This is a genomic window from Hypericibacter sp. (assembly GCF_050729195.1).
Classification (GTDB): Bacteria; Pseudomonadota; Alphaproteobacteria; order Dongiales; family Dongiaceae; genus Hypericibacter.
Map to the genome: position 1 here is coordinate 1 of NZ_JBOHKS010000053.1, position 56,461 is coordinate 56,461.

Consider the following 56,461-nt stretch of genomic DNA (forward strand, 5'->3'; position numbering starts at 1 on the left):
ACCATGGCCTCCGCCGAGTTCAACGAGGATTCTGAGGAGAAGCGCCCGACCGTGCAGGTCGGCGATCCCTTCACCGAGAAGCTGCTGCTCGAAGCCTGCCTCGAATTGATGGCGACCGACGCGATCGTCTCGATCCAGGATATGGGCGCCGCCGGCCTCACCTCCTCCTCGGTCGAGATGAGCTCCAAGGGCGGGCTCGGCATCGAGTTCGATCTCGACAAGGTGCCGGTGCGCGAAACCGGGATGACGGCCTATGAGATCATGCTCTCCGAAAGCCAGGAGCGCATGCTGATGGTGCTGAAGCCCGAAGCCATGGATCAGGCGCGCGCCATCTTCGAGAAATGGGAACTGGATTTCGCGGTCATCGGCCGGCTGACCGATACGGGCCGCCTGGTGCTCAAGAAGGACGGCAAGGTGCAGGCCGACATGCCGGTCGAGCCGCTGGTCTCCGAGGCGCCGGTCTATGACCGCCCGACGGCGGCAACGCCGGCCCAGGCGCCGGTCGCGGCGTCCTCATTGCCGGCGATCGAGCCGCTCGCCGCCTTGAGGAAGCTGTTGGCCTGTCCCGACCTCGCCTCGAAGCGCTGGATCTGGGAGCAGTACGACCATCTCGTCATGGGCCGCACCCTGCAGCGGCCGGGTGGCGATGCCGCCGTGGTGCGCCTGCCCGACAGCAAGAAGGGCCTCGCCCTCTCGACCGACTGCACGCCGCGCTATTGCTTCGCCGATCCGAAGATGGGCGGCGCCCAGGCCGTGGCGGAGAGCTGGCGCAACCTGACGGCGGTCGGCGCCACGCCGCTCGCCCTCACCGACAATATGAATTTCGGCAATCCGCAGCGGCCCGAGATCATGGGCCAGTTCGCGGGCTGCGTCGAAGGCATGCGCGAGGCCTGCCTCGCCCTCGACTACCCGGTCGTGTCGGGCAATGTCTCGCTCTACAACGAGACCAACGGCAAGGGCATCCTGCCGACGCCGGCCATCGGCGGCGTCGGGCTGCTGCAGAATGCCGACCATTCGGTCTCGATCGGATTCAAGGCCGAAGGCGACGCGATCATCCTCTTGGGCAACACCCAGGGGCATATCGGCCAGAGCCTCGCCTTGCGCGAGTTGGCAGGACGCGAAGACGGGCCGCCGCCGCCGGTCGATCTGGCGGCCGAGCGCCGGCATGGGGATTTCGTCCGCGGTCTCATCACCAGCGGCAAGCTCACGGCCTGCCATGACCTGTCGGATGGCGGCCTGCTGGTCGCGGTCGCCGAGATGGCGATGGCCGGGCGCCTCGGCGCCAGCCTGAAGCTGCCGGTCGAGGCCAAAGCCACGCCGCTCGCATGGTTGTTCGGCGAGGATCAGGGCCGCTATCTGGTGACCTGCGCCGCCGCCGAGGCCGAGGCGCTGCTGGACCGGGCCCGGAAGGCCGGCGTTCCCGCCACCAGCCTGGGCCGCGTGGGGGGAGCCGCGTTGACAGTCGCAGGTCACGGGTCCATATCCGTGACGGAGCTGACCCAGATCAACGAGGGCTGGCTCCCCGGCTATATGGGCGCGGCGAGCTGACCGGCCCGACGGCAGAAGGACAGATATTTCATGGCGATGGACGCTGCCGAGCTGGAACGCCTGATCAAGGAAGCGCTGCCCGATGCGGTGATCGCGATCGAGGATCTGCGCGGCGACGGCGACCATTACGCGGCCCTGGTGAAGTCCCGGGCCTTCGCGGGCAAGACCCGCATCCAGCAGCATCAGATGGTCTATCAGGCGCTGCGCGGCCGGATGGGCGACGAGCTCCATGCCCTGGCCCTGCAGACCGGCCTGCCGGACGGCGCTTGAGGCATAGTCACGTGACTCGCATCATGCGGCCGGCGCGTTGGAGAGGCACGCCGGACGCTCCCGAGAGAGGATGAAGGATCCCATGTCGACGACCAATCCCGTTTTCGAACGCATCAAGCAGGACATCACCGACAATGAAATCGTGCTCTTCATGAAGGGCACGCCGGTGTTCCCGCAATGCGGATTCTCCGCCGCCGTGGTCCAGGTGCTCACCCATCTGGGCGTCAAGTTCAAGGGCGTGGACATCCTGACCGACCCGAGCCTGCGCCAGGGCGTCAAGGAATTCAGCAACTGGCCGACCATTCCCCAGCTCTATGTGAAGGGCGAGTTCGTCGGCGGCTGCGACATCGTGCGCGAGATGTACCAGTCGGGCGAGCTGCAGCAGCTCCTCTCCGAACGCGGCATCGCGCATAAGGCGGCGTAACTGCCTTCCGGCTCCACGCGCTCGCTTCTCTTTCCTCTCCACCCGCGTAGCGGGGGAGAGGGTAGGGTGAGGGGGTGAAGAGGCACCCTCACCCAGCTCCGAGTAAGTCTCCGCTTCGCGTGCCGGCTTCGCCGGCGATCAGACAAGTAGCGGGCCTTCGCCCGCGGGCTAACTCTTCGCAACCCTCTCTCTCACTTCGTGAGGGCGAGGAAAAGTCCGTCGGGCGCTTCGCCTGTCCCCGTTCTACCTGTCCGGCCCCAGCCGCACGATCATCTTGCCGAGATTGGCGCCGCTGAAGAGGCCGAGGAAGGCGTCGGGCGCCTTCTCGATCCCCTCGAACACCGTCTCGTGCCATTTGACGCGGCCTTCCGCGATCCAGCGCGGCATGTCGAGCTCGAAGTCCGGGCCCATATCCTGCAGGTCCAGGAACAGGATGCCCTGCACCGTCAGGCGCCGGCGCACGATGCGCATGAGATTGGGCGGGCCCGGCGTGCGCGCGTTATAGGCCCCGATCATGCCGCACATGATGATGCGGCCATGCACCTTCATATTGTCGAGCGCCGCCTCCAGATGGGCGCCGCCGACATTCTCGAAATAGATGTCGATGCCGTCGGGTGTCAGGCGCTTCAGCTCGGCGCCGAGATCGCTCACGGCCTTGTAGTCGATGACGTGATCGAGGCCCCCCACCTCCTTCAGCCATTTCGTCTTCTCGAGGCCGCCGGCGCTGCCGATCACATGACAGCCTTTGATCTTCGCGATCTGGCAGACGACGCTGCCGACGGCACCCGCGGCTCCCGACACGAACACGGTCTGGCCGCGCTTGGGCTGGCCATGGCGCAGGAGCCCGCCATAGGCGGTGTGGCCCGGCATGCCGAGCACACCCAGATAGGCCGTCAACGGCGCCGCCTTGCCATCGACCGGCGAGAGCTGATCGCCCGCCGCCACGAAGGCCTCGCGCCAGCCCAGCATCGAGGTGACATAGGCGCCGACCGGATAGGTGCCGTCGCGCGAGGCCATGACCTGGCCGACCGCCTCGCCCAGCAAAGGCTGGCCCAGCTCGAAGGGCGGGACGTAGCTGTCGCGGGCGCCCGTCATGCGGCCGCGCATATAGGGGTCGACCGACATGGCGATGTTGCGCACCACCATCTGCCCGTCGGCCAGATCGGGCAGCGTGACTTCGACGAGGTCGAAGTCGTCGCGCGCCGGCATCCCCTGGGGATAGCGCTTCAGGCGGATCTCGCGGCTGGTCTTGGGCGGATGGCTGCCAGGTGCCATGGGCCACCTCTCTCGCAAAGAATGATCTTGCGAGCTTAATCGAACGGCGTCGAGAGGTCAGGCCGCGCGGGAACTCACTTCGCTCACGCGGCGCGTGCCTGGTCAGGACGTAGATCGCCCCAGGCATAGGAGGCCATGCTGAGGCTGCCATGGGCGAAGCTGCGATGGATCGGACGACCCGCCTCGCCTTCGCCGGCACCCAGCGCCACGAAGAAGGGCAGGAAATGCTCGTCGCGCGGATGGGCCTGCCGGCCCTCGGGCTTGAGACGCCGATATTCGATCAGGCTGGCGGCATCCTGGGCCGCGATCCGGTCGGCCAGCCAATCGTCGAAGCCGGTCGCCCAGTCCGCCGGCGTCTCGCGATCGACGCCGAACTGACGCAGATTATGGACCGCCCCGCCGCTCGCCAGGATCAGGACCCCCTCCCTGCGCAGGGGCTTGAGGGCGCGGCCCATGGCGAAGTGGTGGCCGGGGCCGGCCGGATGCTGGATCGAGAGCTGCGTCACCGGAATGTCGGCGCCGGGATAGATCAGCAGCAGCGGGTTCCAGGCGCCATGATCGAGGCCCCGGCTGGGGTCGGTGCTGGTGGAGAGCCCCGCGGCGTTCAACAGCGCCTGGGTGCGCTCGGCCAGGGCCGGCGCGCCCGGCGCCTTATAGGCCAGACGGTAGAGGGCCTCGGGGAAGCCGTGGAAATCATGGATGGTCTCGGGCTCGGGGGCCGTGCTGACGGCCGGCGCCGATGTCTCCCAATGGGCCGAGACACAGAGGATCGCCTCGGGCCGCGGCAGCCGCGCGCCCAGGCCCGCCATGAAATCGCGCGCCGGAATCTCCTCGAAGGGGAGCATCGGCGAGCCATGGGAGAGGAAGAGAACGGGGAGTGTCTTGTCGGTCATGGCGCTAGAGATAGCGTTTCCGACTCCGAACTTCCATGACCCACTCCCCGGTAACCTGCTCTCCCGACGGTGCCCGGCAGGGAGCCGTTTTGAGGCTCAGATGGTCGGCTTTTGCTGCTTGGCGCGCGCCAGGCGCTCCAGCACCGGCTTGGCATGGACGGAGTTGCCCATGAGCTGGGCCCAGGGGACGATCATCGTCATCTGCTTCAGCTCCGTCATCCACTCATTCGCATAGCCCAGATCCTTGGTCTCCGGATAGCAGGGCATGCCGGCGGTATAGTGCAGGAGCTTCGCCGGCTTCGGCGGGTCATACATCACGAGATGATTCCATTCCGGCGGCAGTGCCCCGATCTTGTCGGTCCAGGCGATGCCGTGCAGCCCTTCGGCCGTCTCGAGATATTCCGGCGTGAGCTTGCGATTGTCCGGATGACCGCAATTGAAGAGGATCACCGAGGCCCATTCGAAACGGGCGCCGTTCTTGACCACCATCACGGCCTGATTCTCGTCGGCCAGATCGAACAGCTCGGCGATGTCGCCCTGCACCAGCATGTCGAGATCGAGGAAGAGAGCCCAACCCTCGAAGTTGCAAAGCTGCGGCACGAGGAAGCGCGAATAGGTGAAGGGCGTGAGGCCCATGCGCTTGATCGGCAGCTGCTGGATCACCAGCGGCGTGACGGCGACGGGTCGCGTCGAGCGCCGCATGAGCGAGAATTGCAGCACATTGTAAGCGACCGGCTGACGCGGGTCGTAGCCAATGAAGACACGCAGCATCTTTGCCCTCGTTCCGCCTCTGCGGGATTGAATCTCTCTCAGGCCTCAGGATAAAGCCTGCCCGCCCCTCTTGGAAGCAATCCTCTCTGCCAGCCTGGCGGTTAATTCAGCGATAACAGGGTCCCAATCGCCGGGCCGAGTCTGGCGGAAAAGCTGCAGGCTGGGCCACCAGAGGCAGTCGGTGCGCTCCAGGAGCCAGCGCCATTCCGGCGGGTGCGGCAACATCACCCAGCAAGGCACGCCCAGCGCGCCCGCCATATGGGCCGTGCTGTTGTCGATGGTGACGACCAGATCGAGCGCCGCGATCTGGGCGGCCCATCCATCGAGATCGTTCCAGACATCGATCTCGGGATCCTGCCACAGCTCGATCCCCTGATCGGCAAGGCTCGCGATCGCCGCGGCATGATCGCCATATTGCAAGCTGATGAAACGCGCACCCGGATGGCGCAACAGCGGCGTCAACTTCGACAAGGGGAGTTGGCGGCGCAAGCCCGCATTGGGCGCGGTGGTGTGCCAGGCGATGCCGACGCGCAACCGATCGCCGCCATAGCGCGACCTCAGCGCGTCTCGGCGTTCCAGATCGGCCGTGAGATAAGCAGCGCCCGGCGCGAAGCTCGCCAGATCGGGCCGCAAATGCCGCATCAACGAGCCGGCCGGACATTGCGCGGCGATATCGGCGGGCCATTGCAAGACTGCCGATCCTTCGGGCGGCCGGGCGACGAACTCGATGGCCGGCAGCGAGCGGCGGAATAAGGCGAGCAGCCGGGCATCGCATTCGACCAGCAGCTTCATCTCGCGCGCGAGTTCCGGCAGCAGACCGAGGAACATCAGCTCGTCACCCACGCCCTGCTCGTTCCAGATCAGGAGACGCCCCGCCAGACCGCGCTGGCCGTTCCATCGAGCTTGCGGATAGCGCGCGGTCTTGGACTGCATCGGCGGCGTGCGCAAGCGCCATTCATAGGCCTCCCAGCCTTCCTGGAAGCGGCCGAGCAGCAGGAGCATGAAAGATTCGAAGTGATGCGCCTCCACATTCTGCGGCGCCACCGCCTGTGCCCGGCGATAGACCGCGATGGCCTCCTCGAAACGGTCCACCAGCGTCAGGCTGTTGCCGAGATTGAGCAGCAGATCGACATTCGAGGGGTTGGTCGCCAACCCTTTTCGATAAAGTGCGATCGCCTCGTCGCTCTCGCCGCGCGCCTGCAACAGGAGGCCGAGATTGTTGATCGCACCAGCCAAGTCCGGCTTGAGCGCCAGCGCCGCGCGATAATGCGTGCGGGCATCGTCGAGCTGGCCCGCATGCTGAAGGACGCGGGCCAGATTGAAATACAGGTCGGCCTGGTCGCCATGGCGGGCGAGGCCCTCGCGAAAGACGGCGATCGCGTCACCGTCGCTTCCGGAATCGGCGAGGACATTGCCGAGATTGACGCGGGCCGCCAGATAGTCGGGACGCAAGGCGAGCGCGCGCCGGTAATGGGCCGCCGCCTCGCTGCCGCGGCCCGCATGCTGCAAGGCCAGGGCCAGATTGTAATGCGCGGTCGGATCGTTGGATTTCGCCTTCGCCACCCGGCCGAGATGCTGCACCGCCTCGTCATGAACGCCGCGCTGGTCGAGCAGAAGTCCCAGCAGCATGGCGATGTCCGTATTGCCGGGCGCCGCCGCCAAAAGATGCCGATAAGCGGCCTCGGCCTCGGCGAGGCGGCCGGCCTTGTGCTGGGCGAAGGCGATGGCGAGCGGCGACTGGCTCATCGGGAACGCTGTCCGACATGAAGGGCCAGCGCCTTGGCCATCTCGGCGATCGGGCCCTTCCATTCCCGCCATGTCTTCTGCCGGAAGAGCCGCAAGGAGGGCCACCAGACGCAGCCCTCGCCTTCGAGCAGCCAGCGCCATTCGGGGGGCTGCGGCAGCAGCACCCAGGCCGGAACGCCCAGCGCGCCGGCCATATGGACGGCGCTGTTGTCGATGCCGATGACCAGATCGAGGGCGGCCGCTTGTGCCGCGAAGTCGTCGAGACTCTGGATCTGATCGATCTTCGGATCCTGCAGCAGCTCGACGCCCGCTTCGGCTTTGAGCTTCGCGACCGCCTCGCGATGATCGCCATATTGCAGGCTGATGAAGCGGACACCCGGTATCTGCAGAATCGGCAGCAGCTCGTCGAGCTTGATGCGGCGCTGCGCGGTCGGTTCGTTCTTCGTGGTATGCCAGGCGATCCCGACATTCAGCCTGTCGCTCCCGTAGCGTGCCTGGCAGCGGTCGCGCTTCTCGGGGTCAGGCTGGAGATAAGCGCCGCCGCGGCCGGCGAAGCTGGCGCGGTCCGGCCGCAGCCAGCGGCCGAGACTACCGGCGGCGATCTGGGCGCGGATGTCGGGGGCTTTCAGCCGCGCCGGCAAGGGATCGGCACGCGCCACCAGCTCGACCTTCGGCAGCGCGCGGGCAAAGAGCGGCAGCAATCGCGGATCGCATTCCAGCACGCAGTCCATCGTCGCGGCGAGCTCCGGCAGCAGGCTCGCGAACATGATCTCGTCGCCGACACCCTGCTCGCTCCAGACCAGCAGCTTGCCGTCGGGAAGAGCGCCGCCATCCCAGACAGGCTGCGGGAAGAGCCGGCCGCGATCGGCGCTCTCCTCGCGGGTGCGCCAGCGCCATTCATAACCGCGCCAGCCCGCCTCGAACCGGCCGAGCAGGAGCTGGAGCTGAGCCTCGGACCAATGCGCCCGGGCGTAATCCGGATCGATGCGGGCCGCCTCCTTGAAGGCCAGCAGGGCCGGCTCGTTACGCGCCAGGATCTTGAGATTGAGACCCATATTGACGAGTGCGTCGGGAAAATCCGGCCGCGCGGCCAGCGCCCGCTGGAACAGCTTGATTCCGTTCTCGAGATCGCCCCGCGTGCTGAAGAAGAGCCCGACGCTGTTGAGCGCGTCGGCATGGCGGGGATCGAGCCGCAGCACGCTCTTGTAGATGTCGATCGCCTCGCGCAGCCGGCCCGCACGCTGATAGGCACGGCCCAGGCTGTAATGGAGAGAGGCCGATTCCGGATGGCGGCGAACCGCCGGTTCCAACAAGCCGATCGCCTCCTCGACCGAACCCTGATCGCGCAGGCTGTCGCCGAGGCCCGACAGGGCTTCGGTCGAGCCTGGTTGCTGGAGAAGCGCCTGGCGGAAACCAGCCACGGCCTCAGGCCATCGCTCCGCCGCCTGATGGGCCTTGGCAGCCGCCAGCTCTGACAGGGCCGCCGCTCCTGGCACGGCGGCGGCAGCCGAATCGTCGGATGCGGTCATCCCTCGATCATCCTCGCGACCGCCTTCCAATGGCGGCGATTCAGAGTAATGGAAGGGGGTGCGTGGAACCATGATGATGGGTTGCTCTTTCGATCCCCTCCCCCCTCGTGGGGGAGGGATAGGGAGGGGGCTGCTCGGTGATCGCGTCATCCCCCTTCCTAACCTTCCCCCGCAAAGCGGGGGAAGGGACTAGGCCCAGCACGCCCCAACGAAAAAGGCCGGCCCCTGGGGGCCGGCCTTTCGCAAACCATCGTTCCTTCGGCGGATCAGCGCGAATAGAACTCGACCACCAGATGCGGTTCCATCTGAACCGGGTAGGGCACGTCGGCCAGCGCCGGGACGCGCACGAACTTGGCGCGCATGCCCTTATGGTCCGCTTCGATATAGTCCGGCACATCGCGCTCGTTCGAGGCCGCGGCCTCGAGCACGACGGCGAGCTGCTTGGAGCGGTCCTTCACTTCGATGATGTCGCCTTCCTTCACCTGGTAGGAAGGAATATTGACGCGTTTGCCATTGACCTTGATGTGGCCGTGATTGACGAACTGGCGCGCGGCGAAAACGGTCAGCACGAACTTGGCGCGATAGACCAGGGCGTCGAGGCGACGCTCCAACAGGCCCACCAGATTCTCGCCGGTGTCGCCACGGCGGCGCGCGGCCTCTTCATACATGCGGCGGAACTGGCGCTCGCCGATATTGCCGTAATAGCCCTTGAGCCGCTGCTTCGCCATCAGCTGGAGGCCGAAGTCGGACGGCTTCTTGCGGCGCTGGCCATGCTGGCCCGGGCCATATTCGCGCTTGTTGAGCGGGCTCTTGGGACGGCCCCAGAGATTCACATTGAGGCGTCGGTCGATCTTGTATTTGGATTCGGCGCGCTTTGTCACCGGTGGTTCCTTTGTCTGTTTGTTGTCCCGATAGTTCCATCCCAGACGTCCGTTTCCGGACGCAGGCGGACGGGATCACGGCCCAATGGCGCAAGATCCACTTTCTCGGGAATGAGGCGGCAGGTTGTAGCCGCTGCCGGCCGGCCTGTCAAAGCCGATTAAATGATGTGAATTCAATCGGTTGCAGTCGTTTTTCGGCGCCGGGGCCGGTTTTCGCGCTTGGAAGACAGCTCTTTGATGATGCCATGGAGGGTGCGGATCTCCTGGCGAGTCAGGCTGGCGCGCTGAAACAGGTTGCGGATATTGCGCACCATCCCCGGCCTTTTCTCGGCATTGCGCAGGAATCCCGAGGCGTCGAGCTCGCGCTCGAGATGGTCGAAGAAGTTGAGCAGCTCCTCCTTCTCGGCCGGCCGCGTGCCGTTCACCACCAGCTCGCGCGGCGGCGTCGCGTCGCCCGCCTGGTACCACTCATAGCCGATCAACAGCACCGCCTGCGCCAGATTGAGCGAGGTGAACTCCGGATTGAGCGGGACCCGGATCACCGCATCGGCCAGCGACAGCTCGTCATTCTCGAGACCGGCGCGCTCGGGCCCGAACATCACGCCGACGCGCTCGCCCCGTGCGGTCAGCGCGCGCATCTCAGCGGCGGCCTCGCGCGGCGTCATCACGGTCTTGATCATCTGGCGATGTCGCGCCGAGGTCGCATAGACGCGGGTGAGATCGGCCATGGCCGCGCGCGCCGACGGATAGACTTGGGCCTTGTCGATCGCTTCATGGGCGCCCGAGGAGACCTCGCGCGCTCGCTCGTTGGGCCAGGCCTCGCGCGGACGCACCAGCCGCAGATTGACGAGACCGCAATTCATCATGGCGCGCGCGGTGGCACCGATGTTTTCCGGGAGCTGCGGCTCAATCAGGAGAACCGCGGGCGCCTCGAGCGAGGCTTGCGCCCGGCGGCCGGCCGTGGCCATCAGGATTTCCTTGCAGCGCCCTTGGGCGCACCGCTGCGCACCGGCGCCCCGGCGCGATAGAGCTTCCAGCTGATGCCGTCATGGAGCGCGTTGAACGACGCATCGATGATGTTGGGCGAGACGCCGACCGTCGACCAGCGCTCGCCGGTCCCGTCCGCGCTCTCGATCATCACGCGGGTGACGGCGCCCGTGCCGGCGCTGGGCGTCAGGATTCGCACCTTGTAATCCACCAGCCGCATATCCTCGAGCTCGGGATAGAAGGCGAGCAGCGCCTTCCTGAGCGCGCTGTCGAGCGCATTGACCGGGCCGTTGCCGGTCGCAACCGTCATCAACCGCTCCTCGCCGACCTCGAGCGTGATGGTGGCCTCGGATTCCGTCACCAGCTCGCCGCGCGCGTTCCAGCGCCGGTCGTCCATCACGCGGAAGCGCGCAACGCGGAAATAGTCCGGAATGCCGCCGAGCTCGCGGCGCGCCAGCAGCTCGAAGCTGGCTTCGGCGCCGTCATAGGCATAGCCGTCATATTCGCGGACCTTCACCAGCTCGACCAGGCTCGCGACCTTGGGATCGTCGGCCTCGATCGCGAGCCCGATATCGCGGAACCGCGCCAGGATGTTGGCGCGCCCCGACTGGTCCGACACCACGATATGGCGGCGATTGCCGACCAGCGCCGGGTCGATATGCTCGTAGGTGCGCGGGTCCTTCTCCACCGCCGAGACATGGAGGCCGCCCTTATGCGCGAAGGCGGATTCGCCGACATAGGCCGCGTTGCGCGACGGCGCCCGGTTGAGCCGCTCGTCCAGCAGCCGCGACAGATGGGTCAGACCCTTCAGGGCCTCGCGGTCGATGCCGATCTTGTAGTCGGTCTTGAGCAGCAGGCTCGGGATCAGGGCCACCAGATTGGCGTTGCCGCAGCGCTCGCCCAGCCCATTGAGCGTGCCCTGGATCTGGCGCGCGCCGGCGCGCGCCGCGGCCAGGCTGTTGGCGACGGCATTCTCGGTGTCGTTGTGGCAATGGATGCCGAGCTGCGTGCCCGGGATGGTCTTCGCCACTTCGCCGACGATCCGCTCGATCTCATGCGGCAGCGTGCCGCCATTGGTGTCGCAGAGCACGATCCAGCGGGCCCCCGCCTCGTACGCCGCCTTGGCGCAGTCGAGCGCGTAGGCCGGATTGGCGCGGAAGCCGTCGAAGAAATGCTCGGCGTCGAACATGACCTCGTCCACGCGCGTCTTCGCGTGAGTGACGCTCTCGGCGATCATGTCGATGTTCTCGGTTCGCGAGATGCCGAGCGCGACGTCGACATGGAAATCCCAGCTCTTGCCGACCATGCAGACCGCCCGGGCCTTGGTGCCGGTCAGGGCGGCCAATCCCGGATCGTTGCCGGCGCTGCGGCCGGGCCTGCGGGTCATGCCGAAGGCCACGAGCTTGGCGCGCTTCATTCCCGGCGGCTGGGCGAAGAAGGCATCGTCGGTCGGGTTGGCGCCGGGCCAGCCGCCCTCGACATAGTCGATCCCGATCTTGTCCAGCGCCTGGGCAATGGCCTGCTTGTCGAGGACGTTGAAATCGACCCCCTGAGTCTGCGCCCCGTCGCGCAGCGTGCTGTCGAAAAGATAGATACGGCTGTCGTCCATCGCCGAAAAGACCCGAGAAAGCAGGGGATTGGCGGCCATCACATGGCCGCAAGCCCATCTTTCTGCCTGGGGAACCCCCCGCCGTCAACCAGCCGGAGGCTGCGCCCCCGGTCTGACAGGCCTGCGGAGAGCCCCTTTCCTTTCCGACCGTCACCTATGGCAGAACAGGGAACGCTCCGTCGGCGCCCTTAACCAAAAAATGGCCCTTCCATGCCGAGCTTCCTGCCCGATCTCGCGACCCTCCTGCCCTTCCTGGCGGCGGCCTTGGCGCTCAATCTGACGCCCGGTGCCGATATGACCATGGTCCTGGCGCAAAGCCTCGGCCGCGGCCGGTCCGCCGGTGTCTGGGCCGCCTTCGGGGTGGCGGGCGGCAGCCTGATCCATTCCCTGCTGGCGGCTTTCGGCGTCTCGGCCCTGTTGCAGCAGTCCGAGACGGCCTTCCTGATCGTCAAATATGCCGGTGCCGCCTATCTGCTCTATCTCGCCTGGCGCGCCGCCACTGATCGTTCAGGGCCGTTGCAAGCGGCTTTGCTGCCACCCCGGCGCGCGCATCGAGCCTTCCTCGACGGCGTGGTCACGAACCTGTTCAACCCGAAGGTGGCGCTCTTCATCCTCGCCTTCCTGCCTCAGTTTGTGGACCCGGCACGCGGATCTGTTGCGGGGCAGATCCTCTTTCTTGGTTTGCTATTCAACATCGGCGGAACCTCTGTGCTGCTGGCCGTGGCGCTTTCGGCCAGCGCAGCCCGTGAGCGAATCTTGAGCTCGCGCCGCGCCGTGCTGGCGTTACGCTGGATCACCGCCAGCCTGTTCGTCGGTCTGGCGGCCCGGATCGCCCTTAGCGAGCGTTAACCAAACTCTGCGCCCGTTCGTCAACTCTTGGTAAGTTGGCGCACCTATACTGCAACCCAGAAGCGTCGCCCGGCAACAGCCGGGCGCCAGGAAACCGAGGGCAGCTGAAGCTTTGGCCGATGCGCGCCCATCAGACATTCGGCAGCCGCATGGCAGATGTCGCCGCATCAAGGCTCTCGACGGTCACCGCAAAGATGGTGCGGTTGTCCTTCGCCGATGTCACCTCGCCCATGATTCGCGAGCTGGCGGCCTATTGGCATGAGCTTCGCGGTGCGAACCCGGTCGCGCTCAAGAAGAGTTTCGATCCCGCCCGCGTCACCGCCCTGCTGCCCTATCTCATCATCGCCGAGTATGTTCAGAACCCGCTTCGAATTCGCTATCGCCTTGTCGGTACCGAGCAGGTTCGGCATGCGGGCGAGGATTTCACGGGCAAGTGGCTGCACGAAACTGAGTGGGACTCACGTTATGTCGAAGTCTGGCTCGCCGCCGTGGCTGAGATGATCACGACCAGCCAGCCGGTGTTTGGGCGGGACTTGCTGCTCTGGACTGACGACAAGATCAAGGAATGCGAATGGGCCGTTTTCCCGATGAGCATCGACGGCCGCGGCATCACCCACGGGCTCGGCATCGAGGATTTCAGCAAGATCGAGCGCAGACGCGGCCTGTTCGCGCCACTTTGAATTTACAGGCAGCGCTTCAGCCGGCCCTGCGCCAGGTGGTTCCCTGCGGCCCGTCATCGAGCAGGATGCCGCGCGTGGCCAGATCCTTGCGGATGCGATCGGCCTCGGTGAAGTTGCGCGACTGGCGCGCGGCCGTGCGCGCCGCGATGGCTGCTTCGATCTCCGCGCTGTCGTCGGCGCCGCCCCGCAGCCACAGCTCCGGCGGTTGCTGCAACAGACCCAGCAGCGCGCCCGAACGGGTCAAAGCCTGCACGGCCTTCTCACGCTCGGCATCGGCCGTGGCCTTGTTCAGCCGATGCACCAGCTCATGCAGATGGCTGATGGCCAAGGGCGTGTTCAGGTCGTCTTCGAGCGCCGCCATCACGTCGAGCGGCGCCTCGTCGATCGCATCCTGTGCCGGCAGGGCGGCACCGCCGGCCCGCGCGAGTGCCGTGTAGAAGCGATCAAGCGTGGCCTTGGCCTCGACCAACCCCTCGCGGGTGATGTCGATCGGCTGGCGGTAATGGGCCGAGAGCAGCGCCAGGCGGATGGCCTCGCCGCGATGGCCCTCCTCCAGCAGCTCGCGCACGGTGAAGAAATTGCCCAGCGACTTGGACATCTTCTCGCCGCCGACCTGGACGAAGCCGTTATGCATCCAGTAGCGCGCGAAAACCGGCGCGCCATGGGCGCAGCGGCTCTGCGCGATCTCGTTCTCGTGATGGGGGAAGATGAGATCGATGCCGCCGCCATGGATGTCGAAGATCGGGCCCAGCAGCGCCTCCGACATGACCGAGCATTCGATATGCCAGCCCGGCCGGCCGCGGCCCCAGGGACTGTCCCAGCCGGGCTGGTCGGCCGTGCTGGGCTTCCACAGCACGAAGTCGGCGGGATGCTTCTTGTAGGGAGCCACCTCGACCCGCGCGCCGGCGATCATCTCGTCCAGCGTGCGACCCGACAGTTTTCCGTAATCCGGCATCGACGGCACGTTGAAGAGCACATGGCCTTCGGCAGGGTAGGCGTTGCCCCGCGCGATCAGCTTCTCGATCATCGCCACCATGCCGGTGACATGCTCGGTCGCGCGCGGCTGATGCGTCGGTGGCATGGCGCCGAGGGCCGCCATATCGTCCTGATAGGCCTGGGCGGTGCGCTCGGTCAGACTGCGGATGCTCTCGCCGCGCTCGTTCGCGGCGGCGATGATCTTGTCCTCGATGTCGGTGATGTTGCGCACATAGACGACATGCTCCGCGCCATAGACATGGCCCAGCAGCCGGAACAGCGTGTCGAACACCACGACGGGCCGGGCATTGCCGATATGGGCGAAGTCATAGACCGTGGGCCCGCAGACATACATCCGCACCTGCTTCGGATCGAGCGGAGCGAACGCCTCTTTCCGGCGTGTCAGCGTATTGTGCAGATGGATCGGCATATCTCGATGGTCGCTTGCGCCAGCCTGGTTCAGCCCTTGCCGCGCAGCAATCGGGCGGACGCCCGGGCGCGGCCGATGAGAGGTAGCAAAAGCCGCATCTCGGGTCCATGGTCGAGGCCGGTCAAGGCTTGGCGCAGGGGCTGGAACAAGGCCTTGCCCTTCTTGCCGGTGGCGGAGGTGACGGCGCCGGTCCAGTTCTTCCAGGTCTCGTCGTTCCAGGGCTCGGGCGGCAGCTCGGCCGCCGCGATCCGCGTCAGATCGACATCGTCGGCGCGGGTGAGGATCTCGCCATGGCAGATCTTGGCCCAAAGCTCGATGTCGGCCAGCTTCTCGAGATTGCCGCGCACGGCATTCCAGAGCCGCTCATCGACGCTGTCGGAGGCCACGCGCGCGGCGACCTCCTTGAAGTCGGTCTCATGCAGCAGCCGGGCATTGATCTGGGCCAGCTCGTCGCGATCGAAATGCGGCGAGGCCGACCCCAGCTTGCCGAGATTATGCTCGGGGATCAGCTCGTCCCAGCTATGGACCGGCTTCATCGGATCGCCGGTGCCGAGCCGCGCCAGATAGCTCGCCAGGGCCAGCGGCTCGATGCCGGCGGTCCGCAGCTCGCCGATCGACATGGTGCCGATGCGCTTTGAGAGCTCCTCCCCGCCCTTGCCTTTCAGCAGGGGGAGATGGCCGAAGCGCGGCACCGGCCCGCCCAGCGCCTCGAAGATCTGGATCTGCGCGCCGGTGTTGGTGACATGGTCGGCGCCGCGGATCACATGGGTGATCCCGAGGTCGATATCGTCCACCACCGAGGGCAGCGTGTAGAGATAGGTGCCGTCCTCGCGGATCAGCACCGGGTCGCTCTGGCTCGCTTCGTCGATATGCTGGGGCCCGCGCACCATGTCGATCCAGCGCACCTCGCCCAGATCGAGGCGAAAGCGCCAGTGCGGGAGGCGGCCCTCGGCATCGAGCTTGGCGCGATCGGCGGCCGACAGCGCCAGCGCCCCGCGGTCATAGACCGGCGCGCGGCCCGACTGGAGCTGCGCCTGGCGCTTCAGCGCCAGCTCTTCCGCCGTCTCGTAGCAGGGATAGAGCCGTTCGGATTTCTTGAGCCGGGCGACCGCGGCGTCATAGACGGCGAGGCGCTGCGACTGGGAGACCTCGCGATCCCACACCAGGCCGACCCAGGTCAGATCCTTGCGGATCTCGTCGGCGAACTCGGCGCTCGAGCGCAACTGGTCGGTGTCGTCGAAGCGCAGCAGGAACTCGCCGGACTCCTTGCGCGCAAAGAGCCAGTTATGCAGCGCCACGAAGATATTGCCGACATGGAGATGGCCCGTGGGGCTGGGCGCGAAACGGACGCGAACAGTCATCGGGCCACGGGTCCGGTCGGGCAAAGCCAGGCGAGGTCAAGCGGAAATCGCAGGGTCATGATGGCAAGAGAGATACAACAGCGAGCCTGGATTGACCACGGCCGCCGAAGCGGCATGATGTCGGGGTTCCCGGCGGGCCCTCGCCGGAACCAGCGCCTTCATTTTCAGCCCGTTTTCCCGAGGTTTTCCATGACCGATGCCGATGCCGCGCGCCGAATCCTCAAGGCCGTCGAGGACGGTTTCGACGACCAGATCGCCTTCACCGCGGACCTGACACGGCAGCCCTCCCTGCGGGGCCAGGAAGCCGCCGCCCAGGACATGATGGCGCGGGCGCTCCGGGACCGGGGCCTGGGGGTCGATCGCTGGCTGATCGACGTGGATTCGATCCGCAACCTGCCCGGCTTCTCGCCGGTCATGGTCTCCTATGAGAATGCCTGGAACGTGGTCGGCGCCTGGCGCCCGCAAGGGGCCCGCGGCCGCTCGCTGATCTTGAACGGCCATATCGACGTGGTGCCGACGGGCCCGGCCGATATGTGGGCAAGCCCGCCCTTCGAGCCGCGCATCGCCGACGGCTGGCTCTATGGCCGCGGCGGCGGCGACATGAAGGCGGGGCTGGTGGCGGGGATGTATGCCTTCGACGCGGTGCGCCGCGCCGGCTATGCCCCTCAGGGCGACATCTATGTCCAGTCGGTGGTCGAGGAGGAATGCACCGGCAACGGCGCCCTCGCCTGCCTGCAGCGCGGCTACAAGGCCGATGCCGCGATCATTCCCGAGCCCAGCCAATGCAAGCTGGGCGCGGCGCAAGTCGGCGTGATGTGGTTCCAGGTGCATGTGCAGGGAAGGCCCGTCCATGTGGCGCGGGCCGGCAGCGGCTCCAACGCGATCGAGGCCTGCTTCCCGATCATCCGCGCGCTGCATGAGCTCGAGGAGGATTGGAACAAGCGCGGCCATCCCGCCTTCGCCGAGCATAAGCACCCGATCAATTTCGTCGTCAGCAAGATCAAGGGCGGCGACTGGACCTCGAGCGTGCCGGCCTGGTGCGTGTTCGACATGCGCGTCGGGCTCTTCCCCGGCATGGATCTGGCACAATGCCGGCGCGAGATCGAGGAGACGGTCGCCAGGGCCGCGCGCGGCGATTCCTTCCTCGCCAACAGCCCGCCCAAGATCGTCTATCACGGCTTCCAGGCCGAGGGTTATGTGCTGGAAGGGGGTGCGGAACCCCAGGCGCTGCTCGAGCGCTGCCATGAAAGCGTCTTCGGCCAGAAGCTCGACCGCATGGCCTTCACCGGCACCACCGATGCGCGCTTCTTCGGCCTCTATGCCGACACGCCGGCGATGGTCTATGGCCCGGAGTCCGAGGACATCCACGGTTTCGACGAACGGGTGAACATCGAGTCCATCCGCCGCGTGACGCAATCGATCGCGCTCTTCATCGCCGACTGGTGCGGGGTGAAGGCGGCATAATCGTCTCAAGGGAACCGGCGCTAGAGACGCGAGACCGCCAGGCTTTCCATCACATAGGTCGCATAGTGGAAGTCGCGGATTGCCGCGATCCGTCCGTTCGTCCAATCGAGCAGCACGACATAGCGGATGCTGTCCTCCTGATCGGCCGGATCATTGACCAGGAGCGCCAGACGGCCTTCCGCCGAGCCAACGGAGACCCGCCAATTGGAGATCTCGCTATAGCGGGTGAAATAGACCGAGACGTCTTTTCGACCCGCCAGGCGCGTCCGGTTCACCAGATCGAGCCGCACGTCTTCGGCCAGCAGATTGCGCAGGGCGTCGAAGTCGCGCGCATTGAATCGATCGGCATAGTGGCGCAACCGCTCGCGTTCCGCCGCGCTCGGAGTCGGTGCCGGATCGTCAGGGGCGTTGGCAATTTCCTGCAGGCGCGTACGGGCCCGGTGCAGCGCTGCCTTTACGGCGGGAAGAGTGAGATCGAGGATTTCCGCCGTTTCGGCCAAGGAATGGCCCAAAACATCCATCAGCACCACACATGATCGCTGGGCGACGGGCAGCCGCATGAGCGTGGCCAGGCTGGCGGCGGCCGCCACCCGCACATCGGCGACGGCGCTGGCATCTGCCATATCGGCCATGTCGATATCGGATCGAACCAGAGCCTGGCGGTTACGGCGACGCAAAGCGTCGAGCGCGGTGTTGTGGGCAATGCGAAACAACCAACTTTCCGGCCGTTCGATCCGACCAGCAGCGGGATAGGCCTCGATTGCCTTCGCTAAGGCTTCCTGGACCACGTCTTCGCCATCAAAGGCCGAACCGACCATGCGCGCGCAATAGCGATGCAGGCGCGGACGTAGTTCTGCGACCAACCGACCTAAGGCCTCCCGTTCCAGACTCTCCCCCGCCATGCCCGCTCCTTTTCGATCAGCCGCCCCCAAAAAACGGACGCCTCGCTCTTAGAGACGCCGGCTGCTGGGCAAAGGATTCGGTGCACGGAAAAAAATTCTAGGGGGAATCCTTTTGGCCTAGCCGGTCGTCCTTGGATTTAACGGCGTGCGTCCCGTGCGTCGTCTGACCAAAGGACCAGACCATGCAGAGATTGACATTGGTTCGCTATACGACCAAGCCCGACCAGACCGCCGAGAACGAGAGATTGGCCCGGGCGGTATTCGCCGAGCTCCGAGCCAAGGCGCCGGACCACGTTGCCTATGCCCTCTTCAGAAACGGGGACGAATTCGTCCATCTGTTCGTCAACGCCGAGGCGGACGATTCCAGCGCGGTGACTGACCTTCCCAGCTTCAAAGCCTACGCGAAGGACATCACAGCACGGAGCGAAGCACCGCCGGAACCCATGCGGCTCAGCTTTCGGCTGCTGGAATCCTATGGGCTAACGCGGACCATGGCACCTGCCTGAGGAGCGATCGGAGTCTATCGGGCACGTAACGCAATCGATCGCCCTTTTCATCGCCGACTGGCGCGGAGTGAAAGCAGCCTGAAACGGCGCGTCAGGTGAGGGCCAGCTCGCGGCGCAATCGTAAGGCCGTTTCGGCCAGGGTCGCGTCGGGGACGCGCGGCGTCGCGCGGAAGGTGAGCTTCTCCTCGACGATATAGCGCCGCGAGGTGATGTCGGTCGGCATGTGCATCGGCACGAGATGCGCATGGGCATGCGGCACGTCGCCCCCGGTGAAGCAGAAGGCGACCCGGCGCACGCCATAGAGCCGCTTCAGCACGACAGCGAGGCGCTGGCCCAGATGCAGGATGCGCGAGGCCAGCTCGGGCGGCAGCTCGTCGAAATAGGCGTGATGAACGCGCGGCACGATTTGCGCATGCCCGTCGCGGATCGGATTGATATCGAGAAAGGCGACGATCGCCTCATCCTCATGGAGGATGTGACCGGGCACCGTGCCCGCGGCGATCTTGCAGAAGAGACAATCGGTCGTCATGCGCGCCTCGATGGATGGAATGGCTCCCCCTTCAATAGCGGCAAAGACACCCATCGAGAAAGACAACCGAAAGGCTAGATCGCCCCGAACTCGAACCGGCAGTGATCATGGCCGCCCTGGGCGGCGCATTGGGATTCGCGGCAGCGGATCTCGACGCTGTTCCGGCCGTCTTCGAGCAGGAAGCGGAAGGCGCCGGTCATGAAGCCTTCGAACATGTAGCAGACGGGCGCGTCGGCGCCGACGGGGCGTTCCAGCACGAAGACCGAGTTCCGCAGGCTGATGCTGCCGCGACGCCGGCCGATATCGAGCTCGTCGACCGAGAACTGACCCCAGCCGCGCTGCGACAGCCGCTTGAAGTAATGGCGGAAGGTGGCTTCGGGCGCCAGGCCATGGGTTCGCGCCTCGGCCTGGCACCAATGGATCGCCGACTTCGCCGTCGCGGCGCGCAGGATCTCGCGATAGGCCTCGAGCCCCAACGCCTCTTCCACCGCGCGGTGATTGTTCACCAGGAAATGGCGCGGCAGATAGACCATCGGCAGACCGTCGGTCCGCCAGATGCCCGTCTCGGCGTCGACGTCGATCGGAACTTCGGGCTGGGCCATCGCCGGCCTCGACGGCTAGGCGGCCCGTTCCTGTGCCTTCGCCTGAGCGATGTTCTTGTAGAGCGCGCCGTCCTTCATGATGACGAGGAAGCTCTCCTCCGGCACCATCATGGCGAGATCCTTCAGCGGGTCGCCATTGACCAGCAGCAGGTCGGCGATGAAGCCGTCTTTCACCAGCCCCAGCTCATGGCCCATGCCCATGACCTGGCCGCCGATGCGGGTGCCGCATTGCAGCGCTTCGCTTGGCGTATAGCCCAGGAGATCGACGAAATGCTTCAGGTCGCGGGCGTTGGTGCCCTGCGGCGACTGGGCGAAGCCGTAATCGCCGCCGATGAGGGCGCGCACCCCGCGTTTGCGCAGCTCGGTATAGACCTTGCAGCTGTCGTCGATGACGCGCTGCATGCCGATATGGATCGCCATCTCGCGGGTGAAGCCCCAGGGCTCGCCCTCATAGAGCGTGCCATAGATGATGCCGATGGCCGGACCGACGAAGATCTTGTCCTTCACCGACTCCAGCATGTCGAGCGCTTCCTCGTCGGCGGATTCGCAGTGATAGATCACGTCGATGCCGCATTTCACCGCGCGCTTGACCGAGGCCGCGGCGCGTGCATGACAGTTGATCTTCTTGCCGAAATCCCGCGCGACCTCGACGGCCGTCCGTACCTCGATCTCGCGCATCACGGTCACGCCGCCATGGGCCTTCGGGCCCAGATCGTCGCCCGAGATGTTGACCTTGATGTTGTCGACGCCCTCGCGGCAGCAGAGCCGCACGGCGCGCGCGATCTCGTCGGGGCCGTCGGCGATCATGCCAAAGCTCTCGTAATACATATGCTGCTTGCGCTCGTCGCCGAGCCCGGCGGTCACGGTGATCTCGGGGCTGCAGGCCTTGATGCGCGGACCCGGCAAGCGACCAGCCTCGATCTCGTTGCGGATGACGACATCGAGGCGGAGCTTCGAGCTCGCGGCGCTGTAGGCGCTGGTGAAACCGTGATCCAGCAGCGTCTTGGCGTTGCGCATCGTCAGCAACACATGCTCTTCCGGCGGGATGTTGCCGAGATCGGAATCGTTGACGGCACCGCCGAAGGAGATATGCGCATGGCCTTCGACCAGGCCCGGCATCAGGGTCAGGCCGCGGCAGTCGATCACCGTGGCGCCGTCCGCCGAGAGCTGGCCGACATGGCGCGCCACGGTTTTGATCCGGTTGCCCTCGACCAGCACATCGGCCGGAAAGGAAGGGGCACCCGTGCCGTCCCAGACCATGGCATTGCGGAAGAAGACGCGGTTCATGGGTGTTCTCCTGTCCTGCTCTCGAGAGACGTTGCTCTCCGTTGTCTCAGACGTTCGCCAGGGCCTTGCGGGCCGAAGCGGCGCCGATCTCGTCGGCCACGGGATTGCGCAAGATCCCGATGCCTTCGATCTCCACCTCGCAGACGTCGCCATGCTTCATGAACAGCGGCGGCTTGCGCGCCATGCCGACGCCGGACGGCGTGCCCGAGACGATGATATCACCGGGCCACAGCGTGATCGCCTCGCTCAGGATGGAAATCAGCGCGGCCACGTCGAAGATCATGTCGTCGGTCGAGGCATCCTGGACAGTCTGGCCGTTGAGCCGGGTCTGGATATGCAGCCCCTTCCCGCCCGCCGGCAACTCGTCCGCGGTCACCATGAAGGGCCCGAAGGGGCCGGTATCGTCGAAATTCTTGCCGATCGTCCATTGCGGCGACTTGGTCTGGAAATCGCGGATCGAGGCGTCGTTGAAGACCGAATAGCCGACGACATGGTCGAGCGCCTGGCTGCGGTCGATATGGCGCCCGGCCTTGCCGATGACGGCGACCATCTCGCCCTCGTAATCGAGTCGCACCGAGGCCGCCGGACGCCGGATCGGCGCGCCATGGCCGATCATGCTGGAGGAGAAGCGGACGAAGATCGTCGGGTAAGTCGGCGGCACGAAGCCGCTCTCGAGCGAATGGTCGACATAGTTGAGGCCGACGCAGATGATCTTGCCGGGCGCGGGCAAGGGCGGCAGCCATTCGATGGCGGCGGGATCGATCGCCGGGGCCTTGGCGAGCCGCTCGCCCGCCGCGCGGAGTGCCGCGGGACCTTCGGCAATCAGCCAGCTCAGAGGGCCCGGAAAGCCAGGCTCGCCATCCAGGAGACCCTGCAGCGCGCCGCTGGCCGATCCGAGGGCCAAGCCGAGCTTTTTCCCTGACCGATAGGTCGCAAACCGCACGTTTCGTCTCCCCGAATGACCTCAACCGGCCGGTGTCAGGACCTTGCCGCGAGCTTATATATCTGTCAACGGATAATATATTTTATGACAGTCGCGCCCCATGACAGAGATAATATATTGCTCTATTGTTCCTGGTCGCTCGTCACCTCTGAGGCACCGCAATGGCCCGGGATCCCGCCGTGAATCTCACCCAAGGGGCCTATGAGCAGCTGCGCGCCGATCTCCTCGCCTGCCGCATCCTCCCGGGCAGCCGCCTCAAGATCCAGGAGCTCTGCACCCGCCTCTCGGTCAGTCTAGGCGCCATTCGCGAGGCGCTCTCCCGCCTGACCTCGGAGGGGCTGGTGCTGGCCGAGCCGCAGCGCGGGTTCCGCGCCGCGCCCATCTCGCAGGAAGACCTCCAGGACCTGACCCGGGTGCGCATCGAGATCGAAGGACTCTGCCTCCGGCGCGCGATCGAAGTTGGCGATGTCGATTGGGAGGCGCGGCTGGTGGCGGCGTTCCATCGGCTCTCGCGCATGCCCGAACGGGCGGCTGCCGACCCTGCACGGACGAGCGACGAATGGGCCGAGGCTCATGCCGGCTTCCATATGGCGCTGGCCGACGGTTGCGACAGCCCCTGGCTCCTGAAGCTGCGCAGCCAGCTCTATGACCAGAGCGAGCGCTATCGCCGTCTCTCGGTCCCGCTGACGACCGAGAAACGCAACATCGGCGAGGAGCATCAGGGCATCGTCGACGCGGCCCTGGCGCGCGACGCCGACAAGGCGGTGGCCCTGCTCTCGGCCCATCTCAGCGCCACGACGCGGATCCTGCTGACGGCAAAGCTCGAGGTCGAACGCCAGCGCGAGATGGCCGAGTAAAGCCGCCCTTCAAAGCCCCATCCAGCTTCGCGCGATCTCGGTGTAGAGACCGACCGCTTCCTCGATCTTCGCGACCTCGCAATATTCGTTGGTCTTGTGCGCCATGGCGGTTTCGCCGGGGCCGAGGATGACGGCGGGCAGCTGGCTCATCGCGGGCACCAGCACCGAGGCATCGGTGAAGAAGGGCGCGCCGCGCGGATCGAGGCGCCGGCCGGTCACGCGCTCGCAAAGCTCGAAGACACTGGCGACCCAGGCGTCATGCGGGTTGCTGGCGATGGCGCCGACATCGACCATGCGCGCGATCTCGGCCTCTTCGCCCAGGAGGGTCTGAATCTCCTCCAAGATGGCCTCGTTCGATTGCCCAGGCACGGTACGGATATCGACTTGAACGCGCGCGTGATCGGGCACCGAGTTCACATTGAGGCCGCCATGCAGGGTGCCGACATTCAATGAGGGCCGGCCGAGCTGGTTATGGCCCGGCGACTTGAACTCATGCTTGGCGAGATGGAGCACGCCCTTGGCGGCCTTGTAGACCGCGTTGTCGCCGAGCTCCGGCATCGAGCCATGGGCGGTGACGCCGCGGAAGACCGCCTGCAGCCAGAGCGCGCCCTTATGGCCGATGAGCGGATCGTTGCCGGTGGGCTCGCCGACCACCAGCGCGCCGGCCTGCGGCAACACATTCTCCAGCCCCGCCAGGAACCGCGCGCCGTCGCAGCCGGTCTCCTCGCCGGCGGTGAAGACAAGCACGAGGCCGGCCTTTCGCCCAGGCAGCTTGGCCACTTCCATCGCCGCCACCGCCATCGCGGCCACGCCGCTCTTCATGTCGCTGGAGCCGCGGCCATAGAGCCGGCCGCCATCGATCTCGGCCCCCAGCGGATCGCGATCCCAGGGCGCGCCACCCAGCGGCACTGTGTCGAGATGGCCGGTGAAGCAGATCGGCTTGGCGTCGGCAGCACCATCGATGCGGGCGACGAGGCTGGTGCGGCCTTCCGCAAAACTGTAGGCCGCGACCTCGAACCCCGCCGCCTCGAGACTCCGGGCCAGACGATCGGCGCAGGCCTGTTCGTCGCCCGGCGGATTGATCGAGCGCAGCCGGATGAGATCCTGAGTCAGCTGCAGGGCGGAATTATGATCGGGGGTCATCGAGAAGCTCTTTCAAGACGATCGGAAGCCGGGGCTGACAAGCCTACCCCAAAAATGGAAATGCCGCCGACTCCCGCCGGCGGCATCTCCCTGGCTCGATCGGATTACTGACGCAAGCCCGTCCAGATCTTGTCGTAAGCGCGGGTCGCCTTCTCCTCGCAGGCCGGGGCGAAGGTGATCTTGAGGTCGGCCGGCGGATTGAACTCCGGCGAGGTGCCGATCTCCGGCGGCAGGAACTTGTTCGATCCCACCACCGCCGTCTGATAGCCGGTCGATTTCGACTGCAGCGCGATGTTCTCCGGGTCCATCAGGAAGTTGAGGAACTTCTTGGCGTTCTCGAGATCGGGCGCATCCTTCGGCACGGCGACATTGTCCATCCAGCCGACCACGCCTTCCTTCGGATAGACATATTTGAAGGTCGCCTTCTCGGTGCGGGTGGCGAGCGCCTTGCCCGACCATTGTTCATGCATCACCGTCTCGCCCGAGACCTGGCGCTCCACGGTGCCGTCCGAGTTGTAGACCTTCACGAAGGGCTTCTGCGCCTGCAGCAGCGCGTTCAGGGCCTTGAGGTCTTCGGGGTTGGTGTTGCATTGCGGCTTCCCGAGATAGACCAGAGCCAGCGACATGACCTCGCTGGGCGAACCGAACATGCCGATCTTGCCCTTGAGATCGGCCGGCGGCTGGAACAGCGGCTTCAGGCTGTCGGTCGGGCCCTTATAGACGGCGGTATCGACGGAATAGGAGGTCGTGCCCCAGACCCACGGAACCGAATATTGCGCATCCGGGTCCCAGGAGCGCTTCTGCCACTGCGGGTCCAGATTCTTGAAGTTCGCCATATGGGCAACGTCGACCTTCTGCAGCAGGCTCTGCTTCACGAAGATCGGGATGAAGTCGTTGCTGATGATGATGACGTCGTAGCCGGCCGCGCCAGAGCTCAGCTTGGCGAGCGCCGTCTCGTTCGAATCGTAAGTGTCGATGGTGACCTTGATGCCGGTCTCGTCCTCGAACTTCTTCACCATCTCCGGCGAGGTGTAATCGGTCCAGTTATAGATATGCAGCTCGCCGCCATCGGCCTTCGCCCATTGCGGTGCGCCTGCGATCACGCCTGCGGCCAGCAACACGCTGGCGACGCCCGTTTTCCAGTTCTTCATTGTCGTCCTCCCTTTCAGTTTTGGTCCTAGACCGGTCAGAAAGCGCGCCGATATCGCCGGCCGACCAGGAGCGCGGTCGCGACGAAGATCAGCGAGATGACGAGAAGGATGGTGGAGATGGCGTTCACTTCCGGCGTCACGCCGAGGCGCATCATCCCGTAGACATAGACCGGCAAGGTGGTCGAGCCCGCACTCGAGACCATCATGCTGATGAGGAAATCGTCGAGCGACACGACGAAGGCCATGATCGCGCCCGCCGCGATCGCCGGCGCCAGCAGGGGAAGCGTGATATGGCGGAAGAGCCGCCATTCGTCGGCATAGAGGTCCCGCCCCGCCTCCTCCAGCGTCCCGCCCATGTCGCGCAGCCGCGCCTGGACCGGCAGCAGGGCGAAGGGAATGCAGAAGACGGTGTGGGCGATGATCAGATTGAGTAGCCCGTAATGCATGCCGAGCAACGAGAAGAAGACCAGGGTCGTGATCGCGACTACGATCTCGGGCACCACCAGCGGCATGGCGATCATGCCGGTGACGATGCCGCGCCCGAAGCGGATGGTGCCGCGCTCGAGCGCGAGCGCGCCGGCGGTCGCGATCACGGTCGAGGCGATGGTGGCGGCGACGGCGATGATGATGCTGTTGAGGGCGGCGCTGCGGATATCGTCATTGTTCGCGACCTGGACGAACCAGCGCAGGCTGAAGCCCGCCCAGACGGTGACGAGCTTGCTGGCGTTGAAGGAATAGAGCACCAGGATCAGCAGCGGCGCATAGAGGAAGATCAGGATCGCGCCGGTGAAGGACGGCAGGCCCGGCGTCCGGCGCCAGTCGAAGGGTCGGGACACGCGCGCGCTCATGCGTGGCTTCTTTGCGCTGGCGACCGGCGCGCCCGGAGCGCGAAGACCAGCAGCACGGTGATGGCGATAACGGTCGAGAGCGCAGCGCCGAAGGGCCAGTTGCGCGAGGAGCTGAACTGCATCTGGATCAGGCTGCCGATCAGGAGTTTCTTGCCGCCGCCCAGCAGGTCGGGCGCCAGGAACGAGCCCAGCGCCGGCGCGAAGACGAGCCCGACACCGGCGAGCGCGCCCGGCTTGGCCAGGGGCCAGACCACGCGTTTGAAAACGGCGATTCGGTCGGCATAGAGATCGTAGGCGGCCTCGATCAGCCGGAAATCGATGCGCTCCAGCGTCGAGTAGATCGGCAGCACCATGAAGGGCAGGAAGGTGTAAACGAGCCCCAGCAGGATCGAGCCGTCGTTATAGAGCAGCGGCAAGGGTTCCGACGTGATCCCGATCGCGCGCAGGCCGTCATTGATCAGGCCCTCGTCGCGCAGGATGAGTATCCAGCAATAGGTCCGGATCAGCGTGTTGATCCAGAAGGGCAGCGTGATCAGGAACAGCAGGATGCGCCGGCGCGATTCGTTCTGGCAGACGATGTACCAGGCGACCGGCAGGCCCAGCACCAGGCAGATCAGCGTGGTCGCGACCGCCAGATAGATCGAGCGCAGGATGATGAAGATGTAATCGGGCGCGAAGACCAGCGTGTCGTCGAAGTCGCGCTGATACAGGAACTGGATATAGGCATCGAAGGTCAAAGGCAGATTCACGCCGCCATAGGGATTGGCGGTCATGAAGGAGTAGGCCATGGCGATGAACATCGGAATCAGCATGAAGATTCCGATGACCAGGACGGCCGGCGCGATCAGGAAGAGTGTGCGCTTCGCCCCCATCGCCCGTTTCCGCTCAGTTCACCAGCTGGCGTTCGACGCCGTCCGCCCAGTCGACCGCGACGCGGTCGCCATGCTGGAAGCGATCCTCGCTGTCGCGCAGCCGCGCGCGCAGCTTGGTGCCTTTCGGCAGCGCCACTTCATAGAGCGTGTCGAGCCCGAGGAAGGTCACGCCCGAGACGATGCCTTCGATGCGGGCAGGCTTTCCGTTCGGGCCGGACCGGATCGAGATGCGCTCGGGCCGCACCGTCACGGTGACCGAGGCGCTGCGTCCCAGCAGGTCACCGGGGATCAGATTGGCCTCGCCGATGAAGTCGGCGACGAAGCAGCAACTCGGATTGTCGTAGATCTCGCGCGGGCTGCCGACCTGGAGGATATGGCCGTCGCGCATGACGGCGATGCGGTCCGACATGGCGAGCGCCTCCTCCTGGTCATGCGTCACCAGGATGAAGGCGATGCCGGTCTCGCGCTGCAGCCGCTTGAGCTCGGTTTGCATCTCTTTGCGCAGCTTGAGATCGAGGGCCGAAAGCGGCTCGTCGAGAAGAAGGAGGCTGGGCTTGGGCGCCAGCGCACGGGCGAGCGCCACCCGCTGCTGCTGGCCACCGGAGAGCTGGCTGGGCTTGCGCAGGGCAAAGCCATCGAGCCTGACGAGTTGGAGCGTCTCGTCGACGCGCGCCTCGATCTCCGCTTTCGGCCAATCCTGCATCTCGAGGCCGAAGGCGACGTTCTCGGCGACGGTCATATGGGGGAAGAGCGCGTAGCTCTGGAACACCGTGTTGACCGGCCGCTTCTGCGGCGGCAGGCCGGCGACGTCGAGCGCGCCGATGCGGATAGCACCCTCGGTGGGGCTGTCGAAGCCGCCGATGAGACGCAGCAGGGTGGTCTTGCCGCAGCCCGACGGCCCCAGCAACGTGAAGAACTCGTTGCTGCCGATCTCGACGCTGACGGTCTTCAGCGCATAGACCGTCCCGGCATCCCGGGTGACGAAGGCCTTCGAGACGCGTTGCACTTCGATCATCGTCAGATCCGACCCTTGAATGGCGACAGCATGGCCGGCGGGGGCGCTCTTTCGCGGCTTGTCGCCCGACCGGTCGCCCGGACGGCCGAACGCTGCCGCTCCTGCCCGCCACGGTCTTGATTTGTCGCGCCGATCCCGGAAAGCTTCGCACCAAAATTATATTTGTCAAACAAAAATATATTTTATTATACTTAGAATTTAAACCCAGGATAATATATTTAACGTTCGGCCGTGACTGGTGCCGGGACAGCCATAGGGGCCTCGATGGGGCGAGACGCCGCGCGAAACATGACGCAAGGCGCCTATGAAGGGCTGCGGGCCGATCTCCTGGCCTGCCGCATCCTTCCCGGCAGCCGGCTCAAGATTCAGAACCTCTGCGACCGCTTCTCGGTCAGCCTCGGCGCCGTGCGCGAGGCGCTCTCGCGCCTGACCTCGGAAGGCCTGGTCATCTCGGAGCCGCAGCGGGGATTCCGCGCGGCGCCCATTTCAGTCACCGACCTGCGCGACCTCACGATGGTCCGGATCGAGATCGAACGGCTCTGCATCACCCGCGCGATCGCCGCCGGCAGCGTGGAATGGGAGGCCAAGCTGGTCGCGGCCTTCCACCGCCTGTCGCGAACGCCCGAGCGCGCCGTCACCGACCCGATGCGGTCGGACGACGATTGGGCGGATGCCCATGCGGCGTTCCATTTGGCGCTGGTGGAAGGGGCCGATAGTCCCTGGCTCCTGCGCATCCACAGCCAGCTCTATGCCCAGAGCGAGCGCTATCGCCGACTCTCGGTGCCGCTCAGCACCGAAGAGCGGAATGTCGGCGACGAGCATCAGCGCATCATGGAGGCGGCGTTGCGCCGCGATGCGGCCGGTGCCGTTGCGCTCATGACGCGCCATCTCGCGGTGACGACGGAGATCCTGTTGGGCGCCGACATCGAGAGCTATGCCGCACGGCGGGCTGCCCGCGAGGATCAGGACGGGGATAAGGGCGAATAGAAAGCGCGCACGCATCGCCACCATCCATGACTCATCCCCTCCCCCCTTGAGGGGGAGGTGAAGAAAGGGAGGGAGGCTCAGCCGAGAAAGCGGCGGTCACACTTTCATGGGCAGGATCAGCATCGGGACGCCGCGCATATGGAGCTCGCGCTGCATGGCCAGCGCGGTCTGATTGTGCAGCAGGCGGGTCACCAGGTTCTCGCGCTGGAAGAGCAGCTTCGACGCCAGATAGACGCAGTCGGGATATTCCGCCAGCACCTTATCGGCGAGCTGCGTCAGCTCGGCCATCACGTCGGCGCCGAGCCGGTAATAGCCGGCGGCCGCCATGCCGCGGCGCTGGCAGTAATTGACGAACTGGTCGAGGCTCGCCTTCACCTCTTCCTCGAGCTGCTTCAGCGCGTCCTCGCTGCGGAAGCTGGAGGAATCGATTTCGCCGACGCGCAGGAAAATATAGTTCTTGAAGCGGTCGCCGAAGAGCTTGCGGGCCGTGAGCAGCGTATGCATGCCCGACCCGGTGTTGGCGCCGATCAGGAAGACCGCGGTCGGCTTCTTGGGATCGAGCGGCGGCGGCTTGTCGACCGGGCCGCCCGGCGCCGTCGCCGCGAAGAGCGCGTCGACCTTCGCCATCTGGCGGCGATGTTCCTCATAATATTGCCGGATCATCAAACAGAGGCCGATGACGAGACCCGTGATCAGGATCGTCATCCAGGCGCCCTGCGTGAACTTGGTATAGACCGTGACGCCCAGAATGCCGCCGGTCACGACCGTGCCGAGGATCGCCAGCAGCAGGCGCCCAATGCGCGGGCGGCCATGGCGCAGCTCGGCCAGCCAATGCACCAGCAGGCCGGCGAAGCTCAAGGTGAAGCTGATGAAGACGTTGATGCTGTAGAGCACGACGATGATGCTGACCTGGCCGCCGGTCAGGATCAGCACGCCCACCGCCGAAAGCCCCATCATCAGCACGCCGTTCTGCGTCACCAGCCGGTTCGAGAACTGCGAGAACTGATGCGGGACCCAGCGGTCGGCCGCCATGTTGGCGAGCACGGCCGGGCCGCCGAGGAAGCCGGTGTTGGCGGCGACGAACAGCAGGCCTGCCGCGAAGGCCAGGGTCATCAGCATGACGACCGGCAGGGCCGGCGAATCCGCACCCAGCAATTGCTCGAGGATCAGGCGGAAGGTCGCGGCATTGAGGGTCCGACCATGCTCGGGCACCACCGACCACAGCAGATAGAGGATGATCAGGCCGCCGGCGGTGAAGGCCAGCGAGGTCGCCATATAGGCCATGGTCCATCGGGCGCTGCGGACCCGCGGTTCCTTCAGCATATGGACGTTGTTCGAGACCGCCTCGATGCCGGTATAGGTACCGCCGCCCAACGCGAAGGCCTGCAGCACGACCGCCAGCATGGCCGGCAATCCGATGGCGCTCACCAGATTGCGGGTCTCGGTGATGGTCTCCGGGACCAGGCCGGGCAGCCGATCCGCATGCATCGACATGCCGACGACGATCAAGCCGCCATGGGTGACGAGGAAGCCCAGGAAGATCGGCATCAATACCAGCACGACCTCCTTGATGCCGCGCAAATTCGCGACCAGGAGCGCCAGTGTGATGACAATTTCGACCGGCAGCTTCCAGGGCTGCCATTCGACGGGGAGCAGGCTGAAGAGCGCGTCGACGCCGCTGGCGATCGAGATCGCGATCGTCAGCATGAAATTGACGATCAGCGCCGAACCCGAGACGAGGCCGGCCTTGGGACCCAGCAGCACCGAAGCGATGCGGTAACCGCCGCCGCCCTGGGGGAAGAGCTCGATGACCTGGATATAGCCGAGACAGATGATGAAGACGGTGATCGCCGTCGCCACGGCCAGATAGAGCGCCAGATGGTTGTAGCCCATCAGCGCGAGGAAGGATTCCTCAGGACCGTAGTTGGCGGACGAGAGTCCGTCCGCGCCCAGCCCGACCCAGGCCAGGAATGCGACCAGCAGCATGCCTTCGCGATGCTGGCTCGCCAGCGGATTGCGCGGCGCACCGATCACGATGCGCTTCAGGCGCTTGAAATAGGCCCTTCCAAACATGCTTGCCGGCCGGCGCGGACGCCGGCCATCCCTTGTCGTTTCTTTGGTCTTCTTATCGGCGCAACAGGAACTCGCGGCCGACCTTCACCATCGGCTTGCCGTCATATTCGATGATGTCGGCTGTCGCATAGGTCTCGGTCCAGCGCTGTGGCAAATAGGAGCCTGTGCCGATCACGTCGATCGGCGCCTTCGCGTCGGCCATCACCTTGCATTTGGCCGGATCGAACCCGGAGGAGGCAACCAGTCTGACTTTCTGGAAGCCCGCATTGTCGAGCGCATCGCGCATATGCCAGCAGGCCGCGGCCGAGACACCGGCGCCGACCAGATAGCGCAGCTCCGCTTCGCTGCGATAACCGCGGATCGCGGCCGGCGCATGGCGCTCGAGCGCCGCATAGGAAGCCGGCGGATCGAGCCCTTCGATGAAGCGGCTGCCGGGCGTGTCGATCCGCACGCCCAGCTTCCCGGCCTCGGCCATCGCCGAAAACTGGCGGCAGACCGCGAGAGAGTCGGTGACTTCGCGCGCGAAGTAATCGACCAGCACGGTCATGTCCTGATCGGGGAAGCTCTCATGGAACATCTCGGCGGCGCGTAACGTGGAGCCCGCATAGCCGATGAAAGCATGCGGCATGGTGCCGAGCCCGTGCGTCAAACCGAAATAGCCGGCGGTCGCGGTGGTGGCGTTGCCGATGAAGCCCTTGGCATTCACCTTGCGCCGCGCGCGGGCCGAGCCGACGCTCGCGGCATAGGCCATGATCTCGGCCATCTCGAGGCCCGCGCAGTGGCGCGCATCCATGGCGAGGAAGGCGACCTTCGGCAGATCGGCGCACATGGTGTAGGCGTTGAAGGCGGCGACGCAGGCCGGGCCCAGCTTCTGCAGGAAGATGGTCTCGAGATCGCAGAGATGGAACAGCGAGCCGGCGATATAGAGGATCGGCTCGCCAGCGCCGACCCAGCGGCCCTCGGCATAATTGACGTCGATCTTGAACTCGGTCCCGCGCGCCTTGGCCATCGCCTGCAGCCAGTCGACGGCGAGGCGCGGTGCGGAGACAACGGGGCGGCGCATGAACACGGCATAGGTCACGCGCCGGTCGCCGAAGCGGCCCACCGCCTCCTTGGTGCGCATGAAATACTGATCGGTCCAGGCCGCTATCTCGTCGGGCTCGGGATTCATGACCGCGTCGCTGTTGGAGCGGGGATGATCGGGTTCGATCAGGAAGCCTGGGCGACGCGCTTGCCCGCGGCCAGCCGTTCACGCTTGAGCGACTCCGCGATGAGGAAGGCCAGCTCGAGCGACTGGCTGGCATTGAGACGCGGATCGCAATGGGTGTGATAGCGATCCGCGAGCCGCTCGTCGGTGATCGCCTGGGCGCCACCGATGCATTCGGTCACGTCCTGGCCCGTCATCTCGAAATGGACGCCGCCGGCATGGGTTCCCTCGGCCTGATGCACGGCGAAGAAGCCGCGCACCTCCGAGAGGATGCGATCGAAGGGCCGCGTCTTGTAGCCGGTCGAGGATTTGACCGTGTTGCCATGCATGGGGTCGCAAGACCAGACCACCTTGGCGCCGGCGCGCTCGACCGCGCGAATCAGGCCCGGCAGCTTCGCCTCGACCTTGTCATGGCCCATGCGGGCGATCAGCGTCAGACGGCCCGGGATGTTTTGCGGATTGAGGATCTCCATCAGCCGCAGCAGATCGTCGGTCGGCATGGTCGGGCCGCATTTGAGCCCGATCGGATTCTGCACGCCGCGCAGGAACTCGACATGAGCGCCGTCGGGCTGGCGGGTGCGATCGCCGATCCAGAGCATATGGGCCGAGCAGTCGTACCACTGGCCGGTCAGGCTATCGACGCGGGTCAAGGCCTGCTCATAGACGAGGAGCAGCGCTTCATGGCTGGTGAAGAACTCGGTCTCGCGAATCTGCGGCGTGGTCTCGCCGGTCAGCCCACAGGCCGCCATGAAATCCAGGGTCTCGCTCAGACGGTCCGCCAGCTCGGCATAGCGATGGCCTTGCGCGCTGTCGGAGACGAAGTCGAGATTCCAGCGATGGACCTTGTGCAGGTCGGCGAAGCCGCCTTGCGCGAAGGCGCGCAGCAGATTGAGCGTCGCCGCCGACTGGTTGTAGCTCTGCACCAGGCGCTCGGGATCCGGACGGCGGGCGTCAGGCGTGAACTCGATGCCGTTGATGTTGTCGCCGCGATAGCTCGGCAGCTCGACGCCGCCGATGGTCTCGGTCGGGGCCGAGCGCGGCTTGGCGAACTGGCCGGCCATGCGGCCGACCTTCACGATCGGGCAGGCGGCGCCGAAGGTCAGCACCACCGCCATCTGCAGCATGACGCGGAAGGTATCGCGGATGTTGTTGGCGTTGAACTCGGCGAAGCTTTCCGCGCAGTCGCCGCCCTGGAGCAGGAAAGCCTGCCCCTCGGCCACGGCGCCCAGCCGCTCGGTCAGCCGCCGGGCCTCGCCCGCGAAGACCAGCGGCGGATAGGCACGCAGCCGCCGCTCGACATCGTCGAGCTTGGCCGGGTCCGGATATTCCGGCACCTGGCTGATCGGCTTGGTGCGCCAACCATCGGGCATCCACTTCGCGGTCATAAAACTTCCTTTCCTGCTCCCCATTCCCGAGCAAGGTCCCCGCATATACGCCCTCGCGGCAGTCATTTCAACCAACCCCCGGGAGCCTTTCCCCGACGCCCAAAGCCAATAGCTGGCGAGCATCGGCCAGACGGATCTGTTTTGTTGTTTAAGAATTGGAATTGCTAGATTTTTTAAGCAGCCGGACGGGCGGGTTCAGCGGCCAGGGCCGCCGCTCGCGAGCAGCTCCGGATCGACTTTCAGAGCCTTCGCGAGCTTTCGGATGAGCGCACGGCCCGCCTCTCGTTCGCCTCGCTCGATTTGCGAGATGTAAACCGGGCTCGTACCCGCCGCCCGCGCCAGGCGCGCCTGGGTCAGGCCGCGATGCTCGCGCAGCGCCTTGATGGGAGGGGCGCCATCGAGGATGGCGGCCAGCACGGCATCAGGGAAAGCCTCGCCCGGCTGGTCGAGATAGGCCAGGACGGAAGCGGCATCGGCGCGGTCTTCGAGTGCCCCTTCAATCCGCTGCCATTCGGCGATCGGAACCACCACCGCCACCGGCCGGCCATTCTTCGTGATGATTTGCCGTCCTTTCATGAACGTCTCTCGATAACCGGCTAGACCTTGGGATCGGGCTCGGGCGTACGCAAGGTCACGAACTCCTCGGCGGCGGTCGGATGGAGGGCGACGGTGGCGTCGAACTGGGCCTTGGTCGCGCCCATCTTCACGGCGATGGCGATGGCCTGGATGATCTCCGGGGCGTCGGCTCCCACCATATGGGCGCCCAGGACCCGCTGGCTGGCCCGATCGACCACCAGCTTCATCAAGGTGCGCTCCTCGCGGCCGGTCAGGGTGTGTTTGAGCGGCCGGAAGCTGGTCTTGTAGATGTCGAGCGCGCCATGGCGCCCACGCGCAATCTCTTCGCTCAGGCCCACGGTCCCGACCGGCGGCTGGCTGAAAACGGCCGAAGGCACGGTTTCGTGGCTCATGCGCCAGGGCTTCTTGCCGAAGACGGTGTCGGCGAAGGCATGGCCCTCGCGGATCGCGACCGGCGTCAGGTTGATGCGGTTGGTGACGTCGCCGATCGCGTAGATATGCGGCACGCTCGACCGCGATTCCTCGTCCACCGCGACCGCGCCCTGGCCGGCGAGCTTCACACCCACCGCCTCGAGCCCCATCCCTTCGGTGTTGGCCACGCGGCCCGTGGCATAGAGCACTTGGTCCACATGCAGGCGCGTGCCGTCCGAGAACTGAACAGCGAGCGCAGAGCCTTCGCGCGCAAGGAACTTGATGTCGGTGCCGAGGCGCAGATCGATGCCCTTCTTGCCGATCTCGCCCGCGAGGAAATGCCGGATGTCCTTGTCGAAGCCGCGCAGGATCTGCTCGCCGCGATAGATCAGGGTCGTCTTGGAGCCCAGCCCATGGAAGATGCCGGCGAACTCGACCGCGATATAGCCGCCGCCGACGACCAGCACGCGCTCCGGCAGGCGCTCGAGATGGAAAGCCTCGTTCGAGGTGATGCCGAGCTCGGCACCAGGATGGCTGGGGCGCTGCGGCCGGCCGCCGGTCGCGATCAGGATCGTGCCGGCGGTGAAACGGCGGCCCTCGAGATCGATCGTGTGCGGATCGGCGAGACGCGCGCGGCCCTCGAACACATCGGCGCCGGCGCTGGTGAGGATCTTGCGATAGATCGCGGAGAGCCGGTCGATCTCCTTGTCCTTGTTGGCGATGAGCCGGCTCCAGTCGAAGCTGGGCTCGCCCGGCAGATCCCAGCCATAGGCCGCGGAATCCGCGAAATCCTCGCGGAAATGCGACGCATAGACGAGGAGCTTCTTGGGAATGCAGCCGCGGATGACGCAGGTGCCGCCATAGCGATATTCCTCGGCCACCGCGACGCGCGCGCCATGGGTGGCGGCGATGCGACCGGCCCGGACGCCGCCCGAGCCGCCGCCGATGACGAAAAGATCGTAATCGTAGCCCGCCATTCGAGGCTCTCCTACGCGGCCTGCGGCTGCGCCCTGGGCAGGTCCGAAGACATCGGGCGCGGCGCCAGGGCGCGCCAGCGCCGCCAGGTCAGCAATGCCATCACGACCACTTCGGCCAGCGGCAGGCCGATCGCGACCAGGGGCCCCTCGAGCGGCCAGGGCAGGAACAGCGCTTGGATCCAGCTGGGCCCGAGAAATCCGAGGATACCCGGGATCACCCAATAGAGGATCGCGAGATAGATGAGCGCGGCCAGATCCGGGCTGCGGGCGCGCTTGCCGAAATTGAGGAACAGCAGGATCAGGAGATCGCGCAGCGTGAAGAGAAGGGCGGCGACGGCCCAGGCGGTCGCCGCCAGGATCTTCACATCCGCGATCTTGAAGATGTCGTAGAAGAGCGGCTGGATGAGCGCCGGATCGGAGTGATCGGTCCGAATCCCGAGCGCGATGACGAACCAGGCCATCAGCGGCAGCGAGGGCAGCCAGAGCGGCATCAGCCGCGCGGCGCGGCCCCAATCGCCGCTCTTGAGCGAGATCAGGAACCAGCGATAGCGCACGCTGTCTTTGCTGTCGGCGAAGATCGCCACATAGAACAGCAGGGCGGAGAGCGGCACTGCCACGACCAGCCAGTCGATGCCTTTCGCCTTGGCCGCGGCATCGGTGAAGCCCGCGAAGAAGGCGATGACATAGATCGAGAACAGCGTCCAGGCCCAGGGCCAGACCGGCTTCTGCAGATCGGCGCAGAGCGCGCGATAGACGGCGAAGAGCGCCCAGGCGAGGAAGCCCGCGGCGGCGGCCAGGAAGAAATTGTTCGGCCGGGCCTCGAGCCCGTACCAGTCGACCATGAAGCTGACTTCGATATTGCTCAGGCTGAGCAGGCTCGGGCCCGCCGGCGAGAGCAGGACACCCGCGACGATGCCGAGCCCTTGCGCAATCAGCGAGGACCCGCGCCCGCCCGCCCGCGCGCGACCGCGGCGCAGGAGCACCGCCAGCAGCGACACGGCGAGCGCGGTGGCCCCCGCGATCGGATGCAGCAGGAAGACCTGCCAGGTCTGGTCGCTCTCGACCGCCATCACGGCGAGGCAGATCAGGCCGCAATACCAGACATAGCTGGTGGCGCCGAAGAGCTTGCCCCAGGCCATGGAGAGCGGCCCCAGCGCCGACATGCGCTGGCTGTCCCAGGTGCGGTTGGAAATCTCGTCGCCAAGCGAGGCCGCGGCGCGGCGCGTGCCCCAGAGCAGCATGATGATGTAATAGGCCCAGAGCGCGACATGCGAGACCTCGCCCAGGTCCCGGCCGCCGACATACCAGGCGAGCAGGAAGATCGCGCCCAGCACCAGCGGCGCCGCGATCAGCCGCGGCAGGGTCATCTCGAGCCAGAGATTGCGCAGGAATTCCGGATTCATGGGCGGGCCACCGGGGCTGCTGTCGCGGTGGCCGGGGCCGGCAGCGCGTGGGTGCGGGCCCGATTGTCCTTGAGCAGGGCCAGATAGGCATCCTGCAGGTCGGATTTGGCCGCGGCAAAGCTCGCGACCGGAAGGCCCGCTTCGATCAGGCGGCGCAACAGGGCGGCCTGGGCCGCCGTATCGCCGGTCGCCACGAAGCGCGCCATCGTGCCTTCGATCTGGATCTCGCTCACGCCGATCGTGGTCAGGATGCCGGCGATGTCGTTGCGTGCCTCGGCCAGAGTCAATTCGAAACGTCGCGCGCCATCAGGCGCCACAGCACCGTCGAGCGCGCGATGTTCGAGGATGCGGCCCTGCTCCATCACCAGGAGATGGGTCGAGTAGTCCTCGAGCTCGGCCAGGATGTGGGAAGACACCACCAGGGTCATGCCCTCGTCCTTCAGGCCGCGCAGCACCGCGGCGAGGCCGAAGCGCGCCTCGGGATCGAGGCCGGAGGCGGGCTCGTCGAGCAGGATCACCGCGGGCTCATGCACGATCGCCTGGGCAATGGCGAGGCGCTGGCGCAAGCCGCGCGACAGTTCTCCCGCCCGCTGCTTGAGGCGGTCGGAGAGGCCGAGCCGTTCGGCGGCGCGCTGGACCGCAGCGGCGCGACGTTCCGAAGGAATCGCCTGCGCGCGCGCCCGGTAATCCAGGCAGCGTGCGACCGTCAGATCGGCATAGAGGCCGAAGAAATCGGAGAGATAGCCCATGCGTGCATGAGCTTCACGCGGCACGCGATGGACATCGATCGCGTCGAGATGCACATGGCCGGCGGCCGGCAAAGCCAACCCCGCCATGCAATTGAGGAGCGTGGTCTTGCCGGCGCCGTTCGGCCCGACCAGTGCGGTGATGGAATGCGGCTCGATGGCGAAGGAGACGCCATCGAGGGCCCGAAATCCCGGATAGTCGAAGACGAGATCCTCGACCCGGATCATCGGGCCCCCAGACTCATGGCGCGAACGCGCGGTCTGTCGATCAGACGCCGCCCATGCAGAGATACTTGATCACCAGGAAGTCATCCATGCCGTACTTCGAGCCTTCACGGCCGAAGCCCGACTCCTTGACGCCGCCGAACGGGGCGACCTCGGTCGAGATGATCCCGGTGTTGATGCCGACGATCCCGCTCTCCAGGCCCTCGGCGACGCGCCAGACGCGGCCGATGTCGCGGGCATAGAAATAATTGGCGAGACCGAACTCGGTATCGTTGGCGAGCTTGAGCGCTTCCTCGTCGGTCTTGAAGCGGAACAGCGGGGCCACCGGCCCGAAGGTCTCCTCACGCGCCACCGTCATCTCGGTGGTGACGCCGGTCAGCACCGTCGGCTCGAAGAAGGAACCGCCCAGCGCGTGGCGATGACCGCCGGCGATGATCTTGGCGCCCTTCTTCACGGCATCGGCGACATGCTCCTCGACCTTCTCGACCGCCTTCATGTTGATGAGCGGGCCCTGCTGGGTCTCGCCCTTGAGGCCGTCGCCCACCTTCATCTTCGCGACCGCGGCCGCGAGCTTCTTGGCGAAGGCGTCATAGACGCTGTCCTGCACCAGGATGCGGTTGGCGCAGACGCAGGTCTGACCGGTGTTGCGGTATTTCGACATCATCGCGCCTTCGACCGCGGCATCGAGATCCGCGTCGTCGAACACGATGAAGGAGGCATTGCCGCCGAGCTCCATCGACATCTTCTTGACCGTGTCGGCGCCCTGCTTCAGCAGGATCTTTCCGACCTCGGTCGAGCCGGTGAAGGAGATCTTGCGCACGATCGGGTTCGAGGTGATCTCGGCGCCGATCTCGCGGGCCGACCCTGAGATGATGTTGATGACGCCGGCCGGGAAGCCCGCGCGCTCGGCGAGTTCCGCCAGCGCGAAGGCCGAATAGGGGGTCTCGGTCGCCGGCTTGATCACGACCGGGCAGCCGGCCGCCAGGGCCGGAGCGCATTTGCGGGTGATCATCGCGTTCGGGAAGTTCCAGGGCGTGATGGCGCCGACGACGCCGACCGGCTCCTTGACCACGACGATGCGCTTGTCCGGCTGGTGGCCCGGGATGGTGTCGCCATAGACGCGCTTGGCTTCCTCGGCGAACCACTCGACGAAGGAGGCGCCATAAGCGATCTCGCCCTTGGCCTCCGCCAGCGGCTTGCCCTGCTCGGCGGTCAGGATGACGGCCAGGTCGTCCTGATTCTCCATCATCAGGTTGAACCATTTGCGCAGGATGTTGGCCCGCTCCTTGGCGGTCTTCTTGCGCCAGGCCGGCCAGGAGGCGTTGGCCGCCTCGATCGCGCGGCGGGTCTCGGCCGTTCCCATGAGCGGAATGGTGCCCAGCACCTCGCCCGTCGCCGGGTTGGTCACGTCGATGGTCTTGCCGGAATCGGCATTTGCCCATTTGCCGTTGATGTAGCCCTGCTGACGGAAGAGCCGCGGGTCTTTCAGCGGCAGCTGAGAGGCAACCTTCATGGCGACCTGTTGCATGGTGGGTCCTCGAAACAAGGGGTTGGCGGGAGGTTGGCCGGAGTATAGCGGCCGGCTGCGCAGGCGCAATCCGGTCAATTCCCTGAACAATCGACCATCGCCGACTTAGACATCTGGTCGCATCCACCAAAATGGGGAGGCGGGCCTCCGCCCGCAAATCCCTGGACGCATGCCAGGAATGCCGGCCGGGGGTGGCGGCAATGGCCGGATTCGTGCTATCGCCGGGGCCGGTTTTTCGCGCCGATGCCATCCGGCAGGCCCTCCCTGCCGCCGTCCCGAACCCTGACGATGGCCGGCGTTTCTCCAAGGAGACATGACCATGGCGACGAATCAGGAAATGCAGCAGCGCCGCGCCAATGCGGTTCCCCGGGGCGTCGGCACGGCGATGCCGTTCTACGCCGCCAAGGCCGAGAACGCCGAACTGTGGGATATCGAGGGCAACCGCTATATCGACTTCGCCGGCGGCATCGCCGTGCTGAACACCGGCCATCGTCATCCGAAGGTGATGAAGGCGGTCGAGCAGCAGATGGGCAAGTTCACCCACACCGCCTTCCAGGTGGTGGCCTATGACAGCTACATCACCCTGGCCGAGCGCCTGAACAAGGCAGCGCCGGGCAATTTCGCCAAGAAGACCATCTTCTTCACCACCGGTGCCGAAGCGCTGGAGAATGCGGTCAAGATCTCGCGCCACTACACCAACCGCCCCGGCGTCATCACCTTCGCGGGCGCCTTCCACGGCCGCACCAGCCTGACCATGGCCATGACCGGCAAGGTCCAACCCTACAAGGTCGGCGGTCCCTTCGTGCCCGAGGTCTATCACGTCCCCTTCCCCAACGTGCTTCATAGCGTGACGGTCGAGCAGTCGCTGGCGGCGCTCCAGACCCTGTTCAAAGCCGACATCGATCCGTCGCGCGTCGCCTGCATCGTGATCGAGCCGGTCCAGGGCGAAGGCGGCTTCAATATCGCGCCGAAGGAGTTCGTCCAGGCGCTGCGCAAGATCTGCGACGAGCACAAGATCATGCTGGTGTCGGACGAGGTCCAGGCCGGCATCGCGCGCACCGGTAAGATGTTCGCGATCGAGCATAGCGGCATCGCACCCGACCTCATCGCCTCGGCCAAGAGCCTGGCGGGCGGTTTCCCGCTCTCGGCCGTGATCGGTCGCGCCGAGGTGATGGATTCGGTTCCCCCAGGCGGCTTGGGCGGCACCTATGCCGGCAGCCCGCTGGGTGTCGCCGCCGGCAATGCCGTGCTCGACGTGATCGAGGAAGAGAAGCTGCTGGAGCGGGCCGACAAGATGGGCAAGCTCATGACCGACCGCCTCAACGCCATGGCGAAGAAGAACCGCTTCTCCTGCATCGGCGATGTGCGCGGCCTCGGCGCCATGATCGCGGTCGAGCTGGTCAAGGACCGCACCACCAACGAGCCCGATGCCGACCTGACCAAGAAGGTCGTGACCAAGGCCCAGGAGAATGGGCTGATCCTTCTCTCCTGCGGCGTCTACAGCAACGTGCTGCGCCTGCTGGTGCCGCTGACCGCCAGCGACGCGCTGGTCAATGAGGGGCTGGACATCATCGAGAAGTCGCTCGACCAGTCGCTCAATTGAGCTGATCGCTCAGCTTAGAACGACAAAGGCGGCGCTTCCTTCGGGAGCGCCGCCTTTTTCTTTTGCCGGCAAGGTGACGCGTCTATTCGACAGTCACGCTCTTGGCGAGATTGCGGGGCTGATCGACATCGGTGCCTTTGGCGACGGCGGCGTGATAAGCGAGGAGCTGCACCGGGATCGCAAACAGGATCGGCGCCACGAAGGGATCGACCTCGGGCAGCGCCACGGTGATCGCGGCCTTGCCGCCGAGCTTCTTGGCGCCCTTGTGGTCGGAGAGGAAGATCACCCGGCCGCCGCGCGCCATGACTTCCTGAAGGTTGGAAGCCGTCTTCTCGAAGAGATCGTCCGAGGGCGCCACCACCACGACCGGGACATTCTCGTCGATCAGCGCGATCGGCCCGTGCTTCATCTCGCCCGCGGCATAGCCTTCGGCATGGATGTAGGAGATCTCCTTGAGCTTGAGCGCACCTTCGAGCGCGATCGGATAACTCGTACCGCGGCCGAGGAAGAGCACATCGCGCGTCTCGGCGATGTCATAGGCGATGCGCCGGATGGATTCGTCATGGTTCAGCACCTCGGCCGCGCGGGCCGGGACCTCGAGCAGCGCCTGCGAGAGTTCGGTCTCGCGCTTATGATCGATGGCGCCGCGCGCCCGCGCCGCCGAGATCGCGAGGCAGGCGAGCACGGTCAATTGCGTGGTGAAGGCCTTGGTCGAGGCGACGCCGATCTCGGGGCCAGCCAGGGTCGGCAGGACCAGATCCGATTCGCGCGCGATCGTGCTCTCCGGCACGTTCAGGACCGAGAGGATCTTCTGGCCCTGGCTTTTCGCGTAGCGGAGCGCCGCCAGCGTATCGATGGTCTCGCCCGATTGCGAGATCACCATCGTGGCGCCGCCTTTGGGCAACGGTGCTTCGCGATAGCGGAACTCGGAGGCGATATCGAGCTCGACCGGCACCCGCGCGATCTGCTCGAACCAGTATTTGGCGACCATGCCGGCGAGATAGGCGGTGCCGCAGGCGACGATGGTGAGCCGCGACAGGGTCGCGAAGTCGAACGGCAGCGCCGGCATCTCGATCGTGCGCGCCAGCGGATTGACATAGCGCTGCAGGGTGTCGCCGATGACCGCCGGCTGCTCATAGATTTCCTTGAGCATGAAATGGCGGAAATTGCCCTTGCCGACGCGGGCTCCCGTCATCGCCGTCTGCTTGATCTCGCGCTCGACCTTGTTCGGGCCGTTGAAGATCTCGCCGCCCTTGGAGGTGACGACGACCCAGTCGTTCTCCTCGAGATAGCAGATGCGCGAGGTGAAGGGCGCCAGCGCCAGCGCGTCGGAGCCGATATACATCTCGCCGTCGCCATAGCCGACCGCGAGCGGGCTGCCGCGCCGGGCCCCGATCATGAGATCGGAACGGCCGGCGAAGATGACGCCCAGCGCGAAGGCGCCCTTGAGCCGATCCATGGCGATCGTCATCGCCTGCTGCGGCGTCTTCTGTTGCTCCAGGAGATGGGTTAGGAGATGGGCGACCACTTCGGTGTCGGTCTCGGTCTCGAATTCGCGGCCGAGACCCTCGAGCTCTTCGCGCAGCTCCTGGAAATTCTCGATGATGCCGTTATGCACCACGGCCACCCGGTCGGTCGCATGGGGATGCGCGTTCGTCTCGGAGGGGCGGCCATGGGTGGCCCAGCGTGTATGACCGATGCCGATGGTGCCCGCGAGCGGATTGGATCCGACCAGCGCCTCGAGCCGCGCGATCTTGCCTTCGGCACGACGGCGCTCGATATGGCCGTTGACCAATGTCGCCACGCCCGACGAATCGTAGCCGCGATATTCGAGCCGCTTCAGGCCCTCGATCAGCAGCGGGGCGACCGGCGCCTTGCCGATGATGCCGATGATGCCGCACATGTTCCCGACCTCCTCGATCTGTCCGCCCGGCGCCGAAGCGCGGGGCGGCGGCTTGCTCACTTGCCCGACTTGCGTTTCGTCCCGGATCTGGCGCCGGCCTTCTTGGCCGGTTTCGCCTTGGTCGTCTTCTTGCGCTTGGCGCGGAAGGTCTGGGCCCGGCCCGTCATATTGACCTGGCGGCCGCGCGCGATCGCCATCGCATCGGCCGGCACATTCTCGGTGATGACGCTGCCCGCGCCGACGATGGCGCCCGCCCCGATCGTCACCGGCGCCACCAGCGAGCTGTTCGAGCCGATCGAGACATTGGGGCCGATCACGGTGCGCGACTTGCTGAAGCCGTCATAATTCACGGTGATGGTCCCGGCGCCGATATTGGTGCCGCCGCCGATCTCCGCATCGCCGATATAGGTCAGATGGTTCGCCTTGGCGCCGGGCCCGAGCCGCGCGTTCTTGATCTCGACGAAATTGCCGATATGGACATCCGGCCCGATCGCGGCGCCCGGCCGCAGCCGCGCGAAGGGGCCGATGCGGGCACCGGCCGCGATGCGCGCGCCCTCGATATGGCAGAAGCCCTTGATCTCCACATCGCTCTCGATCGTGACGCCCGGCCCGAAATAGACATGGGGACCGACCACCACATCCTGGCCCAGCTGCGTGTCGTGGCTGAAATAGACGCTGGCGGGCTCGAGCAGCGTGGCGCCGCCTTCCATCGCCGAAGCACGAGCGCGCTGCTGATAGACCTGCTCGGCCGCCGCCAGATCGGCGCGGCTGTTGATGCCCATCAGCTCCTCGACCGAGGCCTCGACCACGGCGCAGTCCCAGCCGCGGCCGCGCGCGAGCGCCACCAGGTCGGTCAGGTAATATTCGCTCTTGGCATTGTCGTTCCGCAACTCCTTCAGGAGCGGCAGTATGCGCTCGGCGTCGAGCGCCATGACGCCGGAATTGCAGAGCCCGATCGCCCGCTGCTCGGGCGTCGCGTCGCACGCCTCGACAATGGCGTCGAGACCGCCCGATGCGCCGAGCACCAGCCGTCCGTAACCGCCCGGCTCGTCGGGCCGGAATCCCAGCACCACCACGGCCGGATCGTCGGCCCCCCGCCGGCGCTTCAGCATCGCCTCCAGCGTCGCGGTGGCGATGAAGGGCGTGTCGCCATAAAGAACCAGGAGATCGCCCGAGACCGATTTGAGTGTCGTGCGAGCCGCCATGACCGCGTGCCCGGTGCCGAGCTGTTCGCGTTGGACGGCGATCTGGGCGGGTACTGCCGCTTCCGCCACGGCTTCCATGCCCGGCGCCACCACCAGCACCACCGGATCGCAGTGCAAGGGCTTCAGGGCCGCCATCACATGGCCGATCATCGGCCGGTTGGCGATCTCATGCATGACCTTGGGCTTGCGCGACTTCATGCGGGTGCCCTTGCCCGCGGCGAGGACGATGGCAGCGGTTCGAGACTTCGGCATGGGGAACGCTTTTGGGCTCCAATCGGGGCCGGGTCGGCCCATTTCTCGCCGGGAGGGTCGCCGCCGCCCGAACGATAGGGTCTTGTCGGCCGCGGCGCGATCCGGCAAGAACGCCGGAACCAAGCACCGTCAACGCCGCTTGGGGCACCCTGCCACAGCCGCAAGGCCGCTCCAAGAGAGCATCCTTGTGCGCTCCCGTGGCGTTTTCATGGCGGATGGAATTTGTCTCAAAGACGCGACGCCCTGGCCTTCGATCTCGACGGCACGCTGATCGACAGCGCGCCGGACATCGCCATCGCCATGAACCGGCTCATGGCCGAGCTGGGACGGCCCGAGATCGAGCTCCCGGCCATACGCCGCATGATCGGCGACGGTGCCGGCACCCTGGTCGAGCGGGCCTTGACCGCGGCCTCGGTGCCGCATCGCGCCGAGGAGCTCGACATCTATCTCAAGCGCTTCCTGGCGCATTACGAGGCCGAGCCGGTTCGCCTGACGCGGCCTTATGCGGGTGTCCTGGAAACCCTGGCGGCCTTGCGCGCGGCGGGATATCGCTGCGCTGTCTGCACCAACAAGCCGCAGCGCCTGACCGACATTGTCATCGAGGTGCTGGGCCTGGCTCCGTATTTCGGCGCCATCCTCGGCGCCGACGCGGTCAAGAACCGCAAACCCCACCCCGATCACCTGGCGGTGGCGCTGACCGCCATCGGCGCCACATCCGCCCAGGCCGTGATGATTGGCGACAGCGCCAATGACGTGGCCCCGGCCCGTGCCCTGGCCATGCCCTCGATCGTCATGGCCTATGGCTATGGCCGCGCCCCCTTGAGCGAGCTCGGCGCCGATCTGATCCTAGACGATTTTGCGAAACTGCCCGACGCCTTGCGGAAGATCGACGCAGGTCTCTGAGTCCAAGGGACGCGCTGTTACGCCAGCCAGTCGGGAACGACCTCGACGAGCGGCTGCTCCGGATCGGCGGCGAGATCGTCCAGCAACGCGAATTCTTCCGGATTGACGACTCGCTTCGACGGCAGGGCTGCCCGCCACCCGTCCCATATCGACGTCTCCCGATCGTTCAGGACGTAATGGTCGCGGACGACGTTGACTTTTACGAACCATGCGCCGGTGACCTCGCCATGACCGAAGCGATCAGGATCGGACTTGCCGCGGCGGCCGTCCAACCATGCCTGTCCCGCTGTCAGGAAGGACTGGCGCGGCACGTCCGTGGGATCGAATCCGATCCGGTATCTTGCCTTCAGCATCTCGTCGATTTGCGGATCGCTCAGGCGCCAGGTTTGCGCGCGGCTGTCCCAATATTCGCAAACCCAGTGATCTTCCCAGCCGCTGCCGAAATAGGCCGCGAATCCGCAACGCAGGCGCGCTGGAACGCCCTGGCTGCGAAGGATGGAACAGAGCATGAGGGCGAAGTCCCGGCAGGTCCCAAGCGCCCGCTTCGAGGAGGGCCGCCGCGTTTCCAGCCCCTGCCCGTCCCTCTCAAGAATATCGGCCAGCCGGTCGGCGATCGGGAGCGTCGTGCGGGAGGTTGCGCTCAGGAGGCTCTCATCCAACCCGTAGTCGGTCAGCCAGTCCGAATGGACCAACACACCTTGAATGATGCCGTTGAGAGCGCCGACGTCGGAGGGAAGACCGGCCATGGCGGCGGCATAGCCGACCGGATCGGACATGCCGCTATGGTCTATCCACTTCCGCAGCGTCTCCATGTCCCACCGCCGCTCACTTGTTCAAGGTGTGGCGCTGGCAACGGTGGTGGCCTGGACCAGCTCCACCCGCATCAGCCCCATATTGCTTTGCGCCAGGACGCGGACCGGCAGCAGCGGGACATCCTTGACCGCCTGCCCCAGCCAGAGATCGGTCTTGTTGGGATAGAAGCTCGAGCTGATCGCGTTCGGCTGGAAGCCCGCGATCAGCTTTGCCGTCGCGGCGCAATGAAGCGCCTGTCCCTGATAGGTGGAGAACAATGTCTTCTCTATCACGTCGGGCCCGACCGAGGTGAAATCCAGATTGTAGCGGCGCGCGCCATCGAAGATCGGCAATGACATATCGCAGCCACCCGTGCGCAGCACCGTATCGACGATCGCGACCGCGGCACTCAGCGGATCCATCGTGTTGAAGCCCAGATTCTGCTCGCGTGCCACGCGGGCCTCGACGGTCGGGGGCTCGCTGTGGATGTCGACTTCGCCGTTTGGATGATAGGCCAGCGCCATGGTCTCATGCATGCCCATGAGATCCATCTGGCTCTGGTAGGTCGACGGCCGAACGCTCTTGCTGTTGGCGCCGCCATGGGCCTGACCCTGCCATTGGAACGCGACCATCTTCGCATAGACGGGCGAGAGGGTGATGTTGGCCGTGATGTCGTAATCCTTGGCGGGCCTTGGGCCCGGCGCCATCTCGATCATCAGGTCGATCTGGCCGACCTGGAGCGTGCCCAGATAGCCGTAATAACTGAGCCGGACCAGCCGGCTCTCCTCGGCCTGTGCGGGCGGGACCAATCCCGAAAGGACGAGGCCGAAGGCCAGGCCGGTCAGCAGGGGCATCAGGCGGCGAATCATCGGAAAGCCTCTCGAGCCGTTGGTCCCTTGGGATCGACCTTCCAGGGTTAAACCGCAATTACGGAAAGATCGGGGCAGATTATAACCACAGTCCGTCCGGCAAAGGGGCCCGAGGCGGGCCCAAGGCCTTTCGCTCGAAGGGTTTTTTGCCGGACTCCCGGTCCGGTTGACAGGGCACGCCGGCTTGGCTTAAAGCTGCCCGCCTTCACGAGCCGGGGACGGCCTTGTCCCGGGTTCCATTTTCCGCATCTGGGACGGGCGCGTAGCTCAGCGGGAGAGCACTGCCTTCACACGGCAGGGGTCACAGGTTCAATCCCTGTCGCGCCCACCATTTCCCCGTTCCGATTCTCATGATCCCTGTATCACGGGGCCATCGACCGTGGCTGCGTCGTCGATACTGACATCCATATTTAATTTGCCCTTTCGGGTCGTCGCGACGTCGCATGGCCCCTTCCAATGACAAGCGTCGGATCCAAGCGCTGAGGGATTCTGAACGATAACGTCGCCGACCTGTCCCCAACGGAGGCCAACATGCGCCTGAAGCTCCTTTCCCCTTCTGCCCTCAGCGCCGAACAGCGTCCGCTCTATGACGATATGCGCAAGGGCATCGAAACCAATTTCAAAGGATTCACGGCCATCGGCGATGGCGGCGAGCTGATCGGGCCCTGGAATCCCTGGCTGCATTTTCCGAAGTTCGGAAAGCCGGTCTGGGAGCTGGTCAAGGCGCTCTCGACCTCGCCGTCATTGCCGCGGCCCGTGCGCGAGGTCGCGATCCTCGTCACTGGTGCCAAATTCAAATCGGCCTATGAGATCTATGCCCATGTGCTGGTGGCCGAGCTGCGCGGCATCGCGGACGAGAAGATCGCGACCATCATCGCCGGACAGCGACCGGTCGATCTGACGCGCGAGGAAACCGTGGCCTATGACATGGCCTCGGCCTTGGTCTCCGGCGGCGTGCTGCCGCAGCTCACCTATCAGCAGGCCGTGGCGCTCTTCGGCGAGGGCGGGACGGCGGAGCTGATCAGCCTCGTCGGGCTCTATTGCATGGTCTCGGTCACGTTGAACGGTTATGGCGTGCCGGTGCCCGAGCCTGCCGGGTCCAAATGATCGCCGCTTCCGGTTCCCTTGTTGGCGATCCGCGCCCGCATCACGGTCAGCCGGCGCCGGAGATCGGGCGCCTCGACAATGACGACCAGGAGCAGCAGGCCGCCGCGGACAAGATTGATCACATAGGCCGGGGTGGCAAGGATCGCGAACAGCGTCTCGAGGAAGCTGAGCGCCAGGACCCCCATCAAAATGCCGGCAGCACTTCCACGGCCGCCTGAGAGCGAGGTGCCACCGAGCAGCACGGCCGTGACGGCAAAAATGAAGGGGGCCGAGCCCAGGTCGGGCTTCGCCGCCGTGGTGCTGTAGGCGAACAGAGCCCCGCCGAGTGCCGAGAAGGCGCTCGAGCAGGTGAAGACGCCGATCAGGATGCGATCCGTCGGGACACCGGCGGCGCGGCTCGCTCTACGATCGCCGCCCAGCGCCCGGACGTCGCGGCCGAGACGGGTCCATCGCATCGCCGCCCAGACGATCCCGAAAACGGCGATGACCACGAGCGAACGCGGCGAAAAGATCGTCGCGATATCGGCGTCGAGCCAGGTGCCGACATCGTAATTGCCATAGGGCAGCGTCTTCTCGTCGGTGACGATGTGACAAAGACCGAGCAGGCTGATATAGCCGCCCAGCGTCAGCGGCACCGAGCTGATGCCGGATTTCGCGACGATCGCGCCCTGAAAGAAACCGAACAGGATACCGGCAAGCACCGCCACGCCGACGCCGAGCAAAGGCGCCGTCTCGCCGAACTTGACGGCCAGGATTCCGCCCAGCGCATACATCCCCAGCGTGGAGAGGTCGAACTCGCCGATGATGATGGTCAGCCCGACCGCCAGCGCCAGCAGGCCCAGCGTCGCCAGGTTCTGGAACGAATTGTAGACGCCGAACACCGTCATGCTGGCGTCGGAATAGAGCGGCAACGCCAGCATGCCGGCAATGACGACCGCGAGGATCGCCGACGGCAGGAAGGTCCGGAGAATCCGCTGCCGGTGGCTGGCGGCGCGCCAGGGGTTGCTCATCGCCGACGCTCCTTGGATCGCAGATGGATCGCCAGGACGAAGACCATCATCACGATCCCCTTGAGGAGGATCTGCGTGCCGGTGCTGTAGCCCCGCAGCAGCACGAGATCGGTCGCGAAGGCGATGACGATGACGCCGCCCAGCGTACGCCAGGCGGCACCGCGTCCGCCGGCGATCGCGGCCCCGCCGATGAGCGTCGCCGCGATGGCGTCGTAATTGAGCGTGCCGCGATTGAGGAGCAGCGAGGCGCCGTGATTGAAGGCGGCGAGCAGGATTCCGGTACAGGCCGCAGCGACGCCGGCGATGCAGAAGACGCTGGCCCCGATCTTGCCCATCGGCAGGGCAGCCGCGCGGGCCGCCGCCCGGCTCTCGCCCAGCATGTAGATTTCGCGGCCGAGGCGCGTATAGCGCAGAATGAGCTCGACCAGGATCACGAGCACCAGCAACGCGTAGAACCCCAGCGGCAGCCCAAGCGGCGTGATGTTGAGGAAGGTATAGCTGTCGGAGGGCGGCGAGATCGTCGTCCCGCCCGAGATCGCCACGCTGAGGCCCTCCTGGATCGAGCCTGCGGCGATGGTCACGATGATCGGGTTCGCGTCCCAGGCCCCGATCGCCAATCCCTGGAACAGGCCGAGAAGCGCGCCCAGGGCGATCGTCGACAGGATGGCGGGGACGACTCCGAATTGGAGGGCGAAGACGAAGAACATGGCCGTCACGGTGGCCGTCGTCGCCAGCGACATCGAGACGAAGGCACCGCTGATCATGATCAACGTCATGCCGACGGCGACGAGCCCGACGAAGGTCGTGGAGGCCAGCACCGCCTGGAAATTCGCGATGGTGAAGAATCCCGGCGTCGCCGCCGCGCCGACGACGATGAGCAGCAGCGCCAGGATGCCCGAGAGCTGCAAGAGCTTCAGCGTCCAGCGCCGCCCCTTGGTGCCTTCGGATGGCTTGGATCTGATGGCCGCTTCGGTCATCGCCTAGGCGGCCCCTTCGAGCGCCGAATGGGTCATGTCGGCCAGCACCGATGCGGCATCGACCTCGGTCCGCGGGCGCTCGCTGACGACCACACCGCCGCGCATGGCGATGACGATGTCGGCCAGATGCAGGATCTCGTCGAGCTCGGTCGAGGCGAACACCACCACGGCGCCCTCGTTGGCGACGCCGCGAATGAGGGCATGGATCTCCGCCCGCCCCCGCACATCGACGCCGCGGGTCGGCTCGTCCAGCAACAGGACCTTCGTGTCGGATCGCTGCAGGCAGCGCCCCAGCAGCACCTTCTGCTGATTGCCGCCGCTCAGTCGCAAGACCGCCTCGGGCAGGCGGTCCGGCTTGATGCCGACCGCCTTGCAAAGGGCGACCGCGATGTTCCGCAGCGCCCCCAGGCGCAACACGCCCCCGACGCTGAAGGCGCTCAGCCGCGTCGCGGTCAAATTCGCCTGTATGGATTGGCCGAGAAACAGCCCCTCGCCCTTGCGGTCGCCCGACACATAGGCGATCCCCGCGTCGCTGGCCGCCCGGGGCGAGCCCAGCGGTATCGGGCGCCCTTCGAGCTGCACGAGGCCGCGTGCGTCGGGCGAAAGTCCCGAGATCGCCCGCACCACATCGCTGGTTCCGGAGCCGACCTGCCCGGCCAACCCATAAATCCTCCCGCGCTCGGCTGCCAGATTGACGCCGCGGGTCCGGGCACCCGCCGACAGATTCTGCACCTTGAGCGCGATCTCGGTCCGGCGATCCCGGTCGATACGGGGCGCCGGCGTCTCGGGGACGTCGCCCAGCATCATGGTCACCAGATCCTTGCCGCTGATGGCATTGGTCGCCACCGTGTCGACGCGCTGGCCGTCGCGCATCACCGTGACCCGGTCGCAGAGCTCCATGACCTCGTCCAGGCGATGCGACACATAGATCACGCCGCAGCCGGCCGCGGTGACCTTCCGGATGGCCGCGAACACATGCTCGATATCGACGCTGCTGAGCGTGGCGGTGGGTTCATCGAGGATGAACAGCCTGGCTTCGCGACCCAGCGCGCGGGCGATCTCGACGAGCTGGCGCTGACCGATCGACAGGTCCTCGACATAGGCATCGGGATCGAGACTGCCCAGCCCGACCGCATCGAGCAAAAGGCGCGCGCGGGCCTTGCTGTCGCGATGGCTGCGGAAGAATGGTTCGGCCACGTTCCCGAGAAACAGGTTGTCGAGAACGGGCAAGGTCGGGACGACGCTCAGCTCCTGATCGACCAGGGCGACACCCCGGGTCTGGGCATCGCGGGCGGACGCGAGTTTTGCCTCGCGTCCGCCCAGCATGATGCGGCCCTCATCCGGCTGGAGCAAGCCGGCCAGCATCTTGACCACCGTGCTCTTGCCGGCGCCGTTATGGCCGCAAAGGCCATGCACCTCGCCGGCACGCACCTCGAAGGAGACGTTGTCCACGGCGCGGATCGCACCGAAACTCCGCGACACACCGTCGATCGTCAGCAGCACCGGCTCCTTGTCGGCGATGACGGCGTTCTCCTTCGTCAAGGGTCAGGACTTCGAGCAGAGTTCGGCGTACTTATCCAAGGTCGGCGCATGGACGCGAAATTCCGGCACGATCACCGTCTTCGGCACCGTTTCGCCCTTCAGGAAGGCAATCGCCGTCTCGGCCGTGACATTGCCCTGGGTCCAGGCGTCCTCGGTCGCCGTGCCATACATGTCGCCCGCCTTGATCGCCTGGATGCCTTCCGCCGTGCAGTTCGTGCCCGTCACGATCAGCCCGTCATTCTTCACACCGACCTTCATGCCGGCCTGCTTGGCGGCTTCGATGATCGGGATCGCCATATAGTCGGCATCGGCCCGGACCGCGTCGACGCCGCCTTGCGAATTGTACTTCGCGAAGAGCTGCTGGGCGATCTTGCCGCTCTGGACCGGATCCCAGTTCGAATCCTGGACGTCGATGATCTTATATTCCGGCGCCGTCGCCATGACCTCTTCGAAACCCTTCTGGCGGTCCTGCACCATGGTCGAGCCGGCGGTGCCGGTGATGACGATGACATTGGCGGATTTGAGGCCCCGTTCCCGGAGCCCGTCGATGATGTTCTGCGCGGCGAAGCGGCCGAGCGCGGCATTGTCCGCGATCACCTGCACGGCGATGTCGTCGAGGATCGAGGGATCGGCGGGGCTGTCCATATAGAGGACCGGGACGCCCGCCGCTCTCGCCTTCTTCACCGACGCGATCAGCGTCTTGTCGTCGGCGGGCTCGACCATGAGCAAGTCCGGCTTCTGCGAAATGGCCTGGTTCATCTGCTGAACCTCCTGGACCGGATCGAGATCGCTTTCCAGGACGCTGACCTTGACGCCGGCGGCTTCCAGACCGGCGACGATCCGCTCATTGAAGACTTTGCACCAGGGGTTGGCCGGGCCGCAGGTAACCAGGATGACTTTCTTGGTCGACAGGTCCGCGGCCTGGGCGATCCCGCAGAAAGCCGGGGCCGCCAGGAAGAGAGCCAATCCGTAGCGAAGGAAACTGGATCTGATATGCGCCCTTGTAAGCATCTCGATGTCCCTTAGAAGAGTTTAGCGCCGAGCAGGGCGCCTGCTGTCATTCACGCACTGGCGAGCCAATGGTGTCGTCGATCATTCGATGGCGATCCGGTAATTGCCGGCATCGTCGGTGGTGGCGACCATGCCCGGCAGCAGCAGGATCGTCGTCGTGCTCTCCTCGATGACTGCCGGGCCAACGATTTTGCCGCCGGCGACGCAGGCCGTCCCGTCGAAGACCGGAACCGGCTTCATGCCGCCCTGGCGATGGATGTAGACGGGCCGATGGGCCTTCGGTGCCAGCGTGGCAGCTGCGGCGCGAGCGCCATTACCGGGATCGCCCGCGATGCGGCGCCCCTCGCCGACGGCCGTCACCTTCCAGGTGACGAACTCGACGATGTTGGTCTCGTCCTTGATGCTGTAGATGCGCTCATGCATCCGGTTGAAGGCGGCCACCAGCGCTTCCAGATTGCCGGCCTTGAGCCGGCCGGCGGCAGGATCGAACGGAACCTCGATTTCCCATGATTGATATTCATAGCGCCCCATGAAGGCGTATTCGAAGGAGCGCTGCTCCGGCGGCACCTGCGCGCGATCCAGGAACGCATCGCAGCGCCCGCGCAATTCGCCCAGCAGCCGGTTCACGTCGTCCAGGCCGAAGGCCCGGCTGTCGGTATGGAGGCTGCCGACAGCCTCCCAGCGGATGTCCGAGACGAGACCGCCGAACGCGCTGAGCCCCGCCGACAGCTTGGGGATCATGAAGCGCTTGAGGCCCAGCACGTCGGCCATCTCGGCGATATGGCAGGCCGTGGCACCGCCGCCCGAGACGAGATAGCTGTCCCGGGGATTGATGCCTTCATTGACGGTGATGTCTTCGATCGCCGCGATCATGTTGTGATTGCAGGTGGTGTAGATCGCATAGGCGGCCTCGACGAGACCGATGCTGAGCTGGCTCGCGATCTTCCCCACGGCCTGCTCGGCGAGGTTCCGATGCAGCTTGATCCGCCCGCCGAGGAAGAAATCAGGGTCGATGATGCCGAGGACGACATTGGCGTCGGTGACCGTGGCCTCGGTTCCGCCCGCGCCGTAACAGGCTGGGCCCGGCTTGGCACCCGCGCTCCGCGGGCCCACCCGCAGCAGCCCACCGAGATCGACCCAGGCGATGCTGCCGCCGCCGGCCCCGACCGAGCGCACATCGACCTTGGGCAATCCCAGCATGTCATGCGGATAGATCATGGCTTCCGGCGTGACCACGATCTGGCCGGCGCGGATCGCGGACACGTCGAAGGTAGTACCGCCCATATCGACGACGATCACATCGGCCTCGGTCGTCAGATGGCGCGCCGCGACCGGCGCCAAGGTGGGGCCCGACATCACGCTGTAGATCGGCTTCTCGACGATCTCCTCCGGCGGCATCATGCCGCCGACGCAATTGGCGATGAGCAGCCGGTTGCGATAGCCCGCAGCGCGCAATGCCGTCTCGAGCCCGCCGATATAGGCGCCCACCACGGGACGCAACGAAGCGTCGATGACAGTCGAGATGGTGCGCCGATATTCGCGCGGGATCGGATTGACCTCGTGGCTGAGGCTGACCGGAACTTCGGGCCAGAGCTCACGGATGATCTCGAGCACCCGCAATTCGTGGTGCGGATTGGCAATCGACCAGAGCAGGCTGACCGCGATCGCTTCGACCCCGGCGCGGCGGAAATAGGCCACCGCATTGCGGACATCGTTCTCGACCAGCGGCGAGACCTCGGCGCCGAGGGCATCGATCCGACCCCCCACCCCGATCGTGCGGTTGCGCGGCACGTAAGGATCCGGGAAGTCCAGCTTCCAGTTCCAGGGGCGTTTGCGCGGCGCCTCGCGCAAGGTCAGAACGTCCGGATGGCCTTCGGTCGCGATCAACCCGACAGGGGCGGTGTTGCGGACAACCAGCGCGTTGGTCGAGACGGTCGTGCCATGCACGATCGAGTCCACCTCGCGCAGGAAGCCCGGCAGGTCCTTACCGTAATGTTCGGCCGCGATACCCAGCACATTCATGAAGCCGCGCTCGAACTCGCCGGGCGTCGAAGGGCATTTCAGGATGCAGGGATCCCGGCCGGATTCGACGACGACGCAATCGGTGAAGGTGCCGCCGATATCGATTCCCATACTGTAGGTCATCGTCTCAGACGGCTCCCTCGGCGCGCAGCGCCGCGGTCGCCCGCTGGTCGACGCGGTAATCGATGCCGTTGGCGGCCAGCTCCAGCTTGACCCGGTAGACGGACTCCGCGACCTGGGGGCTGATCCATTGCCGGTTCACGTCGCGCGCGACCTGGGCGGGGTCGCGCTTGGCCGGGCTGCCATAGCCGCCGCCCGAGGCGGTGCGGAAGATCATCCGCTCGCCGGGCCGGCAGGTTTCGATATGGAAGCCCGGAAGCTGCTCCTCTTCGCCATTGGCGCTGCGCTTGCGGTTCTGCGAGGCAGCGCCGTCGCCGCCGCCGAGAACGCCGCGCGGGCCGTTGATGTCGCCATCGCTGCAATAGGCCACGCTCAGATTGCCCGACAGCGAGCGGTAGACACCCTGCATGGCCGGCGCGCCATTCCATTGTCCCATGCCGATCGCGTCCTGCGCGACATGGCGCGCCTCGACCAGGATCGGATACATGGCCTCGTCGATCTCGATCGAATCGAGCGCCAGCACGCCACCGCCATTCGGCGCCTCGTAGGTCAGCCAGCCATCATGGCCGCTGAGCCCCGGGCCGGTCGAAAGGCCGAAGAAGACCATGTTGATATAGGGTTTGGCCGCGCCCTTGCGGTCGTCGATGCCCGAGACCACGCCCATATTGCAGCCGAATTCCGTGCCGCCTTCGGCCAGCCCATAGGGCGCGCCCATCTTGGTGAAGGCGCATTGGACGGCATTGATCAGCCGGTCATTGACGCCCATCGTCGCGTTCGAGGTGCCGGCCGGATAGGCGGGCCTTCCCACCACGCAGCCGTCGCGCAGCAGGACCTTGATGCAACGGGCGCTGCCTTCATTGTGCGGCAGCGTCGGGTCGAGATTGTAGAACACGCCGATGCGCCCGGCGCCGGTGGCGCAGGCCTCGGACAGGTTGACGCCGCCGGGCACGCAATCCGGATTGTCGCGCAGATCGACCGTCACCGTTCCGGAGTCCGGATCGACCGTCACCTTGGCGGTGATCTCGATCCCGTCCTCGGCCACGGTCGGGATCGGGTCATGCCGGACCGTATAAGAGTAGGTGCCCTTCGGCAGCTGACGGATCGCGGCCACGGCCCGCCGCTGGCCATAGGCGATCCATTCCTCGATGAATTCCTTGATCAGGGGAAGGCTGTAGCGCTCGCCGAGCTCCTTCAGCCGGCGCTCGCCCGTGCGGCAGGCCCCGACCTGCGCGCAGTAATCGCCATACCAGATATGACTCTCGCGGATGTTTTCCCGGCAC

Annotated in this window: 50 protein-coding genes and 1 tRNA gene (1 of these 51 cut by a window edge); 13 read left to right on the forward strand and 38 right to left on the reverse strand. The window is 65.8% G+C overall.

The annotated features are described in order from the left end of the window. From purL to grxD, 3 genes are all read left to right on the forward strand, one after another. A partial coding sequence (gene purL / locus ACREE8_RS03840; protein ID WP_431571656.1) for a phosphoribosylformylglycinamidine synthase subunit PurL occupies positions 1 to 1,548 on the forward strand: 1,548 nt, incomplete at its 5' end. Between the two features lie 30 nt (positions 1,549 to 1,578). Next, the gene (locus tag ACREE8_RS03845; RefSeq protein WP_151178568.1) at positions 1,579 to 1,818 is read left to right on the forward strand and encodes a BolA/IbaG family iron-sulfur metabolism protein; all 240 of its coding nucleotides are present in this window, start codon (positions 1,579 to 1,581) and stop codon (positions 1,816 to 1,818) included. Positions 1,819 to 1,900: 82 nt separating this feature from the next. Continuing rightward, positions 1,901 to 2,242 carry a Grx4 family monothiol glutaredoxin gene (grxD, locus tag ACREE8_RS03850; RefSeq protein WP_151178569.1) on the forward strand — a complete coding sequence of 114 codons (342 nt, stop codon included), beginning with the start codon at positions 1,901 to 1,903 and terminating at the stop codon, positions 2,240 to 2,242. A 243-nt stretch (positions 2,243 to 2,485) separates the two neighbouring features. Here the strand turns inward: grxD and ACREE8_RS03855 are convergent, their stop codons facing one another. From ACREE8_RS03855 to cimA, 8 genes are all read right to left on the reverse strand, one after another. Further along, complete coding sequence (locus ACREE8_RS03855; protein ID WP_431571657.1) at positions 2,486 to 3,517, reverse strand: NADP-dependent oxidoreductase; 1,032 nt, start codon at positions 3,515 to 3,517, stop codon at positions 2,486 to 2,488. An 83-nt stretch (positions 3,518 to 3,600) separates the two neighbouring features. Continuing rightward, positions 3,601 to 4,410: a DODA-type extradiol aromatic ring-opening family dioxygenase gene (locus ACREE8_RS03860; RefSeq protein ID WP_431571658.1), complete on the reverse strand. Its 810-nt coding sequence runs from the start codon at positions 4,408 to 4,410 to the stop codon at positions 3,601 to 3,603. 96 nt (positions 4,411 to 4,506) lie between these two features. Further along, positions 4,507 to 5,181, reverse strand: a complete 675-nt coding sequence (locus ACREE8_RS03865) for a glycosyltransferase (RefSeq protein ID WP_431571659.1) — start codon at positions 5,179 to 5,181, stop codon at positions 4,507 to 4,509. A gap of 45 nt (positions 5,182 to 5,226) precedes the next feature. Continuing rightward, positions 5,227 to 6,927, reverse strand: coding sequence for a tetratricopeptide repeat protein (locus ACREE8_RS03870; RefSeq protein WP_431571660.1), 1,701 nt, complete (start codon positions 6,925 to 6,927; stop codon positions 5,227 to 5,229). Then, positions 6,924 to 8,456 carry a tetratricopeptide repeat protein gene (locus ACREE8_RS03875; RefSeq protein WP_431571661.1) on the reverse strand — a complete coding sequence of 511 codons (1,533 nt, stop codon included), beginning with the start codon at positions 8,454 to 8,456 and terminating at the stop codon, positions 6,924 to 6,926. The genes ACREE8_RS03870 and ACREE8_RS03875 overlap by 4 nt, the downstream gene beginning before the upstream one ends. A gap of 266 nt (positions 8,457 to 8,722) precedes the next feature. After that, positions 8,723 to 9,337: a 30S ribosomal protein S4 gene (rpsD, locus tag ACREE8_RS03880; RefSeq protein ID WP_151178574.1), complete on the reverse strand. Its 615-nt coding sequence runs from the start codon at positions 9,335 to 9,337 to the stop codon at positions 8,723 to 8,725. Positions 9,338 to 9,510: 173 nt separating this feature from the next. Then, positions 9,511 to 10,305, reverse strand: a complete 795-nt coding sequence (locus ACREE8_RS03885; RefSeq protein ID WP_431571662.1) for an RNA methyltransferase — start codon at positions 10,303 to 10,305, stop codon at positions 9,511 to 9,513. Next, positions 10,305 to 11,933: a citramalate synthase gene (gene cimA, locus ACREE8_RS03890; protein WP_431571663.1), complete on the reverse strand. Its 1,629-nt coding sequence runs from the start codon at positions 11,931 to 11,933 to the stop codon at positions 10,305 to 10,307. The genes ACREE8_RS03885 and cimA overlap by 1 nt, the downstream gene beginning before the upstream one ends. A 210-nt stretch (positions 11,934 to 12,143) precedes the next feature. On the opposite strand from cimA, the gene ACREE8_RS03895 reads away from it, so the two are divergent. Then, the gene (locus ACREE8_RS03895; RefSeq protein WP_431571664.1) at positions 12,144 to 12,782 is read left to right on the forward strand and encodes a LysE family translocator; all 639 of its coding nucleotides are present in this window, start codon (positions 12,144 to 12,146) and stop codon (positions 12,780 to 12,782) included. Between the two features lie 230 nt (positions 12,783 to 13,012). Continuing rightward, on the forward strand, positions 13,013 to 13,462 hold the full coding sequence (locus tag ACREE8_RS03900; protein WP_431571665.1) for a PAS domain-containing protein: 450 nt from the start codon (positions 13,013 to 13,015) through the stop codon (positions 13,460 to 13,462). A 16-nt stretch (positions 13,463 to 13,478) separates the two neighbouring features. Here the strand turns inward: ACREE8_RS03900 and cysS are convergent, their stop codons facing one another. After that, the gene (gene cysS / locus ACREE8_RS03905; RefSeq protein ID WP_431571666.1) at positions 13,479 to 14,867 is read right to left on the reverse strand and encodes a cysteine--tRNA ligase; all 1,389 of its coding nucleotides are present in this window, start codon (positions 14,865 to 14,867) and stop codon (positions 13,479 to 13,481) included. Between the two features lie 29 nt (positions 14,868 to 14,896). Then, positions 14,897 to 16,228, reverse strand: coding sequence for a glutamate--tRNA ligase (gene gltX, locus ACREE8_RS03910; RefSeq protein WP_431571667.1), 1,332 nt, complete (start codon positions 16,226 to 16,228; stop codon positions 14,897 to 14,899). A 189-nt stretch (positions 16,229 to 16,417) separates the two neighbouring features. Here gltX and ACREE8_RS03915 point away from each other — a divergent pair, with 189 nt between their 5' ends. Beyond that, the gene (locus ACREE8_RS03915; protein WP_431571668.1) at positions 16,418 to 17,692 is read left to right on the forward strand and encodes an ArgE/DapE family deacylase; all 1,275 of its coding nucleotides are present in this window, start codon (positions 16,418 to 16,420) and stop codon (positions 17,690 to 17,692) included. 20 nt (positions 17,693 to 17,712) lie between these two features. Here the strand turns inward: ACREE8_RS03915 and ACREE8_RS03920 are convergent, their stop codons facing one another. Continuing rightward, a complete protein-coding gene (locus ACREE8_RS03920) occupies positions 17,713 to 18,624 on the reverse strand; it encodes a sigma-70 family RNA polymerase sigma factor (protein ID WP_431571669.1) in 912 nt (303 codons plus the stop codon). A gap of 152 nt (positions 18,625 to 18,776) precedes the next feature. Between ACREE8_RS03920 and ACREE8_RS03925 the strand changes: the two genes are divergently transcribed. After that, entirely contained in the window at positions 18,777 to 19,100 is a 324-nt protein-coding gene (locus tag ACREE8_RS03925) for a hypothetical protein (RefSeq protein ID WP_431571670.1), read from the forward strand. 91 nt (positions 19,101 to 19,191) lie between these two features. On the opposite strand, the gene ACREE8_RS03930 is transcribed toward ACREE8_RS03925, so the two are convergent. From ACREE8_RS03930 to ACREE8_RS03945, 4 genes are all read right to left on the reverse strand, one after another. After that, entirely contained in the window at positions 19,192 to 19,629 is a 438-nt protein-coding gene (locus tag ACREE8_RS03930) for an HIT family protein (protein ID WP_431571671.1), read from the reverse strand. A 74-nt stretch (positions 19,630 to 19,703) separates the two neighbouring features. Further along, a complete protein-coding gene (locus tag ACREE8_RS03935) occupies positions 19,704 to 20,231 on the reverse strand; it encodes a DUF5943 domain-containing protein (protein WP_431571672.1) in 528 nt (175 codons plus the stop codon). Positions 20,232 to 20,246: 15 nt separating this feature from the next. Beyond that, positions 20,247 to 21,518: an amidohydrolase family protein gene (locus tag ACREE8_RS03940; protein WP_431571673.1), complete on the reverse strand. Its 1,272-nt coding sequence runs from the start codon at positions 21,516 to 21,518 to the stop codon at positions 20,247 to 20,249. Between the two features lie 46 nt (positions 21,519 to 21,564). Beyond that, a complete protein-coding gene (locus tag ACREE8_RS03945; protein ID WP_431571674.1) occupies positions 21,565 to 22,422 on the reverse strand; it encodes a fumarylacetoacetate hydrolase family protein in 858 nt (285 codons plus the stop codon). A 218-nt stretch (positions 22,423 to 22,640) separates the two neighbouring features. Here ACREE8_RS03945 and ACREE8_RS03950 point away from each other — a divergent pair, with 218 nt between their 5' ends. Further along, complete coding sequence (locus ACREE8_RS03950; protein ID WP_431571675.1) at positions 22,641 to 23,318, forward strand: GntR family transcriptional regulator; 678 nt, start codon at positions 22,641 to 22,643, stop codon at positions 23,316 to 23,318. Between the two features lie 9 nt (positions 23,319 to 23,327). Here ACREE8_RS03950 and ACREE8_RS03955 read toward each other — a convergent pair whose 3' ends face one another. From ACREE8_RS03955 to ACREE8_RS03975, 5 genes are all read right to left on the reverse strand, one after another. Then, positions 23,328 to 24,461 carry a M20 family metallopeptidase gene (locus ACREE8_RS03955; RefSeq protein ID WP_431571676.1) on the reverse strand — a complete coding sequence of 378 codons (1,134 nt, stop codon included), beginning with the start codon at positions 24,459 to 24,461 and terminating at the stop codon, positions 23,328 to 23,330. Positions 24,462 to 24,565: 104 nt separating this feature from the next. Continuing rightward, positions 24,566 to 25,612 carry an extracellular solute-binding protein gene (locus ACREE8_RS03960; RefSeq protein WP_431571677.1) on the reverse strand — a complete coding sequence of 349 codons (1,047 nt, stop codon included), beginning with the start codon at positions 25,610 to 25,612 and terminating at the stop codon, positions 24,566 to 24,568. Positions 25,613 to 25,647: 35 nt separating this feature from the next. Continuing rightward, positions 25,648 to 26,460, reverse strand: a complete 813-nt coding sequence (locus ACREE8_RS03965) for an ABC transporter permease (protein ID WP_431571678.1) — start codon at positions 26,458 to 26,460, stop codon at positions 25,648 to 25,650. Further along, on the reverse strand, positions 26,457 to 27,332 hold the full coding sequence (locus tag ACREE8_RS03970) for an ABC transporter permease (RefSeq protein WP_431571679.1): 876 nt from the start codon (positions 27,330 to 27,332) through the stop codon (positions 26,457 to 26,459). Before ACREE8_RS03970 ends, ACREE8_RS03965 begins: the two co-directional genes overlap by 4 nt. A 13-nt stretch (positions 27,333 to 27,345) precedes the next feature. Continuing rightward, positions 27,346 to 28,347: an ABC transporter ATP-binding protein gene (locus ACREE8_RS03975; protein WP_431571680.1), complete on the reverse strand. Its 1,002-nt coding sequence runs from the start codon at positions 28,345 to 28,347 to the stop codon at positions 27,346 to 27,348. Between the two features lie 288 nt (positions 28,348 to 28,635). Here ACREE8_RS03975 and ACREE8_RS03980 point away from each other — a divergent pair, with 288 nt between their 5' ends. Next, positions 28,636 to 29,334, forward strand: coding sequence for a GntR family transcriptional regulator (locus ACREE8_RS03980; RefSeq protein ID WP_431571681.1), 699 nt, complete (start codon positions 28,636 to 28,638; stop codon positions 29,332 to 29,334). Positions 29,335 to 29,430: 96 nt separating this feature from the next. On the opposite strand, the gene ACREE8_RS03985 is transcribed toward ACREE8_RS03980, so the two are convergent. From ACREE8_RS03985 to gabD, 8 genes are all read right to left on the reverse strand, one after another. After that, on the reverse strand, positions 29,431 to 31,407 hold the full coding sequence (locus ACREE8_RS03985) for an APC family permease (protein ID WP_431571682.1): 1,977 nt from the start codon (positions 31,405 to 31,407) through the stop codon (positions 29,431 to 29,433). A gap of 52 nt (positions 31,408 to 31,459) precedes the next feature. Then, positions 31,460 to 32,578: a nicotinate phosphoribosyltransferase gene (locus ACREE8_RS03990; protein ID WP_431571683.1), complete on the reverse strand. Its 1,119-nt coding sequence runs from the start codon at positions 32,576 to 32,578 to the stop codon at positions 31,460 to 31,462. Between the two features lie 38 nt (positions 32,579 to 32,616). Further along, entirely contained in the window at positions 32,617 to 33,999 is a 1,383-nt protein-coding gene (locus ACREE8_RS03995) for a class II 3-deoxy-7-phosphoheptulonate synthase (protein ID WP_431571684.1), read from the reverse strand. A 195-nt stretch (positions 34,000 to 34,194) separates the two neighbouring features. Further along, positions 34,195 to 34,575, reverse strand: coding sequence for a type II toxin-antitoxin system prevent-host-death family antitoxin (locus tag ACREE8_RS04000; RefSeq protein WP_431571685.1), 381 nt, complete (start codon positions 34,573 to 34,575; stop codon positions 34,195 to 34,197). A gap of 20 nt (positions 34,576 to 34,595) precedes the next feature. Next, complete coding sequence (gene gor, locus ACREE8_RS04005) at positions 34,596 to 35,963, reverse strand: glutathione-disulfide reductase (protein WP_431571686.1); 1,368 nt, start codon at positions 35,961 to 35,963, stop codon at positions 34,596 to 34,598. Between the two features lie 11 nt (positions 35,964 to 35,974). Further along, positions 35,975 to 37,366, reverse strand: a complete 1,392-nt coding sequence (locus ACREE8_RS04010; protein ID WP_431571687.1) for a hypothetical protein — start codon at positions 37,364 to 37,366, stop codon at positions 35,975 to 35,977. Beyond that, positions 37,363 to 38,340 (reverse strand): ABC transporter ATP-binding protein, encoded by a 978-nt coding sequence (locus tag ACREE8_RS04015; protein ID WP_431571688.1) that lies wholly within the window; start codon positions 38,338 to 38,340, stop codon positions 37,363 to 37,365. Before ACREE8_RS04015 ends, ACREE8_RS04010 begins: the two co-directional genes overlap by 4 nt. Positions 38,341 to 38,380: 40 nt before the next feature. Then, positions 38,381 to 39,865, reverse strand: coding sequence for an NADP-dependent succinate-semialdehyde dehydrogenase (gene gabD, locus ACREE8_RS04020; protein WP_431571689.1), 1,485 nt, complete (start codon positions 39,863 to 39,865; stop codon positions 38,381 to 38,383). A 319-nt stretch (positions 39,866 to 40,184) separates the two neighbouring features. On the opposite strand from gabD, the gene gabT reads away from it, so the two are divergent. Beyond that, positions 40,185 to 41,468: a 4-aminobutyrate--2-oxoglutarate transaminase gene (gabT, locus tag ACREE8_RS04025; protein WP_431571690.1), complete on the forward strand. Its 1,284-nt coding sequence runs from the start codon at positions 40,185 to 40,187 to the stop codon at positions 41,466 to 41,468. Between the two features lie 82 nt (positions 41,469 to 41,550). On the opposite strand, the gene glmS is transcribed toward gabT, so the two are convergent. Together glmS and glmU are read right to left on the reverse strand one after the other, a co-directional pair. Next, on the reverse strand, positions 41,551 to 43,371 hold the full coding sequence (gene glmS, locus ACREE8_RS04030; RefSeq protein ID WP_431571691.1) for a glutamine--fructose-6-phosphate transaminase (isomerizing): 1,821 nt from the start codon (positions 43,369 to 43,371) through the stop codon (positions 41,551 to 41,553). Between the two features lie 56 nt (positions 43,372 to 43,427). Continuing rightward, positions 43,428 to 44,828: a bifunctional UDP-N-acetylglucosamine diphosphorylase/glucosamine-1-phosphate N-acetyltransferase GlmU gene (gene glmU / locus ACREE8_RS04035; protein ID WP_431571692.1), complete on the reverse strand. Its 1,401-nt coding sequence runs from the start codon at positions 44,826 to 44,828 to the stop codon at positions 43,428 to 43,430. 222 nt (positions 44,829 to 45,050) lie between these two features. On the opposite strand from glmU, the gene gph reads away from it, so the two are divergent. Then, on the forward strand, positions 45,051 to 45,731 hold the full coding sequence (gph, locus tag ACREE8_RS04040) for a phosphoglycolate phosphatase (RefSeq protein WP_431571693.1): 681 nt from the start codon (positions 45,051 to 45,053) through the stop codon (positions 45,729 to 45,731). 17 nt (positions 45,732 to 45,748) lie between these two features. On the opposite strand, the gene ACREE8_RS04045 is transcribed toward gph, so the two are convergent. Both ACREE8_RS04045 and ACREE8_RS04050 read right to left on the reverse strand, forming a co-directional pair. Beyond that, complete coding sequence (locus ACREE8_RS04045; RefSeq protein WP_431571694.1) at positions 45,749 to 46,543, reverse strand: transglutaminase-like domain-containing protein; 795 nt, start codon at positions 46,541 to 46,543, stop codon at positions 45,749 to 45,751. A gap of 21 nt (positions 46,544 to 46,564) precedes the next feature. Further along, the gene (locus tag ACREE8_RS04050) at positions 46,565 to 47,392 is read right to left on the reverse strand and encodes a DUF3108 domain-containing protein (RefSeq protein ID WP_431571695.1); all 828 of its coding nucleotides are present in this window, start codon (positions 47,390 to 47,392) and stop codon (positions 46,565 to 46,567) included. A 256-nt stretch (positions 47,393 to 47,648) separates the two neighbouring features. Here ACREE8_RS04050 and ACREE8_RS04055 point away from each other — a divergent pair. After that, positions 47,649 to 47,723 (forward strand) — tRNA-Val (locus tag ACREE8_RS04055). A gap of 200 nt (positions 47,724 to 47,923) precedes the next feature. Next, positions 47,924 to 48,499 (forward strand): carboxymuconolactone decarboxylase family protein, encoded by a 576-nt coding sequence (locus tag ACREE8_RS04060; RefSeq protein WP_431571696.1) that lies wholly within the window; start codon positions 47,924 to 47,926, stop codon positions 48,497 to 48,499. Here ACREE8_RS04060 and ACREE8_RS04065 read toward each other — a convergent pair. From ACREE8_RS04065 to ACREE8_RS04090, 6 genes are all read right to left on the reverse strand, one after another. Beyond that, positions 48,460 to 49,509 (reverse strand): ABC transporter permease, encoded by a 1,050-nt coding sequence (locus ACREE8_RS04065; protein WP_431571697.1) that lies wholly within the window; start codon positions 49,507 to 49,509, stop codon positions 48,460 to 48,462. The two genes, ACREE8_RS04060 and ACREE8_RS04065, sit on opposite strands and share 40 nt — an antisense overlap. Next, positions 49,506 to 50,486: an ABC transporter permease gene (locus ACREE8_RS04070; protein ID WP_431571698.1), complete on the reverse strand. Its 981-nt coding sequence runs from the start codon at positions 50,484 to 50,486 to the stop codon at positions 49,506 to 49,508. Before ACREE8_RS04070 ends, ACREE8_RS04065 begins: the two co-directional genes overlap by 4 nt. Positions 50,487 to 50,489: 3 nt before the next feature. Continuing rightward, positions 50,490 to 52,028, reverse strand: a complete 1,539-nt coding sequence (locus ACREE8_RS04075; RefSeq protein ID WP_431571699.1) for a sugar ABC transporter ATP-binding protein — start codon at positions 52,026 to 52,028, stop codon at positions 50,490 to 50,492. A gap of 3 nt (positions 52,029 to 52,031) precedes the next feature. Continuing rightward, positions 52,032 to 53,039 carry a sugar ABC transporter substrate-binding protein gene (locus ACREE8_RS04080; RefSeq protein WP_431571700.1) on the reverse strand — a complete coding sequence of 336 codons (1,008 nt, stop codon included), beginning with the start codon at positions 53,037 to 53,039 and terminating at the stop codon, positions 52,032 to 52,034. A gap of 81 nt (positions 53,040 to 53,120) precedes the next feature. After that, positions 53,121 to 55,184: a hydantoinase/oxoprolinase family protein gene (locus ACREE8_RS04085; protein WP_431571701.1), complete on the reverse strand. Its 2,064-nt coding sequence runs from the start codon at positions 55,182 to 55,184 to the stop codon at positions 53,121 to 53,123. A 4-nt stretch (positions 55,185 to 55,188) separates the two neighbouring features. Continuing rightward, positions 55,189 to 56,461 carry the 3' portion of a hydantoinase B/oxoprolinase family protein gene (locus tag ACREE8_RS04090; RefSeq protein WP_431571702.1) on the reverse strand. 536 nt of this gene lie beyond the right edge of the window, so the window shows 1,273 of its 1,809 coding nt (coding positions 537-1,809); the start codon falls outside the window, past its right edge; it ends in the stop codon at positions 55,189 to 55,191.

Excerpts from the sequence above, each read along its gene's own strand:
- ACREE8_RS03845 (WP_151178568.1), top strand. The coding sequence starts at position 1,579 with ATGGCGATGGACGCTGCCGAGCTGGAACGCCTGATCAAGGAAGCGCTG.
- grxD (WP_151178569.1), top strand. The coding sequence starts at position 1,901 with ATGTCGACGACCAATCCCGTTTTCGAACGCATCAAGCAGGACATCACC.
- ACREE8_RS03855 (WP_431571657.1), bottom strand. The coding sequence starts at position 3,517 with ATGGCACCTGGCAGCCATCCGCCCAAGACCAGCCGCGAGATCCGCCTG.
- ACREE8_RS03860 (WP_431571658.1), bottom strand. The coding sequence starts at position 4,410 with ATGACCGACAAGACACTCCCCGTTCTCTTCCTCTCCCATGGCTCGCCG.
- ACREE8_RS03865 (WP_431571659.1), bottom strand. The coding sequence starts at position 5,181 with ATGCTGCGTGTCTTCATTGGCTACGACCCGCGTCAGCCGGTCGCTTAC.
- ACREE8_RS03870 (WP_431571660.1), bottom strand. The coding sequence starts at position 6,927 with ATGAGCCAGTCGCCGCTCGCCATCGCCTTCGCCCAGCACAAGGCCGGC.
- ACREE8_RS03875 (WP_431571661.1), bottom strand. The coding sequence starts at position 8,456 with ATGACCGCATCCGACGATTCGGCTGCCGCCGCCGTGCCAGGAGCGGCG.
- ACREE8_RS03885 (WP_431571662.1), bottom strand. The coding sequence starts at position 10,305 with ATGGCCACGGCCGGCCGCCGGGCGCAAGCCTCGCTCGAGGCGCCCGCG.
- cimA (WP_431571663.1), bottom strand. The coding sequence starts at position 11,933 with ATGGACGACAGCCGTATCTATCTTTTCGACAGCACGCTGCGCGACGGG.
- ACREE8_RS03895 (WP_431571664.1), top strand. The coding sequence starts at position 12,144 with ATGCCGAGCTTCCTGCCCGATCTCGCGACCCTCCTGCCCTTCCTGGCG.
- ACREE8_RS03900 (WP_431571665.1), top strand. The coding sequence starts at position 13,013 with ATGATTCGCGAGCTGGCGGCCTATTGGCATGAGCTTCGCGGTGCGAAC.
- cysS (WP_431571666.1), bottom strand. The coding sequence starts at position 14,867 with ATGCCGATCCATCTGCACAATACGCTGACACGCCGGAAAGAGGCGTTC.
- gltX (WP_431571667.1), bottom strand. The coding sequence starts at position 16,228 with ATGACTGTTCGCGTCCGTTTCGCGCCCAGCCCCACGGGCCATCTCCAT.
- ACREE8_RS03915 (WP_431571668.1), top strand. The coding sequence starts at position 16,418 with ATGACCGATGCCGATGCCGCGCGCCGAATCCTCAAGGCCGTCGAGGAC.
- ACREE8_RS03925 (WP_431571670.1), top strand. The coding sequence starts at position 18,777 with ATGCAGAGATTGACATTGGTTCGCTATACGACCAAGCCCGACCAGACC.
- ACREE8_RS03930 (WP_431571671.1), bottom strand. The coding sequence starts at position 19,629 with ATGACGACCGATTGTCTCTTCTGCAAGATCGCCGCGGGCACGGTGCCC.
- ACREE8_RS03935 (WP_431571672.1), bottom strand. The coding sequence starts at position 20,231 with ATGGCCCAGCCCGAAGTTCCGATCGACGTCGACGCCGAGACGGGCATC.
- ACREE8_RS03940 (WP_431571673.1), bottom strand. The coding sequence starts at position 21,518 with ATGAACCGCGTCTTCTTCCGCAATGCCATGGTCTGGGACGGCACGGGT.
- ACREE8_RS03955 (WP_431571676.1), bottom strand. The coding sequence starts at position 24,461 with ATGACCCCCGATCATAATTCCGCCCTGCAGCTGACTCAGGATCTCATC.
- ACREE8_RS03960 (WP_431571677.1), bottom strand. The coding sequence starts at position 25,612 with ATGAAGAACTGGAAAACGGGCGTCGCCAGCGTGTTGCTGGCCGCAGGC.
- ACREE8_RS03965 (WP_431571678.1), bottom strand. The coding sequence starts at position 26,460 with ATGAGCGCGCGCGTGTCCCGACCCTTCGACTGGCGCCGGACGCCGGGC.
- ACREE8_RS03970 (WP_431571679.1), bottom strand. The coding sequence starts at position 27,332 with ATGGGGGCGAAGCGCACACTCTTCCTGATCGCGCCGGCCGTCCTGGTC.
- ACREE8_RS03975 (WP_431571680.1), bottom strand. The coding sequence starts at position 28,347 with ATGATCGAAGTGCAACGCGTCTCGAAGGCCTTCGTCACCCGGGATGCC.
- ACREE8_RS03980 (WP_431571681.1), top strand. The coding sequence starts at position 28,636 with ATGACGCAAGGCGCCTATGAAGGGCTGCGGGCCGATCTCCTGGCCTGC.
- ACREE8_RS03985 (WP_431571682.1), bottom strand. The coding sequence starts at position 31,407 with ATGTTTGGAAGGGCCTATTTCAAGCGCCTGAAGCGCATCGTGATCGGT.
- ACREE8_RS03990 (WP_431571683.1), bottom strand. The coding sequence starts at position 32,578 with ATGAATCCCGAGCCCGACGAGATAGCGGCCTGGACCGATCAGTATTTC.
- ACREE8_RS03995 (WP_431571684.1), bottom strand. The coding sequence starts at position 33,999 with ATGACCGCGAAGTGGATGCCCGATGGTTGGCGCACCAAGCCGATCAGC.
- ACREE8_RS04000 (WP_431571685.1), bottom strand. The coding sequence starts at position 34,575 with ATGAAAGGACGGCAAATCATCACGAAGAATGGCCGGCCGGTGGCGGTG.
- gor (WP_431571686.1), bottom strand. The coding sequence starts at position 35,963 with ATGGCGGGCTACGATTACGATCTTTTCGTCATCGGCGGCGGCTCGGGC.
- ACREE8_RS04010 (WP_431571687.1), bottom strand. The coding sequence starts at position 37,366 with ATGAATCCGGAATTCCTGCGCAATCTCTGGCTCGAGATGACCCTGCCG.
- ACREE8_RS04015 (WP_431571688.1), bottom strand. The coding sequence starts at position 38,340 with ATGATCCGGGTCGAGGATCTCGTCTTCGACTATCCGGGATTTCGGGCC.
- gabD (WP_431571689.1), bottom strand. The coding sequence starts at position 39,865 with ATGCAACAGGTCGCCATGAAGGTTGCCTCTCAGCTGCCGCTGAAAGAC.
- gabT (WP_431571690.1), top strand. The coding sequence starts at position 40,185 with ATGGCGACGAATCAGGAAATGCAGCAGCGCCGCGCCAATGCGGTTCCC.
- glmS (WP_431571691.1), bottom strand. The coding sequence starts at position 43,371 with ATGTGCGGCATCATCGGCATCATCGGCAAGGCGCCGGTCGCCCCGCTG.
- glmU (WP_431571692.1), bottom strand. The coding sequence starts at position 44,828 with ATGCCGAAGTCTCGAACCGCTGCCATCGTCCTCGCCGCGGGCAAGGGC.
- ACREE8_RS04045 (WP_431571694.1), bottom strand. The coding sequence starts at position 46,543 with ATGGAGACGCTGCGGAAGTGGATAGACCATAGCGGCATGTCCGATCCG.
- ACREE8_RS04050 (WP_431571695.1), bottom strand. The coding sequence starts at position 47,392 with ATGATTCGCCGCCTGATGCCCCTGCTGACCGGCCTGGCCTTCGGCCTC.
- ACREE8_RS04060 (WP_431571696.1), top strand. The coding sequence starts at position 47,924 with ATGCGCCTGAAGCTCCTTTCCCCTTCTGCCCTCAGCGCCGAACAGCGT.
- ACREE8_RS04065 (WP_431571697.1), bottom strand. The coding sequence starts at position 49,509 with ATGAGCAACCCCTGGCGCGCCGCCAGCCACCGGCAGCGGATTCTCCGG.
- ACREE8_RS04070 (WP_431571698.1), bottom strand. The coding sequence starts at position 50,486 with ATGACCGAAGCGGCCATCAGATCCAAGCCATCCGAAGGCACCAAGGGG.
- ACREE8_RS04080 (WP_431571700.1), bottom strand. The coding sequence starts at position 53,039 with ATGCTTACAAGGGCGCATATCAGATCCAGTTTCCTTCGCTACGGATTG.
- ACREE8_RS04085 (WP_431571701.1), bottom strand. The coding sequence starts at position 55,184 with ATGACCTACAGTATGGGAATCGATATCGGCGGCACCTTCACCGATTGC.